A 56,496-nucleotide genomic window follows, 5' to 3' on the forward strand; every position below is an offset into this window, starting at 1 on the left:
CCACGCGTCGCAAGGCTCGCCAAAGGTCGACAATGAGGGGGAGGCAACTCCCCCTCCCTTCCCGACCATATCCACGTTCCTGGGCATTGCGGCGGTCATGATTGTGATCTGGCTGCTGGTCTACGGGCCGCCCTTTTCGGCATCCGATCGATCGTTGCCATCCAACAACAGCGAAGCCGGAGCTCCAAATGAGCCACTCAAAATCCGCGAGCATCATGGATGCCAGCATCCTCTTGCCCGCCATCGGCGGGGCCTTCAGAAATTGAACCCGCGCACCCTGATCAGGAACCCCGTGATGTTCGTCGTCGCCGTTGTCTCGGCGCTTACGACCGCGCGCTGTTCGTCAGGGATCTGATCACCGGCGGCGGCGATTTCAGCTTTCACGCTGCAGATCATCATCTGGCTGTGGTTCACCGTGCTGTTTGCCAACTTTGTCCGAAGCGGTCGCCGAAGGCCGCGGCAAGGCGCAGGCCCGAACTCGCTGCGCAAGGCGCGCACCGAGACCCAGGCCAAGCTGCTGGCCGGCGAGGATCGGACCAAGTTCAAGCTGGTGCCCGGCACCAGCCTCAAGGTCGGTGACATCGTCCTCGTCGAGGCCGGCGACATCATCCCTTCCGACGGCGAAGTGGTCGAAGGCGTCGCCTCGGTCAACGAAGCCGCGATCACAGGCGAATCGGCGCCGGTCATCCGCGAATCCGGCGGCGACCGATCGGCGGTCACCGGCGGCACCCAGGTTTTGTCCGACTGGATCCGCGTGCGCATCACCGCGGCATCCGGCCATACCTTCCTCGACCGCATGATCTCGCTTGTTGAAGGCGCGGAGCGCCAGAAGACGCCCAACGAGATCGCGCTCAACATCCTGCTGGTCGGCATGACGCTGATCTTTGTGCTGGCCACCGCGACGATCCCGAGCTTTGCCTCCTATTCGGGCGGCTACATCTCGGTGACTGTGCTGGTCGCCTTGTTCGTCACCCTGATCCCGACCACCATCGGCGCGCTGCTGTCGGCCATCGGCATCGCCGGCATGGACCGCCTGGTGCGCTTCAACGTGCTGGCCATGTCCGGCCGCGCCGTCGAGGCGGCGGGCGACGTCGACACGCTGCTGCTCGACAAGACCGGCACGATCACGCTCGGCAATCGCCAGGCGACGCAGTTTCGCCCGGTCAAGGGTGTCACCGAGCAGGAACTTGCCGACGCCGCCCAGCTCGCCTCGCTCGCCGACGAAACGCCCGAAGGCCGCTCGATCGTCGTGCTGGCCAAGGAGAAGTACGCCATCCGCGCCCGCGATATGGCGACGTTGCACGCCACTTTCGTGCCCTTCACCGCGCAAACCCGCATGAGCGGCGTCGACATCGATGGTTCTTCGGTCCGCAAGGGCGCCGTCGATTCGGTTCTCGCCCATGTCAACCGCTCGACATCAGCCGCTCATGGCGCGCGCCCAAGCAGCGATTCCGTCCGCGACCTCCAGGCCATCGCCGACGAGATCGCCAAGTCCGGCGGCACGCCGCTGGCGGTCGAACGCGACGGGCGCCTGCTCGGCGTCGTCCACCTCAAGGACATCGTCAAGGGCGGCATCAGCGAACGCTTCACCGAGCTGCGCCGCATGGGCATCCGCACGGTGATGATCACCGGCGACAATCCGATGACCGCCGCGGCGATCGCCGCGGAAGCCGGCGTCGACGACTTCCTCGCCCAGGCGACGCCCGAGGACAAGCTGAAGCTGATCCGCGACGAACAGGCCAAGGGCAAGCTGGTCGCCATGTGCGGCGACGGCACCAACGATGCGCCGGCCCTTGCCCAGGCCGATGTCGGCGTCGCCATGAACACCGGCACCGTCGCCGCCCGCGAGGCTGGCAACATGATCGATCTCGACAGCGATCCGACCAAGCTCATCGAGATCGTCGAGATCGGCAAGGCGCTGCTGATGACGCGCGGCTCGCTGACCACCTTCTCGATCGCCAACGACGTGGCCAAGTACTTCGCCATCATCCCGGCGATGTTCGCCGTCTTCTACGTCGCGCCGGGACAGACGACAGGCCCGCTGCAGGCGCTCAACATCATGCATCTGGCGACCCCGCAGAGCGCCATCCTGTCGGCCATCATCTTCAACGCGCTGATCATTATCGCGCTGATCCCGCTGTCGCTGAAAGGCGTCAAATATCGTGCCATCGGCGCCGGCGCGCTGCTCAGCCGCAACCTGCTCGTCTATGGCCTCGGCGGCATCATCGTCCCCTTCGTCGGCATCAAGGCGATCGACATGATCGTCACCGCCATCGGCCTCGCTTAACTCTTTGTTTTAACGCAATTCCGGACGGAAAACCGCGTCACACTTTTCCTGGAATTGCTCTGAGGAACACGTCGATGCTCACGCAGATAAGACCCGCGATCATCATGATCGTCTTCTTTACGGTACTGACCGGCCTGATCTATCCGATCGGCATGACCGGCATCGCCCAGGCGCTGTTCCCGCGCCAGGCCAATGGCAGTCTGATCGAAAGGGACGGCAAGGTCATCGGCTCCGAACTGATCGGCCAGGGCTTTGCCAGCGACAAGTACTTCCATGGCCGCCCCTCGGCAGCCGGCGACGGTTACAACGCCGCCGCATCGAGCGGCAGCAACCTCGGCCCGACCAACCCCAAGCTGATCGACCGCATCAAGGGCGACGCAGAAAAGCTGAAAGCGGAGAATCCGAACCAGGCTGTTCCGATGGACCTGGTGACGACGTCCGGCAGCGGCCTCGATCCTGATATCAGCTCCGAAGCGGCCTATTTCCAGGTCGCCCGGGTCGCCAAGGCCAGGGAGATCGATGCAGCCAAGGTCAAGGCGCTTGTCAACGGCCAGGTCGAGGGCAGGGAGCTTGGCTTCATGGGTGAGCCGGTCGTCAATGTGCTGGCGCTCAACCTTGCGCTGGACGCCGCGAAATAGTGAATGGCGAGGTCCGGGGATCGACAGTATCCCCGGCGCCATCCATGATCGATGCTGATGCCGGACGACAACCGCAACGAAACCAGACCCTCTCCCGACGCACTGCTTGATCATGCCGAGCGGGAGGCGCGCGGCCGCCTGAGAATATTCCTGGGTGCAGCACCCGGCGTCGGCAAGACCTACGAGATGCTGATGTCGGGCCGCGCCAGGCTCGCCGACGGTGTGGACGTGGTGATCGGTGTCGTCGAGACGCATGGCCGCAAGGAAACGCAGGCCCTGGTCGAGGGCTATGAGGTCGTTCCCCGTCGCAAGGTCGACTACAAGGGGCGCATCCTCGACGAGATGGATATCGACGCCATCCTCGCCCGGCGCCCGGCGCTGGTTCTCGTCGACGAACTCGCGCACACCAACGCGCCCGGCAGCCGCCACCCCAAGCGCTACCTCGACGTCCAGGAAATCCTGACGCAAGGCATCGACGTCTACACGACACTCAACATCCAGCATGTCGAAAGCCTGAACGATGTCGTCGCCCAGATCACCAAGGTCAGGGTCCGCGAGACGGTTCCCGATTCCATCATCGACCAGGCCGACGATGTCGAGATCATCGATCTCACCCCCGACGACCTGATCAAGCGACTGGAGGAAGGCAAGGTCTATTTTCCCAACACCGCCCAGCGCGCGATCGAGAACTATTTTTCGCCCGGCAACCTGACGGCGCTGAGGGAACTGGCGCTGCGCCGCACCGCCCAGCGCGTCGACGACCAGTTGCTGATCCATATGCAGGCCCATGCCATTCCCGGGCCGTGGGCTGCAGGCGAAAGGGTCCTCGTCTGCCTCGACGCGCGCCCCGGAGGATCGGCCCGCGTGCGCTATGCACGCAGGCTGGCCGACCGGCTCCGTGCCCCCTGGACGGCGCTGCATGTCGACAGCCCTCGTTCGGCCAGCATGCCGGAGGAGGACAAGGACCGGCTCGCGACCAACCTGCGCCTCGCCCAACAACTTGGTGCCGAGGTGACGACCATTCCGGGTCAGAATGTGGCGCAGGACATCGTGCGCTACGCGACGGCGAACAATTTCACCCATATCGTGGTCGGCAGGCCGACCCGGTCGCGCTGGCGCGAATTGATCGAAGGCTCGCTCACCTATGATCTCATCCGCAATGCCGGCGACATCAGCGTTCATGTCATTTCGGGAAACGAACGCAACACCGAGGCGACGTCGAGGAACGTCAGGGCGGCTGACGAGCAGTGGCAGTTCGAGATATGGCCCTATCTCAAGGCCACCGCCTATGTCATGGGCTCGCTCGCCTTCGCCGCCCTTCTCGACCAGTTTCTCGATGTTCGCAACCTCGCCATCATCTTTCTCGTCGGGGTGCTGGCATCGGCGGTGACCGGCGGGCTGTGGCCGGCTCTGTATGCCTGTCTCGTCAGCGCCCTTGCGTTCAACTATTTTTTCCTGGAGCCACGCTACACGCTGACGATCCGGGATCCGGAGAGCATTGTTGCGCTCGGCGTCTTCCTGGTTGTCGCCGTCATTGCCAGCAATCTGACGGTGCGCGTGCAGCGCCAGGCGATCGCCGCCCGCTCGCGGGCGCGGGCCACCGAGGACATCTACCTCTTTTCAAAGAAGCTCGCCGGTGCCGGCACGCTCGACGACGTTCTCTGGGCCACCGCCTTCCAGATCGCCTTGATGCTGAAGCTGCGGGTGGTGCTGCTCCTGCCGGAAGACGGAACGATCACCGTCAAGGCCGGCTACCCGCCCGACGACACGCTGGCCGAGGCCGATATCGCGGCGGCCCGCTGGGCCTGGGAGCACAACCGTGCCGCGGGACGCGGCGCCGACACGCTTCCCGGCGCCAAGCGCCTCTATCTTCCCTTGCGGACAGGGCGCACGGCAATCGGCGTCGTCGGCCTCGACAACGACAAGCAGGGTCCGTTGCTGACCCCCGAGCAGCAGCGCTTGCTCGATGCGCTGGCCGATCAGGCGGCGGTCGCCATCGAGCGCATCCAGCTCGTCGCCGACGTCGACCGCGCCAAGCTCGCCGCCGAGGCGGACAGGCTGCGCTCGGCTCTTCTCACCTCCATCTCGCATGATTTGAAGACGCCGCTGGCCGCCATCATGGGCGCCGCCGGCACGCTGAGGGAATTCGCGCCGGCCCTTCCCGAACAGGACCGGGCGGAGCTCTTGACGACCGTGCTCGACGAATCGGAGCGCCTGAACCGCTTCATCGCCAATCTGCTCGACATGACCAAGATCGAGTCCGGTGCGATGGAGCCGAACTACGCCTTCCACTATGTCGGCGACATCGTCGGCTCCGCCCTGCAGAGGGCGAGGAAGATCATCGCCGAGCACAAGACCGAGATCGACATCCCCTCGGATCTGCCGATGTTGAAAGTCGACCCCGTCCTGTTCGAGCAGGCGCTGTTCAATCTCCTCGACAATGCGGCGAAATACGCGCCATCAGGCTCGACGATCCGCGTGCAGGGCTGGACCGACAATGGTTCCGTCATCCTGCAGATCATGGATGAGGGGCCGGGCATCCCGCATGGCGATCTGGAACGGATTTTCGACACGTTCTACCGGGTGCGCAAGCGCGACCAGGTCCGCGCCGGCACCGGGCTCGGGCTGTCGATCTGCCGTGGCTTCATCGAGGCGATGGGTGGCACGATCACTGCGGCGAACCGAACCGACCGTTCGGGCGCGGTTTTCACCATCAAGATGCCGAAGCCGTCGAACCCGCCCGATCTCGACACTCCCAATGCGGACGATGGGTGACTTGGCATGACAAACTCGAACGTCAGGATACTGATTGTCGATGACGAGCCGCCGATCCGCAAGCTGCTGCGCGTCGGCCTCGGCAGCCAGGGCTACGCGATCAGCGAGGCGCCGAACGCCAAGGCAGCGATCGAACTGATGGAGGCGGAGAAGCCGGACCTTGTCCTGCTCGACCTCGGCCTGCCCGGCATGGGCGGCCACGAGCTGTTGCGCAAATGGCGCGACGACGGCCTCGACATTCCGGTGATCATTCTGTCCAGCCGCACCGACGAGGCCGGCATCGTCCAGGCTCTGGAACTCGGCGCCGACGACTATGTCACCAAGCCGTTCGGCATGAACGAGCTGGTTGCGCGCATCCGCGTGGCGCTGCGCCACAAGTTCCAGCAGCAGGGCGAGAAGCCGGTGTTCCAGACCGGCGACCTGTCCGTCGATCTGGTCAAACGCATCGTCAAGGTCGAAGGCAAGGACGTAAAACTGTCGCCGAAGGAGTACGACATCCTGCGCATCCTGGTGCAGCACGCCGGCAAGGTGCTGACCCACCATTTCCTGTTGAAGCAGGTCTGGGGCGATTCGACCGACGTGCAGTATCTCAGGGTCTATGTCCGGCAGCTCAGGCAGAAGATCGAGAAGACTCCCGACCAGCCGCGCTACATCACCACCGAGACCGGTGTCGGCTACCGCCTGCGCGAGGTCGAATAGAGCGACCGCCTTTCGACCTCTCGCGTCTGATGCTCTTCCCCGAGGGAAAGCGCTAAGCGCTTTTCCCGGGAAAACCGCTTCACACTTTTCCCGGAATTGCCCTAGCCAACAGCCTCCTGCAGACGGTTTGCCGCCGACGATGTCCGCAAGGCCGCGAAGCAGCCGACAATGCCGAGCGGCACGAAGGCAAGAAACAGCCAGGACGCGACATTCGCCGCCGCGTCATGGTTCAGTCCTTCCGAAAAGCCGCTGGCATTGGCGACGATACCGGCAAGTGCCGCACCCACGGCATAGCCGAGGCGCTGCATGGTCGGCACCGCCGCCGAGGCGATGGTCTGCTCGCCTTCCGGGGCGGAGGCGACGATGACGCGCGTCAGGAACGGCCAGGCGATGCCGAAGCCGCCGCCCTGCAGCAGGGCGCAGATCAGGATCAGCGGAATGGAGCCCAGCGGTATCGTATAGGCAAAGCCGGCGATGCCTGCCGCGATCATCACCGCGCCGCCGACAATGATCAGCCGTTCGCGTTGCGGCGGCGCATTGGCGACGAGAATCGACAGGATCGACCAGGCGATCGATTCGGCGGCGATGATGTAGCCGGTGGTGAGCAGCGGGATGTCGTGCAGGCTGGTCAGGATCAGCGGTCCATAGACGCCGAAGGAACAGGTCGCCACCGAAAAGGCGGCAACCATGGTCATGCCGGCGCCGACCGGCGTGCGCCACGAGAACAGCCGCGCCGGAAAAAGCCGGGAGCGCGGCTTCAGCGCGTCGATGTAGAAGAACAGCACCAGGCCGATGAGGCCGAGGACCATCAGCAGCGAGGAGCGCAGCAAGGCGATGTCGACGCCGGCCGAGGCGATCAGCACCACGGCGACGGCAAGGCAGCCAAGTGCCGCGAACGGGAAGGGCGGCGCCTTGCCGGCGCTCGCCTGCGGCCTGGTGGCCTCGGGCGTGTTGAGGACGATCAGGCTCGCCAGGGCCATGGCGGCACCGCCGACCGTGAAGATGCCGAAGGCCCAGCGCCACGACAAAAGCTCGGTCATGATGGCGCCGAGCAGCGGGCCGCTGAAGGCGGCGACGCCCCAGATCGCCGACATGATGCCGAAAAGCTGCGGCCAGATGGCGCGCGAGAACAGCCGCTCGACCGAGACGAAGGCCAGTGACACCAACGCGCCGCCGCCAAGCCCCTCGATCAGGCGGCCGGCAAGGAACAATTGCATCGAAGGGGAGGTGGCGCAGATCAGCGCCCCGGCTGCATAGAGCAGGGCGGCGACCACCATGTTGGTGCGCAGCGCCACATAGCTCACCAGTCGGCCGGCCGCCGCGCCGGCAACGATGGCGCCGAGCTCATAGATCGCCAGCGACCAGCCGACGAGCTGCACGCCGCCCAGTTCGCCGACCATGGCCGGCATCACAGTCGCCACCATCGTCTCGTTGGTGGCGTGCAGCAGGATGCCGAGGCTGATGAAGCAGAAACGCGCCAGGTCGCCGCTTGCCCACAAAGCGCGCCAGTCGACCCTGTTTGTGCTGATTTCGGTCATGTCCACCCCTGCCTTCCATATCTCGATGCCTGCGCATGGCGCCAGAAGCCAGAATGGGTTTCCGGCAGGACCATGCGCAGGCAGGAGCGTGCATGGCGCGCCGCATCAAGGGCACTGCTCCGGCCGGGGCAGGCTTGTAAAACCTCAACCGGGGTTGAGCTCAAGCGAAATTATTCGAGAGGCTTGCGACAGCGGCCGGGTGGTCAATTCTCGGTGCTGCGCAACTGGAACTGGCTGACGCCGATGGCGAGGTTGATGCCGGTCTGCGTCTGCAGGCTGAGTGGTTGCAAGGTGAAGGCCTGCGACGAGCCGCCGACCAGCAGATTGGCGCCGGCGCCGACGGCGGCCGTCACCTCCGCGCTGGCACCGAGATAGTCTCCGGCCAGCGCGCCCGGCGCGTAGATGTTCTTCAGCGGCGTCAGCACGATCCACCGCATCACCGTCTGCTTCGTGGTGCCGATGTCGAGGCCGTATTTGTTGACGGCGCCGAAATAGGCTTCCGGCGCAAAGGTCTTATCGGCGGGGTTGAAGGTGCAGCTCAGATCCTTGCTCGAGCCGAAGATGAAACCGGTGCCGCCGCCGATGGCGCAGTCAAGCGTGCCGAGCTCTATGCCCCGGTCCTGCGCTTGTGCCGTCCCGGCAAGCACGGTTGCGATCGCGGCAGCGGCGATGGCTGTCTTTGGCATGGCGGTCCCCCCCTGGAGCGGTTCATCATTTCACGGAAACGCGGAACCGCTCTGTCTCTTTGTCTGATGCAAATTTGTTTGATGCAAAATCATACGGCGCGGAACACCCTATCGGGTTCCGCGCCGCAGGTAGAGAGACCTTGGAGCGACGTGCGTCGATTCGGACGCACCATGCTTTCACCTGGAAATGGAGCCGTTCTGAAGGCTCCCGCCTTCACTTGAGCGAGTGGATCAGCTCGAGCGAGGTCACTGCCACGGCGAGATTGACGCCGGTCTGTGCCTGCACGCTGAGCGGCTCCAGCATGAAGGCGCTGTTGAAGCCACCGACCAGCAGATTGGCGCCGCCGCCGGTCACCACACTGGCCTCGGCGTTGACACCGTAGTAGCCGCCGGCGAGATCGCCAGCCTCCCGGTCGCGTGTTGCCGCCAGCACGGCCCAGACGAGCTGACCCTGATGCGTCTGGCCGAGATCGACGCCGATCTTGGAGATGACGCCGGTATAGTGCTCAGAAGGCCCGTGATGATAGGGACGGAAGGTGCAGTCGACGCCCTTGTTGGAGGCGACGATGTAAGCGGTGCCGCCGTCGATGGTGCAGTCGAGCGTGCCGAGCTGCAGCTTGCCGGCGCTGGCCGGAGCGACGGCGAACACCGTCGTGGCGAGGGCAGCGGCGCAGGCGAGTTTCTTGATCATGGGAGGGTCCTTTCGCAAATTGCCTGGAATAACGGCTTGGGCGGCCAGACCGTTCCCCTGAAAACTTGGCGCGAACAAGGCACGGGCCAGCACCCTTGCCGCCGGGGTTAACGCGCGGTTGCCGGATGGACGGGTTTGTCGAGAGCCGCGCTCTTTCGGCCGCACAAAGGGCAGCGCCTTGATTCGCGCCTAGAGCATGAAGCCGAAAAGTGTGAAGCGGTTTTCGGACGATATCATGCTCGATCTCTTTGATTTAGAAGCAGATTCAGATTTCAGGTCGATTCGACCTGAAATCGTCCGGCTCTAGGTCGCACCGCTGACGCGGGCGAGGCCATCCTTGGCCGGCTGGTAGGTCGGATCAAGATGCACGGCTTCGCGGTAGGATTTCCCCGCCTTGACCTTGTCGCCGCGCCGCTCGTAGATCAGCGCCTGGTTGGCCCAGGCCTCGGCGTTCTTGCCGTCGAGCTTGATCGCCATGTTGAAGTCGGCGAAGGCGTTGTCTTCGTCGTTGGTGGCCAGATAGGAAAGGCCGCGGCCGTTGTATGGCTCGGCGGCGTCCGGCGCCAGCGAGATGGCGGTCGAGAAATCCTCGATGGCGAATTTGTGCTGGCCCTGGCTCTGATAGATCAGGCCGCGATTGTGGTAAGCGCGCGCATCGGTGGTGTCGAGCTGGATCGCCTTCTGGAAGTCGTTGAAAGCGTCCTGGGTGCGACCCGCCTTGCGGTAGAGATTGCCGCGGCCGATATAGGCGGCGTCATAACTGCCGTTGATCTGGATCGAGCGGTTGTAGTCGTCGAGCGCGGCCTTCTGATTGCCGAGGAAGCGCTGGATGAGCGCGCGGTTCGAATAGGCCTGGAAGAAATTCGGGTTGAGCTGGATGGCGGTGTTGAAATCCTGGAGCGCAGCCTGGTACTGGCCGCCCCGGCCATAGGCAGAGCCGCGCACATTGTAACCTTCGGGATCCTTGGGATTGCGCTGGATCACCGCCGACAGCGAGGAGATGTTCTCGCTCGAGCCTTGCGCCTTGTCGATGTTGTTGAATTCGCCGGTCGGGCCTGATGTCTGGCAGCCGGCAAGTGCCAGCCCGGAAAGCAAGGTTGCCGTCAGGGCAAAGCCGCGCAATGCGGTTCTGCGCTCTACGCTGATTGCGTTCATGTCTGCCCTGTCCTCACTTCAGCCGCATCGATCGGTCCGGGTCCCCCCTCCGGGCCGGGTCATGATTGTCGCAAAGCGTTAGAGCGTCCTTTGTGCGTCTAAATGGACGCCTGTCGCCCTAAACAAAAAGGTGGCGGCGATTCCGCATCGCGCCACCTCTGGTATCCTTCGAAAAGGACGAAAAATTGGCGTTAGAACCGCGGCGGGCGCGGAGCACCACCTGCACCACCGGCGGCGCCGGCAGCAACCGGGCGCGGCGTCATCGGCAGCAGGCCTTCGCGCTGGGCGCGCTTGCGGGCCAGCTTGCGAGCGCGGCGCACGGCCTCGGCCTTTTCACGGGCGCGCTTCTCGGAAGGCTTCTCGTAGTGGCCGCGCATCTTCATTTCGCGGAAAATGCCTTCGCGCTGCATCTTCTTCTTGAGCGCGCGAAGCGCCTGATCAACGTTATTGTCGCGGACGAGTACCTGCACGGGCAATCCTGTCTTTCGGGTTTGATATCAGCAGGCAAGTGGCCATAGCCACTTACCTCCGCGGCGATCTACGCCACGAATTGTGCGGGCTGATAGCAGAATCAGGCCGCGCTGTCCACCGTCGAAATGAAGAATGGCGATGAAGCCAAAACAAAACCCGCCTTGGCGGCGGGCTCGGCGCAAATCAGCACCATACCCAAAATACTAGCATGGTTGCGGTCACCAGGCAACTCGCGGCGAACGCCCAGGGCAATCACTTCAGACGAACGGCAGCTTGGAAGCTGTGTTGGAGAGCACCATTGCCGAAACCCGCAGACCGCAGCCTGAGGCAGCTTGCGTCGCTCTCTCCAGCAATCTCTACGCGGTTGCCAAATGCAGCCGCTCGAAATCCTCGAAGAACTCGCCGTAGTCGCAGGTGATCTCCTCGCCGGCCGCAATGTCGCGGGTCGCGGTGGCCCCGCCATATTGTGAGAAATCCGTGTTTGGATTTCCGGAATGGTTCATGAAGCGCCCATTGTCGACTTCATAGACCATGAAGCCTGGTCGATCCGGGCTTGGATAGGCGTAGCGGTCGAGCAACTCCCTTAGATGCGGGGATGCTGCCCGGTATTTGTCCATCGGGATCAACCGGTCGAAATCAGGGTCGAGCCGCCAGATCGAGGCGCCTTTCCTGATCGGCTCGGCGGCGAACACGCCGACACCCTCGATTGCGCTCGCGGCCACATAGGTTCTGATCAGCATCATGGTTCGAGGATCCGTTTTGGCAAGAAGACCCGTTTCGACAGAAAACGGCATCGCCAAATCGCGGCCAAAAAGCAAGACCGACGATCTGCCTGGTGGCGACGAACATGCAAGTTCGCCGCGAAAAGCCTTCACGTCCGGTTGATCGACACGCCGCCATCGGCAAACAAGGCCGTTCCGGTGGTGAAGCTCGAGTCGTCGGAGGCGAGGTAGAGCGCCGAGCGGGCGATCTCCTCCGGTGTCGCGATGCGCTTCAAGGCATGCAGGTTTTCGACGAAGGCCCGCGACTCAGGGGTCTTGAAGGTCGCCGCAGGGGTGTCGGTGCCGCCGGGCAGCAGCGCGTTGACCCGCACGCCTTTCGGGCCATATTCGGCGGCAAGCACCTGCGTCAGCCCGATCAGCCCGGCCTTGCTCGCGGCATAGCTGGTCATGCCGGGCATGCCGACGGTGTTGCCGACGAAGGTGGAGGTGAAGATCAGCGAGCCGCCGCCGCGCTCGACCATCGCCGGCACCTGGTATTTCGCACCGAGAAACGCGCTGGTGAGGTTGGTGTCGACCGTCTCGCGCCATCCTTCCAGCGACAGTTCCGAAATCGGACCTATCAGGCCGACGGCGCCTGCATTGTTGAAGGCGATGTCGAGCCCACCGAATTTTTCGACAGCGAGATCGACAAGGGCTTTCGCATAGGCTTCGTCGCGGACATCGCCGGCCAGCGCCACGGCCGTTCCGTCGGCGTCGTCGATCTCGGCCACCAGCGCATCGAGCTCGACCTGGCGGCGGGCGGCGACGATGACCGTGGCGCCTTCCTCGGCGAAGAGTTTCGCGGTTGCGCGGCCGATGCCGGAACTGGCGCCGGTGACGATGGCGATCTTGTTGGCGAGTGCGAGCATGGGCTGTCGTCCTTGTGTCGGTCCTGTCTGGCCGACTGGTGCCGGCAACGAGGCCCGTTGATGGCAGGCCACGCCTTCCGGCGACACCCGATACCTGCGCAGTTGGTTCCTGCTACCGATGGTTGGAAGCGAGCCGCTCGCCACTCGCGAAGAGGCGAGGCCGGTTGGGCGAACTATTGTCGTAACAACCAGCTGAGCCGATCGAGCGAGAATGCGTAGCTGATGACGATGAGCAGAGCCATGACGATGCCTGTGGTTGTGTGGCCGGTCAGATAGAACCCAGCCGCGCCGCCGAACAGGATGACGAGCTCCAGCACCAGCCGCACCGCGCCCGGGACCGGCACCGGGGCACGGCCCGACCGGCTCGGATCGTTGAGCACGGCGAAGGTGCCCCACAAGGCAGCCGCGATGAGTGGCAAGGCCAGAGCCAGGATCCAGCGCCACCATCCGGCGGAGAGACCCCAGCCCGCCAGGCCGAGGCCGAGCAAGGCGGCAAGCTCCAGCAGGAAGCGCAACGTCAAATTCCACCAGGCGTTGCCCATGTTCGTCCTCCAGAGTCGCGCGACAGGCAGTGTGACTGAAGGCAGGCATGGCGGCCAGATCGCCTGCGTGTTTTTCGTCGTGGCGCAAAACGGCAAGCGCCGTCGCAAACAGCGCAAGGGTGGAAGCTGCGTTTCGCTAGTGATACACCTCGCGCGCCGGGGCCGACTGAATGCCCTGCCGCCATTTGCGAGACCTTTTTGGCGAGAGGCTGGGACGTTGAAGAAATATTCGGTATTCGCCATCGCCCGCGAGGCCATGCGGGGCCACAAGGGCTGGGAGGAGCAATGGTCCTCGCCGGAGCCGAAGAAGGAATACGACGTCATCATCGTCGGCGCCGGCGGCCACGGCTTGGCCACCGCCTACTATCTCGCTACGGTGCACGGCATCACCAATGTCGCGGTGTTGGAAAAGGGCTGGCTCGGCGGCGGCAACACCGGCCGCAACACCACCATCATCCGCTCCAATTATCTCTATGACGAGAGCGCCGGCATCTACGATCATGCGCTGAAGCTGTGGGACGGGCTCAGCCAGGAGCTCAACTACAACGTCATGTATTCGGCGCGCGGCGTCATGATGCTGGCCCACAATGTGCACGACATCCAGGTGCTGAAGCGCCATGTCCACGCCAACCGGCTGAACGGCATCGACAATGAATGGCTGACGCCGGAGCAGGCGAAGGAATTCTGCCCGCCGCTCAACACCTCCAAGGATGCCCGCTATCCGGTGGTGGGTGCGGCGCTGCAGCGCCGCGGCGGCACGGCGCGCCACGATGCCGTCGCCTGGGGCTATGCGCGTGGCGCCTCGGCGCGCGGCGTCCACATCATCCAGAATTGCGAGGTCACGGGCGTCAAGCGCGCGGCCAACGGCGCGGTCATGGGCGTCGACACGACGCGCGGCTTCATCGGCGCCAAGAAGGTCGGCGTCGTCGCCGCCGGCCATTCCTCGGTCATCATGAACATGGCCGGCGTGCGCATGCCGCTGGAAAGCTATCCGCTGCAGGCGCTGGTGTCGGAGCCGGTCAAGCCGGTGGTTCCCTGCGTGGTGATGTCGAACACGGTGCACGCCTATATCTCGCAGTCCGACAAGGGCGAGCTGGTGATCGGCGCCGGCACCGACCAGTATGTTTCCTATTCGCAGACCGGCGGCCTGCACATATTGCAGCACACGCTCGACGCCATTTGCGAGATGTTCCCGATCTTCACGCGCATGAAGATGCTGCGCTCATGGGGCGGCATCGTCGACGTGACGCCGGATCGCTCGCCGATCCTGGCCAAGACGCCGGTGCCCGGCCTCTATGTCAATTGCGGCTGGGGCACGGGCGGCTTCAAGGCGACGCCGGGCTCTGGCCATGTCTTTGCCCACACCATCGCCAGGGACGATCCGCATCCGATCAACGCGCCCTTCACCATCGAGCGCTTCCGCACCGGCCGCCTCATCGACGAGGCGGCGGCGGCGGCGGTGGCGCACTGATGATGGCGCAGATGGCTGTCGCCATGCCGCTGATGCTGGCGGGGGAACAGGGCATGTTCCATTTTCCCTCGGCGGACGAATTCCGCACGCAGCCGATCAGCCGCGCCGGGAACGAGGCCGGATGGCCGTTTTCCGTCGATGACGGCATGCTGGCCTGCGTGTGGAGCGGCGGCCAGAAGGTGGTCATGTTCCTGGAGAACAGGCCTTCCGATCTCGACGAGGACGACACATTCGAGCCGCGTCGCGTCATCGTCACGACCGATCCGATCCAACTCACGATCGGCAACATGGCGTATCGCGACCTGTTTCGCCCGGCTGCAAGCGTGGAGGAGCGTATCCGGCTCGTCGCGCCTTTTGCGGCCATGGGCCAAAGGCTCTGCGACCAACCCGCCGGCGCTCACGTCGGCCACGGCGAATTGTAGGAACGAACACAAATGCTTCTCATCCGCTGCCCCTATTGCGAGGAAGAGCGCCCGGAACTCGAGTTCCGCAACGCCGGCGAGGCGCATATAGCGCGCTCGGCCAACATGGCGGGCGAGAGCGACGACGATTTCGAGAAGTTCTTCTTCATCCGCTCTAACCCCAAGGGCATCATTTATGAGCGTTGGCGGCACATGCATGGCTGCGCGCGCTTCTTCAACGCGGTGCGCGACACCGTCACCGACAAGTTCATCATGACCTACAAGGCCGGCGAGCCGAAGCCGTCGAAGCTGCCCAAAATCTCCAACGAAGTGGTTGCCAAATGAGCGGCGCGTTCCGCATTCCCAGCGCCGGCCGCCTCAAACAGGCGAAGACCGCGCGGTTCAGCTTCGATGGCCAGTCCTATGCCGGCATCGAGGGCGACACGCTGGCCTCGGCGCTGCTCGCCAATGGCGTCCACCTCGTCGGCCGCTCGTTCAAATATCACCGTCCGCGCGGCATCCTGTCGGCGGGCGCGGAAGAGCCCAACGCGCTGGTCGACATCATGCGCGACGCGGCGCGCAGGACGCCGAATGTGCGGGCCACCGTGCAGGAGCTCTATGACGGGCTTTCCGCGCAGTCGCAGAACCGCTGGCCATCACTTTCGTTTGACATCGGCGCGGTCAACGACATCGCGTCGCCGATGTTTTCGGCCGGCTTCTACTACAAGACCTTCATGTGGCCGAAGGCGGCCTGGAAAAGCCTCTACGAGCCGAAGATCCGCGCCGCGGCCGGCCTTGGCGTTTCCCCGGACCAGCCGGATCCCGACCATTATTCGTCGCGCTATGCGCATTGCGACGTGCTGGTGCTGGGTGGCGGTGCCGCCGGCATCGCCGCTGCACTTGCGGCGGCCGAGACCGGGGCGCGCGTCATCCTGGTCGACGAGCAGGCCGAGTTCGGCGGCAGCCTGCGTTTCGAGACCGGGGCCAGGATCGACGGCCAGGACGGTTTTGCCTGGGCGCAGGCGGCGGTGGCGAAGCTGACCGCCATGGACAATGTCCGCGTGCTCTCGCGCACGACCGCCTTCGGCTATTACGCCCAGAATTTCGTCGGCCTGGTCGAACGTGTCAGCGATCATCTCGCAACCCCCGGCCACGATCTGCCGCGCGAGCGGCTGTGGCAGGTGAGAGCCAGGCGCGTGGTGCTGGCCTCCGGCGCCATCGAACGGCACATGGTGTTCGCCGACAACGACCGGCCGGGCATCATGCTGGCCGGTGCGGCGCGCACCTATCTCAACCACTACGGTGTTGCCGTCGGCAAGAATGTCGGCGTCTACACCGCCAATGATTCCGCTTATGCGGCGGCGATCGACCTGAAGAAGGCCGGCGTCAACGTGGCGGCGATCGTTGATTTGCGCGACCATCCGACCGGACCGGTGATCGACGAGGCGAGAACCCTCGGCATCGAGGTCAATTTCGGCCGCGCGGTGATCCGCGCCGGCGGCAAACTCAGGGTGTCTTCAATGACCGTGCAGCCGAAGAACGGCGGCGGCGAACGCACCATCCCGGTCGATGCGATCCTGATGTCGGCCGGCTGGACGCCGTCGGTGCATCTGTTCTCGCAGTCGCGCGGCAAGGTCGCCTTCAACGACGAGACCAAGCGCTTCGTGCCGGGCACCTATGCACAGGACTGCGTCTCGGTCGGCGCCTGCAATGGCACCGACGGGCTGTCGGCGACGCTGGACGAAGCCTATGCGGCGGGCGCCAAGGCGGCCAAGGATGCCGGGGCGAAAACCGCCAGGGGCAACAAGCCGAAGGTCGACGCCTCGGAGAGCTGGTCGCGCGGCATGCTCGGTGCTGCCCCCGGCGCTGGGCCGGATACGACGGTCAAGGCGTTCGTCGATTTCCAGAACGACGTCACCGCCAAGGACATCCGCCAGGCGGTGCATGAAGGCATGCGCTCCATCGAGCACGTCAAGCGCTTCACCACCAACGGCATGGCGACCGACCAGGGCAAGACCTCCAACATGCACGGCCTGGCGATTGCCGCCGAGATGCTCGGCAAGCCGATCCCGGAAGTCGGCCTGACCACGTTCCGGGCGCCCTATACGCCCGTCACCTTCGGCGCGATCGTCAGCCACGCGCGCGGTCCGCTGTTCGACCCGACGCGCAAGACGGCGATCCATCCGTGGGCAGAGGCCCAAGGTGCCGTGTTCGAGGATGTCGGCCAGTGGAAGCGCGCCTGGTATTTCCCCAAGGCCGGCGAAGACATGCACGCGGCGGTCGACCGCGAATGCGTCGCGGTGCGCAAGACGGCCGGCCTGTTCGATGCCTCGACGCTGGGCAAGATCGAAGTGGTCGGGCCGGATGCGGCCAAATTCATGGAGCTGCTCTACACCAATCCGTGGGAGAAGCTGGAGCCGGGCCGCTGCCGTTATGGCATCATGCTGCGCGAGGATGGTTTCATCTATGATGACGGCGTCGTCGGCAGGCTGGCGCCCGACCGCTTCCATGTGACGACGACGACCGGCGGTGCGCCGCGCGTCATGAACCACATGGAAGATTATCTCCAGACCGAATTCCCGCACCTCAATGTCTGGCTGACCTCGATCACCGAGCAATGGGCTGTTATCGCCGTGCAGGGGCCGAAATCCCGCGACATCATCGCGCCGCTGGTCGAAGGCATCGACATGTCCGACGAGGCACTGCCGCATATGTCGGTGCGCGAAGGCAAGATCTGCGGCGTGCCGACCCGGCTGTTCCGCATGTCGTTCACCGGCGAGCGTGGCTTCGAGGTCAATGTGCCCGCCGATTATGGCCAGGCCGTCTGGGAAGCACTGTGGGCCGAAGGCCAGAAGCATGGCGCGGCCGCCTACGGCACCGAGGCGATGCACGTGCTACGCGCCGAAAAGGGCTATATCATCGTCGGCCAGGACACCGACGGCACGGTGACGCCGAACGATGCCGGCCTCGACTGGGCGGTCGGCAAGAAGAAGACCGACTTCGTCGGTATCAGGGGCATGGCGCGGCCGGATCTGGTCGCCAAGGGCCGCAAGCAGCTGGTCGGCCTCAAGACCAAGGATCCCAAGGTGGTGCTGGAAGAGGGCGCGCAGATCGTCGAGGATCCGAAGCAGGCGATCCCGATGAAGATGATCGGCCATGTCACTTCCAGCTACTGGTCGCAGAATTGCGGCCGCTCGATTGCGCTGGCACTGGTCGCCGGCGGCCGCGACCGCATGGGCGAAACGCTGTACGTGCCGATGCCGAACGGAGTGATCGAAGTGGAGGTTACCGGCATGGTGTTCTTCGACGAGACGGGAGGGCGCCTCAATGGCTAAGGCTGCTGCAAGCAAGACGGCTGCATCGCCTTCGGTCGAGCGCCGTCCGGCGCTGGCTGGACGCAGCACCGCCGCGACCGGGGTCAAGGTCGAGGTGCTACCGCCGGCCGATCGCATCTCGCTGCGCGCGCCGGAGGCCTCGGTCGCAGCGCTTTCGAAGGCGCTCGGTGTGACCTTGCCGCAGAAGCCGAAGACTTCGGCCTCGAAGGCCGGGCGCACCGCTTTGTGGCTTGGACCGGACGAATGGCTGGTCATCGATGAGGCCGGCAACGATCCCCTTGCCGATTGCGTAGAGGTTTCCGCCCTGCATTCGGCTGTCGGCATCTCGCATCGCAACATCGCGATATCGGTTGCGGGCGCCGGCGCGGCCGCGGCGATCAATTCTGGCTGCCCGCAGGACCTGTCGCTCGAGGCCTTCCCGGTGGGAGCGGCGTCGCGCACCATCCTGGGCAAGGCCGAGATCGTGCTGTTGCGCAACGCGCCGGATGCCTTCCGGGTTGAATGCTGGCGTTCCTTCTCGGACTATGTCTTTACTTTCCTGTCCGAGGGATCGCGGGACGCGGCGGTCTGAACTCGGAACATTTTGCGGGGCACGCTCGTTCTGCATCCGCACGCCGAGGGAGAATGCCGATGCCGTCGCATTCCGCGCCGAAGTCGCCGGTCAAAAAGACCGCGGCCGTCCGCTCGCTCGAACATGAGCAACACGAAGCACCGAGTGCCGAAGAGGAACTCGAGGAAGGCCTTGAGGACACCTTTCCGGCCAGCGATCCGGTGTCGATAACCGGAACGGTCATCTCCGGCGGTCCCGCGAGGCCGGGCAAGGCCAAGACGGTGCCAGGGCGCAAGAAGCACAAGGCGTAATTTCCATCGGACCAGATCGATCGGACCTTCTCAATCCCATTTGACGTGCTATTTAAAGCGCTTTGGGAGAGAAAAATGCCGACAAAAGCCATCGTTTGGGGAGAAAACGTCCACGAGCAGACCAATGCCGCCGTGCGCGACCTCTATCCCTTGGGCATGCATGGCACCATTGCTGCGGCGCTCAACCAGGACAAGGGCATCGAGGCGACCACCGCCACCTTGCAGGAGCCGGAACATGGCTTGAGCGAACAGCGCCTGGCCAACACCGATGTCCTGCTGTGGTGGGGCCATGCCGCGCATGGCGAGGTCAAGGACGAGATCGTCGAGCGGGTGCAGAAGCGGGTGTGGGAAGGCATGGGGCTGATCGTGCTCCATTCCGGCCATTACTCGAAGATTTTCAAGCGGCTGATGGGCACGCCCTGTTCGCTGAAATGGCGCGAGGCGGGCGAGCGCGAGCGCGTCTGGGCGATCAACCGCAGCCACCCCATCGCGCAAGGCATCGGCGAGTGCCTGGAGATCGGCGAGACGGAAATGTACGGCGAGCCGTTCGCAGTGCCGGAGCCGCTCGAGACGGTGTTCGTCTCCTGGTACGAGGGCGGCGAGGTGTTCAGGTCCGGGCTGACCTACCAGCGCGGCGCCGGCAGGATCTTCTACTTCTCGCCGGGCCACGAGACCTATCCGATCTATCACAATGAGGGCGTGCAGCAGGTGCTGCGCAACGCCGTGCACTGGGCGCACAACCCGGCGCCGGCATGGTCCGGCATCACCAATGCGCCGAACGTGCCGGCGGATGCGGCCAAGGAGAAGATCGTCCAGAAAGGGCTGCGCCTGCATGCCGATGGCGACAAGGGTCTGAGCTGATGGGGGCCTGAGCTGATGGGGGCCTGAGCTGATGGGCCAACCCCACGCCGGCTTCTGATGCTTCGGCGCCAGCGGCATTGCCGGGCTACGCGTCAGCGTTCGCCTGGCCAGTTCGGTGCCGCCAACCGAGGCGGCGTCGCTTAAACAGAAATGCTCGCCAAGCCGGCTTGCGAATCGCGCCGGCCTCGGCTTGTGATCGTCAGCGGATATCAGAACGTGCTGGGCACAATCCACGGATTGATGCTGATGCCGAGCCGCGGGCCCTTGCCTTCAGCGGTGTTTTCCGTGGAGCCCTTCTTCTCGACCGAGCCGGTCGAGGCGCAATCGAGCTTCACATGGGTCCTGGTGTCGACGCAGGTCGCAGCAGGTGCCTGCTTGACCGGCTGGGTGGCGCTGGCGGCGAAGGCCGAGCCCGAAAGTGCCAGCACGGCGGCGAGGGTGAGGAGTGTCTTTTTCATCGTCAGTCTCCGTTTTCGACCGTTGAATTTTTTCCGTACATGTACGATACGGTGTACATATACGTCCGGAGATGCCGAGGTTCAAGACAGAAAACGTACATGTACGACAAATTTTATTGAACTTTTATTGAATGCCGAAAATCGCGGCGTTCTGACACAGCCGAGCGTCGCAGCGGGTCGATCTTGGTGATTTGTGAAGGGGTGCCGCTCAGCAGTTGACCGGCGTCTCGGTCAGCGGCGGCACATTCTGCGTGCTGAGCGTGGCAAGCGTGAAATCGCACATCCGCTTCACGAAGGCCTGCGGGTCGCCGAAGGGATAGAACGGAAAGGTGATCAGCAGTGAGATCGTGCCGTGGCCGACCGCCCACAGCATGGTGGCGATGGCGCGCGGATCGCCCTGCAACTTGCCGGCGGCGACGCAGGCCTCGACCCTGCTGATCAGCGCCTTCATCGCCGGGTTGCTCTCTTCCATGTTGTCGTAGCTCCTGCCGTCCGGCAGTTGGGTCTTTTCGGTCATGAACACGGTGCGGTATTCGTTGGGATTGCCGAGCCCGAAGGCGGCATATTCCGTCATGACCGCCTGCAACGCCTCGATCGGATCGTCGGATGGATGCTCCTCGATGCGTCGGGCAAGCGTCTCGAACGCATCCTCGGCCAGCGCAAACAGGATGTCCTGCTTGTCGGCGAAGTAGGAATAGACCGACATCGGTGCGTAGCCGACCCGCTTGGCCAATTTGCGGATGGTCAAGCCTTCATAGCCTTCTTCCTGGACGAGCTTGTGCGCGGCCTGGACCAGCTCGGAGCGCAGTTCGGCCTTTTGTTTCTCGCGGCGTTTCTGGACGCTCGGCGGCAAGATCTCGTGCCTTCGTTTGGTTGGTGCGTGGCTAAATTATATACGCTGTACGAAAACGAACAAGGGCGCGACAGGTTCCCAAGCGGCATGCATCAGATCGCACTGATCCCGCCGTCGATGGCCAGCGCGTGGCCGGTCATGAAGGAGTTTGCCGGATCGGCGGCGAACAGGATGGCGGTGGTGACTTCATCGACTTCGGCCACCCGCTTCATCGGCACGCCGCGTGTCAGCTCGGCCAACGCCTCTGCTTCCGGCGCGCCGGAGTTGCGCACGAAGCTGTCGACCATGGCTGTTCTGGTGTGGGCGGGGCAGATGGCGTTGATGCGCAGGCCCTTGGTGGCGTATTCGACCGCCGCCGAGCGGGTCAAGCCGATGACGCCGTGCTTGGCGGCGGCATAGACCGAGAGCTTCGGTGCGCCGGACAGGCCGGCGGCCGAGGCGATGTTGACGATGGCGCCGCCCTTGCCGGTCGCGTTGAACTGCCGCTCCATCTGCGGGATCTGATGCTTCGTCGCATAGAACACGCCGAGCAGATCGACCTCCAGGACGCGGCGCGCCTCGTCCGACGCGACCTGCGGCAAGCGCACGAAGCTCTGGACGATGCCGGCATTGTTGATGGCGACATCCAGCCGGCCGAATTTTTCGACCGCCAGCCTGACCAGATCCTCGGACAGTTTTTCGTCGGCGATGTTGCCTGCCAGGATCGCCGCTTCGGCCTGCAGCGTGCCGGCAAGGTCGGCCAGCGCCCTTTCGTCGATGTCCGACAGCACCAGCCGCGCGCCGTCAGTGGCAAAGCCTTTCGCCGCACCCCGGCCAAGCCCGCCGGTCGCACCGGTGATCAGCACGGTTGCTCCCTCAAAACGGCCCATCACGCCTCCTCGTCGATCAATTTCGCGGCGAGATGCGAAAGCAGCTTCACCGCCTCGCCATAGGTTTTGGCCTTTTCGGGATTGGAAGCGTTGCCGTCCAGCGCCCGCTTGAACACCCCCTGGCAGATCGCCGCCAGCCGGAAGAAGGAGAAGGCCAGGAAGAAGGTCCAGTTACCAATGCTGGTGAGCCCGCGCCGCCGGCAATAGGCGGCGACATAGGCGTCTTCGGAGGGCAGGCCGAGCGCGCGACGGTCGATGCCGCCCAGGCCGCGAAAACCCGAGGCGTGCGGCAGGCGCCATTGCATGCATTGATAGGCAAGGTCGGCAAAGGGATGGCCGAGCGTCGACAATTCCCAGTCGAGCACCGCCAGCACCTCTGGCTGACGCAGCGCAAAGATCAGATTGTCCAGCCGGTAATCGCCATGCACCAGCGAGACGCGGCCGTCATCGGCCGGCCTATGCGTCTCCAGCCAGGCAATCAGCCGGTCCATATCGGCGACGGTGCCGGTTTCCGAGGCGCGGTACTGGCTGGTCCAGCGCGCCAGCTGGCGCTCGAAATAATTGCCCGGCCGGCCGAAATCGCTAAGACCCGCGGCCTCGACATCGACGTCGTGGAGGGCCGCAAGCGTTGCGTTCGTGGCATGGTAGATGGCGGCGCGTTCTTCGTTGTCGCGGGCCTCCGGCAGCGCCGGGTCCCAGAAGATGCGGCCGTCGAGGAAATCCATGACGTAGAACATGCGGCCGATCGGCGAATCCTCCGCCGACAGGTGCAGCATCCGCGGCACGGGCACCGCGGTGCCGGCAAGCGCGCTCATCACGGTGAATTCGCGGTCGACCTGATGCGCCGATTTCAGCAATTGCCCGGGCGGCTTGGCGCGCAACACGTAGCGGCCGCTTTGCGCGGTCAAAAGGTAAGTCGGGTTCGATTGGCCCGATTTGAATTTTTCGATGGAGAGAAGCCCGGAAAAGTCCGGAATTTCCGCCTCGAGGTAGGGCGCGAGCGCTATCTGGTCGAGGACGTTCGGGTCGCTCATGCCGTCTCGGGCTGGCGCTCGATCAAGGTCAGCGTCAGCCAGCGCGCGGTCAGCGCCGGTTTCTTCGAACCCTCGATCTCGATCGTCACGTGATGGGCCGTCTGCACCCAGCCCGAGGGCCGGACCTTGACGTCGGCCAGCACGAAACGGGTGCGGATGCGCGCGCCGGTCTTCACCGGCGCCAGGAAACGCAGCGAATCGAAGCCGTGGTTGACGCCCATCTTGCTGTTTTCCAGCGGCGGCATGGTCTCGAAGGTCATTGCCGACAACAGCGACAGCGACAGGAAGCCGTGTGCGATGGTGCCGCCGAACGGCGTCTCGCGCATGGCCCGCTCCGGGTCGCAGTGGATGAACTGGTGGTCGTCGGTGGCGTCGGCGAACTGGTCGATCATGCGTTGCGTGACCACCCGCCACGGCGACACGCCAACCTCCTTGCCGACGCTGGCCAGAAGCACATCGAGACTGATCGGTTCCACGCGGATGTCCTCCAGTTCACCCCCGGCTTCTCTGGCCGGAAAATGTCATTCCTTGAACAAGGTCAGCCCATGCTGCACCGACTGTCCGCCGTCGATCGGCAGGATGGCGCCGGTGACATAGCTGCCTGCACGGCTGCACAAATAGAGCGTTGCGCCGGCAATGTCATCCGGTGCGCCGATACGGCCGATCGGAACATGATTGCCGACATGGGCGGCCTGTTCCTGGGTGCCGGTGGCAAATGCCGTCATCCGGCTCTGGAAGGGGCCGGGGGCAAAGGCATTGACGGTGATGCGGCGGGCGGCGAACTCCAGCGCAAGGGTGCGCGTCAGATGATGAACCGCGGCCTTCGATGCCGTGTAGGAATAGGCGTCGTCGGCCAGCGGCTGCGTGCCCATCACCGAACCGAGATTGATCACCCGGGCCGGGTCGGCATCGCTGGCGGCGGCATCGAGCAGCGGCAGCAATTCGCGCGTCAGATGGAAGACCGCGGTGACATTGACGCCGAACACTTTCGCCCAAGCGGAGTATGGAAAGCTCTCCAGCGGCGCACCCCAGGAAACGCCGGCATTGTTGACCAGGATGTTCAGGTGGTCGGTGCGCGCCTTGACCTCGGCGACAAGTGCGGCAATGCCGGCCTCGCTGGAGACATCGCCGGCGAAACCTTCGGCCCGGCCGGAAGCGCCAAGCCCGTTCAGTTCGCCGGCGACCTTGATGCAATCCTCGCCCTTGCGCGACGCGATCATCACGCTGGCGCCGGCCTTCACCAGCGCGGTTGCCGCCATTCGGCCGATGCCGGTCGCTGCTCCCGTCACCAGCGCCGTCTTGCCGGCCACCGAAAACAGCTCGTCCAGATAGCTCATCACGATCCTCCGCGCCCTACCTTGGTGTGCGGGCCTTGGTGTGCGGGCCAAACAGTTCGCGTTGACAAGGCTATCCGAAGTACGGTCATCCTTGCCACGGATAAAATGCCTGGCGTGCATGAAGGGTTAGCGACCGATGACGGAGATGAATCTCGGCATGACCGAGCGGCTGAAGCCGATCCACGCGCGCGTCGCGGCCATGGTGCGCGACGAGGTCATGCCGCTCGACAGGGAATTCCTGGGCGAAGTGGGCAAGGAAGGCGACCGCTGGGTCTATAGCGCGCGCCAGAGCGAGATCCTCGAAGGGCTGAAGAAGACCGCCAGGGAACGCGGCCTGTGGAATTTCTGGCTGACCGGCTCGGAACGCGGCTACGGCCTGTCCACCGTCGAATACGCTTATCTGGCCGAGGAGATGGGCAAGGCGCATCTCGGTGCCGAGACCTTCAACTGCTCGGCGCCCGACACCGGCAATATGGAAGTGCTTGAGCGTTACGGATCGGCCGACCACAAGCAGGCGTGGCTGGAGCCGCTGCTCGACGGCAGGATCCGCTCGGCCTATCTGATGACCGAGCCGGATGTCGCCTCGTCCGACGCCACCAACATCGCGATGCGCTGTGAGCGGCAGGGTGACGACTATGTGCTCAACGGCGAGAAATGGTGGGCGTCCGGCGCCGGCGATCCGCGCTGCGCCATCTACATCGTCATGGTCCGGACCGGTGGCGACGACGAGCCGACACATCGGCGGCATTCGATGATCCTGGTGCCTTCCGACACGAAAGGCGTGACCAAGGTTCGGGCCATGCAGGTTTATGGCGACGACGATGCGCCGCACGGCCACATGCACCTTCGCTTCGACAATGTGCGTGTGCCCGCCTCGAACCTGATCCTCGGCGAGGGCAGGGGTTTCGAGATCGCGCAAGGGCGGCTCGGCCCCGGCCGCATCCATCACTGCATGCGCGCCATCGGCCAGGCCGAGATGGCGCTGGAGATGCTGTGCCAGCGTTCCGTGCGCCGCGAAGCCTTCGGCCAGAAGCTGGCCAAGCTCGGCGCCAATTTCGACATCATCGCCGAATGCCGCATGGAGATCGAGATGGCCCGGCTGCTCTGCCTCAAGGCGGCGTGGATGATCGACCAGGGCGACGCGCGCGCCGCGGCCCCCTGGATCAGCCAGATCAAGGTGATCGCGCCGCGCGTCGCGCTCAAGGTCACCGACGAGGCGGTGCAGATGTTCGGCGCGCAAGGCATCAGCCAGGACACGCCGCTGGCGCGCTCGTGGACGCATCTGAGGACCTTGCGCCTTGCCGACGGACCGGATGCCGTGCATCGCCGTCAGGTGGCGCGGACGGAGCTGAAGAAATACACGCAGGAAAAGGTCTGACGCCGGCATTCGTTGTCCGGCAACGCTGAAAGGTCCAAGCAAGGAGTGTTCCGATGACCATCCCCTCCGAAATGAAGGCGCTGCTGCTTGTCGGCGACGGCTACACCAGGACGCCTTCCGGCAGTGTGCTGGAAGCGATGGAGCCTTATCTTGAGCCGGGCAGCATCGCAGTGCCGACACCCGGACCGACGCAGGTTCTCATCAAGGTCGGCCTCGCCTCGATCAATCCGTCCGATGTCATGTTCGTCAAGGGCCAGTACGGCCAGCCGCGCGCCAAGGGCCAGCCGGCCGGTTTCGAGGGTGTCGGCATCGTCGTCGCCAGCGGTGACGAGCCCTATCCCAAGAGCCTGATCGGCAAGCGGGTCGCTTTTGCCACCGGCGTCACCAACTGGGGTTCATGGGCCGAATATGCCGTCGCCGAGGCGGTGGTCTGCATCCCGCTGCTCGACACCGTCCGTGACGAGGATGGCGCGGCAATGATCGTCAACCCGCTCACCGCGCTCGCCATGTTCGACATCGTCCGGGACGAAGGCGAAAAGGCCTTCATCATGACCGCCGGCGCCAGCCAGCTCTGCAAGCTGATCATCGGCATGGCCAAGGAAGCGGATTTTCGACCCATCGTCACCGTGCGCCGCGACGATCAGATCGGGGCTCTGAAAGAGCTTGGCGCGGCACACGTCCTCAACGAAAAAGCGCCGGATTTCAAGGCGACGCTGCGCGAGGTGATGAAGGCCGAACAACCGCGCATCTTCCTCGACGCGGTGACCGGGCCGCTGGCCTCCGCCATCTTCGACGCCATGCCGAAGCGCTCGCGCTGGATCATCTATGGGCGGCTCGATCCCGAAGCCACGATCATCCGCGAACCTGGCCAACTGATCTTCCAGCACAAGCAAATCGAAGGTTTCTGGCTGAGCGAGTGGATGCGCCAGTTTCGCGACCGCCGCGGACCGGCGATCCTGGAGGCGCAGAAGCGGTTTTCCGATGGGCGCTGGTCGACCGATGTGACGGCGGTGGTGCCGCTCGCCGAGGCAATGGCGCGGGTGCCGGCGGAACTGGCCAGGCCTAATGGCAAGGTGTTCATTCGGCCGTAGCATGAAGGTGCCAAAAGTTCGAAAGCGAGGCATTCACAGGCTCTCGATGCCGAAAATGCCGGTGTCGGGCTGCCGCCAGCCCGTTGGGCTGACATCCACGTCTTTTCAGCCCTCTATGCCGCGCCGCTTTGTCCGTGATATGCCGCCGCCATCGAATGCCGCCCAGGCAAGGGCCCGTTCCGCAATGTGTGCAGGATGACTAGATGACGATTTCCAAGCCGGTTTTCGACCGTTTGGGTTTTAGCCTGTGGATCGGAGCGTTCGCGGTCGTTCTTGCCATGGTCCTGTGGTCGCCCGACACGCGTACGGTGTTGCTGGCGTACAGAGATGGCAGCGAGAAACTTCTGGCTGGACAGCCGCTCTACAATCTTCAGTCCGAGATGGGTTATCTCTACGCGCCCGCCTTTGCCACGCTTTATGTTCCGGTGCTGAAGCTTGGGCCGCATCTGGGCGGCCTGGTGTGGCATGTCCTGGGCTTCGCGGTGCTGACCTTCGCCGTGATGCGGCAGGTGCGCAAGCTCGGCGGTCAGGAACTGACCTGGCTGCTGTCGTTCGGTCTCTTCCTCGCCTTGCCGATGGCGCTTGGCGCGATCCGCAACGGCCAGTCGACCATCCTGCTGACCGGAGCCTGCTGGCTTCTCACTTTGTCGGCGCTTGAAGGGCGGCGCGCCGAGACCTTCTTCTGGGCCTCGCTTGCCGTCATCGCCAAGCCGACCGCGATCATTATGCTGCTCCTGGCAGGAGCGCTGCGACCCCGGCTGATCCCGGTGTTGGTGCTGGCGGTGCTGTTCGTGCTCGCAATACCTTACGCTTTCGCGCCCGCCGACTATCTCAACGACCAGTATCGCGATTTCGCCCGCATGCTGACCTCGATGGCTGTCGACAAGACCAGTCACTTTGTTACCGCCGATTTCACCGCGCCTTTTGCGACGGCAGGGATGCCCATTGCGGAATCCGGCGCCACGGTGGTGCGCTTCCTGGTCGGCCTGTTGACACTCTGGATCGTGCTCTGGTTCGACCGCAAGCTGGAACAGGGGACGGCGGGGCTGGCGATCTTCCTGACGGCCGCCTTCTACATGTGCGTCTTCAACCCGCGCGTCGAGCCCAACACCTATGCGATGATCGCCGTACCCGCGGGGCTCGCCATAGCCCTGTTGTGGCGCGAAGAACGAGGCGGCACCCTCGCCGCGCTGCTGTCGACGGCGTTGTTTCTGACCGGGCTGAGCGGCGTCGAGCAGCATGTACACGATCTGCTCAACCATTGGTTCCGGCCGGTCGCGGTTGCTTTCATCGCCTGTTCCCTGATCTGGTGGTTCTGGGCCAAGGCGCGGGAAAAGGTGGTGAATGCGGGGGTCGCAAATGGCTGAGTCGCGGCCGACACTCGATATCGTCGCACCGTTCTTGAACGAGGCGCCATCGGCATCGGCCTTCGCCGAATTGCTTGCCGCGCTCGAGGAGGCGGTGTCACAGCGCTTCGGCATGACCGTGCACAAGATCCTGGTCGATGACGGCAGCCGCGATGATGGCTCCGACCGGTTCTCAAAGGCGCTGTCGGGATCCTGGGAGATCGTCCGCCTCAGCCGTAATTTCGGCAAGGAGGTCGCCGTGCTCGCCGGCCTCGACCAGTCGCGCGGCGACATGGTGCTGATCATGGACGCCGACCTCCAGCATTCGATGGACATCAGCCTGAAGCTGATTACCGAACTGGTGGAACACCTGGACATCGACGTCGTCTACGCACAGAACGACCGGCGTGAGGCCAGCTGGCGGCGCAGCCAGCTGGCGCGGCTTTTCTACAGCCTGATCAACTCGAGCCAGCGCTTCGACATTCCCGAAAATGCCGGCGACTTTCGCGTCATGCGCGGCACTGTCGCGCGCGCGCTCACCAGCCTGCGTGACAAGCGTCGCTTCAACAAGGGCCTGTTTGCCTGGGCCGGCTTCCGCCAGAAGGCATTGCCCTACTCGCCCGAGAGTCGCGCCAGCGGCACATCGAAATGGAGCCGGCTCAATCTGATCGCCTTCTCGCTGGAAGGGTTTACGTCGTTTTCCGTCATCCCGTTGCGCATCATCAGCCTGAGCGGGATGCTGGCGGCTTTGGCGGGCCTCGCTTACGGGGCCAAAGTGTTCTTCGAGGTGATGTTCTACGGCATCGCCGTTCCCGGCTATCCCAGCCTTATGGTCGCCGTCGTGCTGCTCGGCGGCCTCAACCTGACCCTGCTTGGCCTGATCGGCGAATATGTCTGGGTCACGCTCAGCGAAAGCAAGGATCGGCCGGTCTATATCGTGCGCGACGTCGTGCGCGGCGATGTCGCTCCCGACAAGCCGGTGTCCGGCGCTCCCAACACATGACGCGGCGTGTCCGCCTGATCGCCGACGACTACGGCCTGGCGCCAGGGGTCTCCGCCGCGATCCTCGACCTGCTCGATCGCCGGCGCCTGACCGGCACCGGTTGCATGACCGGCTTTCCGGAATGGGCGGAGGAGGCTGCGCGCATCAAGCCTTTGTGCGGCCGTGCCGCGGTCGGGCTGCATCTCACCTTGACCGACCAGCCAGCCGTCACCGGCCGCTCGAGCCTGGCGCCGGAAGGCCGGCTGCCGCCGCTCCGCTCGCTGGCATTGCCTGTGCTGCGCGGACGCGTCGACGATCGCGATGTCCATGCCGAGCTCGACGCACAGTACAGCCGCTTTGTCGAAGCCCTCGGGCGCCGGCCCGATTTCGTCGACGGGCATCAGCACGTGCATTTCCTTCCCGTCGTGCGCACATGGCTGCGCGCACGTCTGCATGCGGACAGGCCGGCGCTGCGCGGCGCTCCGGCGCTGACCGGCACATTCGCCGTGGCGCCGAAAGTCGCCGCGATCGCGGCACTCGCTGCCGGCTTCAACCGGTCGATGCAGCATGCCGGCTTCACCATTTTCGAGCCGCTCGCCGGCATCTATGACTGGCGGCAACCCGAAAGGTTCGCATCCGTTCTGCAGGCTGCCGTCGAGGCATTGCCGGAACGTGGGCTGTTCATGTGCCACCCCGGCCATGTCGACGAGACGCTGCGCGCGCGCGATCCGATGCAAGGCGTGCGCGAGGTCGAATTCGCGGTCCTGGCATCGGACGATTTCGGCGCCAGCCTGGCCCGCGCCGGTGTCGCAATCATGGAAGGCAAGGGATGAGCGGCGCGGAGCAGCCCCGGCGTTCGACCGGCAACAAGATCCTCCGGTTTGCCATCGTCGGACTCGCCAACACAGCCATCGACCTTGCCAGCTTTTTCCTGCTGTTCAAGCTGGGGGTTTCGCCGCTGCTGGCCAACGTCGGCGCCTGGTTCGTTGCCGTCACCTTCTCGTTCGTGGCGAACGGTTTCTGGTCCTTCGAGCGCGACCGGGCCATCCGACTGCATGACGCCTTCCTTCGGTTCGTCTCGCTCGGCGCGCTGATTTCGCTCGGTGTCTCCAGCCTTTCGATCGCGCTGTTTGCCGGTTTCGTCGGGGTGTGGCCGGCAAAGATCGGCGGCGTCGTGGTGGCGGCGGTGCTGAATTTCCTCGCCGCGCGCTGGTCGATCGAGGGGCGCTTGCTGAGATAGGCCGGAATTTACCCGGCATGTAGTTTTGCGTCGCCTTCCTCGCCTCGGATGACGCCTCGTTCGTCTCCGGCCACGGCCTGCTCGCCGATGGCGGCTATTCGATCGCCTGATCGCGCCGACCGCAACTTGGGCCGCAGTCCGAGGGTGGCCTGCGCTTCGTCCAGGACCTCGATCCGCCGGCGCGCATCGCCCCGGCGGCCGCCGATCCGACATCCGTTGCCGAGTGCCGCTGAACGAGGATCTAGCGCAGACTTTCCATCTCGCGGATGCGTTTGGCGCCTTTTGCTTCCAGTTGCCTTGTGACGGCGCCGATCAGCGTTTCGGCAACGACGAACAGGGCAGCCGAGGAATCCCATGCCGACGGCACTGCCGTGCGTCCGGCGATGACATGGCGGGCGAAGCGGGCAATCGGCGACAGCCACTGGTCGGTGAACAGCACGATCTGAACGCCGCGCTGATGCGCCTTCTCGGCGAAGCGGACGAGGCTGTCCTGGTAGCGCCTGATGTCGAAGATCACCAGCACGTCGCGCTTGCCCATGTCGATCAGCCGGTCGCGCCACATGCTTTCCTGGCCGGCGAGGTGAAAGACGTCGGGCTGGATGACGGCGAGGTGGGCGGCCATGTAGCGCGCCAGCGGATCGGTGAAGCGGCCGCCGATCAGGAAGGTTTTGCCGCGCCGGTCGGCGAGGCGGGCGGCGATTTCGGCAAGCTGCTTGTCGGAAAGGTGCCTGAACGTTTCGCGCATGTTGTCGAGCGTCGCTTCCAGCATCGGTGATACGGTGCCGCCGCCGGGCGAGGGCGGGTTGAGCGTGCGTATCGCAGGCGACTGCAGCTGCGCCGCCAGTTCGTCCTGCAGGCTCGACTGGAATTCCGGATAGTTCTGGAAGCCCAGCCGGGCAACGAAGCGCAGGATCGTCGGCGAAGAGACGCCGGCCGCGGCCGAGAATTCGGCGACCGTCTTGAGGCCGATCATCGGATAGGAAGCGATCAGTGTCTGGGCCGCGCGCCGTTCACCGGCCGGCATCGTGCCGATGCGGTCGGCGATCAGTTCGGCAATGCTGGAAATCATCTTTTCCCCACCTTGGCTCTTGCCCGCGGTCTTTTCCGAAATCGCATTTGACAAAGTCGGTTAAACTGTATGAAATCATCCACAGGGACGCAATGAGGCAAAATACGTAACATACGATACAGCGCTCCCCGGGGACGGCAGACTATGGAGAAAGCACGGCCCGCCAGCCTTGCATCGTCTGATACCGTGAGGGTGACGAACCCTGGCGGATCGAGCCCTTTCGTGCTGACCTGCGATCACGCCTCGAATTTCCTGCCGGCCGAATTCGGCACGCTCGGCCTCGCCGCCGAGGATCTGTCCCGCCATATCGCCTGGGATCCCGGCGCGCTGCCGGTTGCCCGCCGCATGGCCGAGGCGCTCGACGCGACGCTGGTCGAGACCCGCATTTCCCGCCTCGTCATCGACTGCAACCGTCCCCTCGACGCGCCCGATCTGGTGCCGCCGGTCAGCGAGACCACGGCGATACCAGGCAATACCGGCCTGTCGGAAAAGCAGCGCGCGGCGCGGGTCGCGCTGTCATGGCAGCCATTTCACGCCGCCATCGAGCATATTGTCGACGACAGGCTGGCGCGCGGGCAGGAAACCCGCCTGGTTTCCGTACATTCCTTCACGCCGGTCTACAAAGGCCGCAACCGGCCTTGGCATATCGGCATCATCCATGACGAGGACCGCCGCCTGGCGTCACCGCTGATTGGCGCGCTGAAGCGGCTTGCCGGCGTCACCGTCGGCGTCAACGAGCCCTATTCGCCGGCCGACCGCGTCTATTTCACGCTGGAACGCCACGCACGCTCGCGCGGCCTGCCCTGCGCGATGATCGAAATCCGCAACGACGAAATCGCCGGCGAGACCGGGCAGCGGAAATGGGCGGATCTGCTCACGGGAATTTTTTCGGATCTGGAGCCACAGGAGGCCGGACACACCAGATCGCATTCAGTCGGAAAGTCAGTTCAATCGGCCAGCTAAGAACCAACAGGGGACTTCCAATGGCAGCACCGGGTTATACTGAAGTTGACAAGGCGGAGGACGTAAAGGCCCTCCACAGCATGGGTTACGCCCAGGAATTGGAGCGGCGGCTCAGCCGCTTTTCGAATTTCGCCGTTTCCTTCTCGATCATCTGCATCCTGTCGGGCGGCATCAATTCGCTGGCCCAGGCAACCTCCGGCGCCGGCGGCATCGGCATTGGCATCGGCTGGCTGGTCGGCTGCTTCATCTCGCTGACCTTCGCTGTCGCCATGTCGCAGATCAGCTCGGCCTATCCCACTGCCGGCGGCCTCTATCACTGGGGTTCAATCCTCGGCAACCGCGGCACCGGCTGGGTGACGGCTTGGCTCAACCTGCTTGGCCTGATCACCGTGCTCGGCGCCATCAATGTCGGCACGTGGACGTTCTTCCTCGGCGCCTTCGGGCCGACGCTTGGCATCGAGGGCACGCTGACCAACCAGATGATCTTCCTGATCATCATCACCGGCGCTCAGGCGCTGATCAACCATCTCGGCATCAAGCTGACGGCGAAGCTGACCGACTTCTCGGGCTATCTCATCTTTTTCGGCTCCATTCTGATCGCGGTGGTTTGCCTGATCTCCGCCGAGACCTGGGATTTCAGCCGGCTCTTCACCTTCCACAACTACTCCGGCGACGCTGGCGCCAGCGTCTGGCCGTCTGTTTCGAATGCCTGGGTGTTCGCGCTTGGCCTCTTGCTGCCGATCTATACGATTACCGGGTACGACGCTTCGGCACACACCTCCGAGGAAACCATCAAGGCAGCCTCCTCGGTGCCGCGCGCCATGGTCATGTCGGTGATCTGGTCGGCCCTGTTCGGCTATCTCTTCCTCGTCGCCTTCGTGCTGATGATCCCGAACATGGACGATGCCGCAAAGCAGGGCTGGAACGTGTTTTTCTGGGCCTTCGACCAGCGCGTCAGCCCTGGCATCAAGGAGTTCGTCTATCTCGTCGTGTTCGTCGCGCAGCTTCTGTGCGGCCTCGCAACCGTGACCTCTGCTTCGCGCATGATCTTCGCCTTCTCGCGTGACGGCGGCTTACCGGGCTCGGCGGCACTTGCCAAGGTCAGCCCGACCTACCGCACGCCGGTGGCGGCGATCTGGACGGCCTCGATCCTGTCGGTGCTGTTCGTCTGGGGTTCGACGCTGGTTTCGGTCGCCGGTACTTCGGCCTACACCATCGTGGTGTCCTGCACCGTCATCTTCCTGTTCCTGTCCTTCATCGTGCCGATCGTGCTCGGTATGCTGGCCTGGGGCACGCCGAAATGGGACAAGATGGGCCCGTGGAACATGGGACGCGGTGTTTTCATGCTGTTCGGTCTGCTTTCCATCCTGTCGATGATCCTGATCTTCGTCATCGGTATCCAGCCGCCGAACGATTGGGCGCTTTATATCACCGTCGGTTTCTTCATCCTGACGGCGATCGTCTGGTTTGCCTTCGAGCGAAACCGCTTCCAGGGTCCGCCACTCGGCGACATCATCGCCGCGCGTCAGGCCGCCATCAAGGCGGCCGAACAGGCCGTCGGCGAAACCGGTCACTGACATCGACCATCTTGGCCATGGCCGGCGTTTTGCCGGCCATGGTTTCGTTTGCCCCCCCTCAATCGTCAAGCGCTGGAGTGCCAAAGGAATGGCCGGAAATTTCTCGTTCGATCAGTTGAAGAAAGCGGTCTCCAGCGGCGAGATCGACACTGTGTTGGCCTGCATCGTCGACATGCAGGGGCGACTGGCGGGAAAGCGGTTCCTGGCACGGTACTTCGTCGATTCCGCGCATGACGAAACGCACGGCTGCAACTATCTCTTGGCCGCCGACATCGATATGGAGCCCGTCCCCGGTTACAAGGCGGCAAGCTGGTCCAAGGGCTATGGCGATTTCGTCATGAAGCCGGATCTGGCGACACTGCGGCGCATTCCGTGGCTGGAAAAGACCGCGCTGGTGATCTGCGACGTGCTCGACCACCACACGCGTGACGACCTGCCGCATTCGCCGCGCGCCATCCTCAAGAAGCAGGTCAAGCGGCTGACGGAGCGCGGCTATATCGGCTATTTCGCCTCCGAACTCGAATTCTATCTGTTCAACGAGACCTACGATTCCGCCCGCAAGAAACACTGGCAGGGTCTCGACACCGCCTCGCCCTATATCGGCGACTACCAGATCGGCATCACCACCAAGGAAGAAGGCGTCATGCGCCGGCTTCGCAACGAGATGGAGGCGGCCGGCATCCCGATCGAGAATTCCAAGGGCGAGTGGGGCCCAGGCCAGGAAGAGATCAATGTGCGCTATGCCGAGGCGCTCGACATGGCCGACCGCCATGTCATCCTGAAGAACGGCGCCAAGGAGATTGCCGAGTCCGAAGGCAAGGCGATTTCCTTCATGTCCAAGTACAATTACGGGCTCGCCGGCAATTCCAGCCACATCCACAATTCGCTGTGGAGCGCCGACGGCAAGGCGCCGCTGTTCTTCGACAAGAAGGCCGACTGGACGCTGTCGACGCTTGGCCAGCAATGGGCGGCGGGACAGCTGAAATACGCCAAGGAATTCACCTGGTTCCTGGCGCCCTACATCAACTCCTACAAGCGCTTCCAGGCCGGCACCTTCGCGCCGACCAAGATCATGTGGAGCGAGGACAACCGCACCGCCGGCTTCCGCCTGTGCGGCGAGGGCACCAAGGGCATCCGCATGGAATGCCGCATCGGCGGCGCCGACCTCAACCCCTATCTCGCCTTTGCGGCGCTGATCGCCGCCGGCCTTGCCGGCATCGACGAGAAGCTCGAACTGCAGAAGCCCTTCGTCGGCGATGCCTACCAGGCATCCCGCCTGCCCGAGATCCCGAAGACGCTGCGCGACGCCACCGAGACGCTGGAAAAGTCGAAGATGCTGAAGCAGGCGCTCGGCGAGGATGTGCTCGAACATTACGTCCACACCGCCAAGTGGGAGCAGTTCGAATACGACCGCCGCATTACGGATTGGGAATTGCACAGAGGGTTCGAGCGGTATTAAAGCTGCAATTAGCGTTGACGTCACCTTACTGAAGCTGTAATCCAAAAAAGATCAGGCTTCAGGAGGTGTGAAATGGGAAAGTATTCGCCTTTGCGTTCGTATCTCATGTCCCAGGCCAGTGAGCGGGTTCCGATGTCGTTCAGCGACATCGAGAAGTTGCTTGGCGAGAAACTGCCTGCGTCCAAGCAGTACCCGGCTTGGTGGAGCAACAATCCCAGCAACAATCCTATGACGAAGGAATGGCTGGCCGCAGGGTTCCAAACGGAGTCGGTCAACATCGCCGGCGAAAATCTGGTGTTTCGACGTGCCAAAGGGCCGAAAGGTTTTGCTGAAGCGGCGCAAGCTGAGATCGATGGTACACTGTCGCGCCATCCGATCTTCGGTTGCATGAAAGGCACGCTCACGATCATTCCTGATGTCGATCTGACAGAGCCTGCCGATCCCGATTGGGGCAAAGTCTATGAAGACTGAAAACCTTCTTCTGGATACCTGCGCGGTCATCTGGATATCGCAGGATGAGCCGATTGCCGACAGGGCAATCGCGGCCATCAGCAAGATTCCTCAGTCGGGCACGTTGAACGTGTCGGTGATGACGGCATGGGAGATGGGAATGCTGGTTTCGAAGGGCAGGTTACCATCGACCAAGACTCCTGAGCGCTGGTTCGATGAGTTCGTCGAGGCCGCCGCCGTGGAAGTGGAAGGGGTTACGCCGCGGATCCTTGTTGCGGCGTCCTATCTTCCTGGTGCCGCGCACAACGATCCCATCGACCGGATTCTCATTGCCACCGCGCGAGAGCGCGATCTGACGATCATAACACGCGACCGCGCCATTCTGGCCTACGCCGCGCAGGGCCACGTTCGGGCAATAGCCTGCTAGAAAACAACTTGGAGACGTTTAATTGGAAACCGTGAAACTCAAATCCCCCATCGATGGCTCGATCTATGCCGAGCGGCCCGTGGCAACGGACCAGGCGATCAATGCCGCGGTCGAGCGCGCCAAGGCGGCGCAAGAGAAATGGGCCGAGACGCCGATCGTCGAGCGCGGCAAATACATGCTGGCGATGCTGGAAGCGCTGGTCGCGATGAGCGACGAGATCGTGCCGGAGATCGCCTGGCAGATGGGGCGTCCGGTGCGCTATGGCGGCGAGTTCGGCGGCGTCAAGGAACGCACCAATTACATGGTCGAGATCGCCGAAGCGGCGCTCAAGTCCGTACCGGCCTCCAATCCCAAGGACGGCTTCCGCCGCTACGTGAAAAAAGATCCGCTCGGCGTCGTCATGGTGATCGCGCCCTGGAACTACCCCTACCTCACCGCCGTCAACACCATCGTGCCGGCGCTGATGGCCGGCAACGCCGTCATCCTCAAGCATGCGGCGCAGACGCTGCTGGTCGGCGAGCGCTTCAGCCAAGCTTTCGAAAGGGCTGGCCTGCCCAAGGGCGTGTTCCAGAACATCGTGCTCAACCATGCGCAGACCGAGAAGCTGCTCGGCTCGGGCAAGATCGACCATGTCAATTTCACCGGTTCGGTCGGCGGCGGCCGCGCCATCGAAAAGGCTGCGGCGGGTACCTTCATGACGCTCGGCCTCGAGCTTGGTGGCAAGGATCCGGCCTATGTGCTGCCCGACGCCAAGATGGACCATGCCGTCGCCAATCTGGTCGACGGCGCCTTCTACAATTCCGGCCAGTGCTGCTGCGGCATCGAACGCGTCTACGTGCACGAAAAGGTCTATGACGAATTCGTCGAGGGCTTCATCGCCGAGACCAAGAACTATGTCGTCGGCAATCCGCTCGACCAGGCGACGACGATGGGGCCAATGGCGCAGGCGCGTTTCGCCGACCTGATCCGCGAGCAGAAGGCCGAGGCGCTGCGCAAGGGCGCCAAGGCGCATATCAACCTGAAGGTGGCCAAGGACAAGGCCGGCTCGCCCTATCTGGCGCCGGAGGTGCTGACGCAAGTCGACCATCAGATGAGCGTCATGCGCGAGGAGAGTTTTGGCCCGATCGTCGGCATCATGAAGGTGCGCAACGATGAAGAGGCGATCGCACTGATGAACGACAGCGCCTATGGGCTGACGGCCTCGATCTGGACCCGCGATACCGAGCACGCGGTGGCGATCGGCAACCGCGTCGAGACCGGCACGGTGTTCATGAACCGCTGCGACTATCTCGATCCGGCGCTGGTCTGGACCGGCGTCAAGGACACCGGCAAGGGGGCGGGACTGTCGGCCATCGGCTACGACAATCTGACCCGGCCAAAATCCTTCCACCTGCGCGAAGCCATCTGATTTTTTGAAAGACAAAAATGTCCAAGCTGATCTCCAAATGGAACTACCCCACCACCGTCCGCTTCGGCGCCGGGCGTATCCAGGAACTGCCCGAGGTACTGGCCGCCACCGGTATCAAGCGGCCGCTCTTCGTCACCGATCCCGGCCTCGCCAAGCTGCCGGTCGTCGCTTCGACGCTGAAAATCCTCGATGACGCCAAGGTCCCCTATGGTGTGTTTTCCGAGGTGAAGCCGAACCCGGTCGAGTCCAACCTCACCGCCGGCATCGCCGTCTTCAAGAAGGGCAAGCATGACGGCGTCATCGCCTTCGGCGGCGGCTCGGCGCTCGATCTCGGCAAGCTGATCGCCTTCCAGGCCGGGCAGACGCGGCCGGTGTGGGATTTCGAGGATGTCGGCGACTGGTGGACGCGCGCCAATTCAGACGCGATCGCGCCGATCATCGCGGTTCCGACCACGGCCGGCACCGGATCGGAAGTGGGCCGCGCCGGCGTCATCACCAATGAGGAGACGCACACCAAGAAGGTCATCTTCCATCCGAAGCTTTTGCCGGCCATCGTCATCGCCGATCCGGAACTGTCGGTCGGCATGCCCGCTTTCATCACCGCCGGCACCGGCATGGACGCGCTTGCCCACTGCCTCGAAGCCTATTGTGCGCCGGGCTATCACCCGATGGCTGACGGCATCGCGGTGGAAGGCATCCGGCTGGTCTTCGAGAACCTGCCGAAGGCCTATGCCAACGGCAAGGACCTTGTCGCGCGCGCCCACATGATGAGCGCCGCCGCCATGGGCGCCGCCGCCTTCCAGAAGGGGCTTGGCGCCATCCACTCGCTGTCGCACCCGATCGGCGCGCTCTACGACACCCATCACGGCATGACCAACGCGGTGTTCATGCCCTATGTGCTGGCCTTCAACCGGGACTCCATCGAAGAGCGCATTGCCCGGCTCGCCGCCTATTGCGGCATCAAGGGCGGCTTCGACGGCTTCGCCAAGGCGATCATCAAGCTGCGCAAGGAACTCAAGGTGCCGCATGCGCTGCCGGGCCTGATCAAGGGGCTCGACATGGACAAGAAGCGCAAGGGACTGATCGCCGACATGGCGGTGGTCGATCCGACCGCCGGCGGCAATCCGGTCAAGCTGACCAAGAAGGCGGCGCTGACCCTGCTCGAAAACGCCATCGCCGGCACCGTCTGAGACGGCTTTGACTGTCGAAAATTGATCCGGAAAATCAGGGCAAACCAAGGGGGAAAGGATGAAGCGCAAGACAGAAAGTAATTAGCCGGAAAAATAAGTGATGGCTAATTGCTACAGCCGGTTAAAAAGAGTTAACTTTTCATGCTGCCAGCCACTGGTTTCACATAGCTTTCATCTGGCTGTCACATGAAAACGATACCGCATCGCAGGCGTCCAACGGCGTCAGTTCAACGGAGAGAACACATGTTCAAATTCACGGGGAAAGTGCTTTCCCTTTCGGCCGCGGCGCTTTTCGCGTCGACGGTGATTTCGTCCGCGGCTTCGCTGGACGATCTCGTCAAGGCCGCCAAGGCCGAAGGCCAGCTCACCACCATCGCTTTGCCGCATGACTGGTGTGGCTACGGCGACGTCATCGCCGGCTTCAAGGCGAAGTATCCGGAAATCACCATCAACGAGCTCAACCCCGATGCCGGCTCCGGCGACGAGGTCGAGGCGATCAAGGCGAACAAGGACAACAAGGGCCCGCAGGCGCCTGACGTCATCGACGTCGGCCTGTCTTTCGGCCCCACAGCCAAGGCGGACGGCCTGATCCAGCCCTACAAGGTGTCGACCTGGGACTCGATCCCCGACAGCGCCAAGGACGCCGAAGGTTTCTGGACCGGCGACTATTACGGCGTGCTGTCCTTCCAGGTGAATAAGGACCTCGTCAAGGAAGCTCCGGCCGACTGGGCCGACCTGCTGAAGCCGGAATTCGCCAACTCGGTGGCCCTTGCCGGTGATCCGCGCGCCTCGAACCAGGCCATCCAGGCGGTTTACGCCGCCGGCCTGTCGTCTGGCGCCGCCGCTGGTGAAGCTGCCGGCACCGCCGGCCTCGACTTCTTCAAGAAGCTCAATGCCGCCGGCAATTTTGTCCCGGTCATCGGCAAGGCCGCCACGCTCGCCCAGGGTCAGACCCCGATCCTCGTCACCTGGGACTACAACGCGCTCGCCGGCCGTGACACGCTGAAGGGCAACCCGCCCGTCGACGTCGTCGTGCCGAAGACCGGTGTCGTGGCCGGTGTGTACGTGCAGGCGATCAGCGCCTATGCGCCGCACCCGAACGCGGCCAAGCTTTGGCTGGAGTACCTCTATTCCGACGAAGGCCAGGTCGCGTGGCTGAAGGGCTATTGCCACCCGATCCGCTTCAACGATCTCGCCAAGAACGGCAAGATCCCGGCTGATATCCTGGCCAAGCTGCCGCCGGCCGAAGCCTATGCGGCCGCGGTGTTCCCGACGCTCGACGAGCAGGGCAAGGCCAAGGAAGCCATCACCAAGAACTGGGACGCCGTTGTCGGCGCCAACGTCAAGTAACAGTTGAAATCCACCGGGCGGCTTCGCGGCCGCCCGGTCCTTCTCTCGAAGACGGTAGCCGGCGCATGACCGATATCTCAATGTCCGACCACGCTGTTACCGGGAAGACCGCGCCTCCCGCAGAGGCACGCAGCATGAGGCTGCCGACGCAGTGGCTCGGCGTTGCCCCTTTCTTCATTTTCGCCATCATGTTCCTGATCCTGCCCACGCTCTATCTGATGCTGGGCGCATTCCAGAACGATGCCGGTGAGTTCACCTTCGAAAACATCGCAGCACTGGCGCAGCCGTCGATCGTTGCCGCCTACTGGATCTCGATCAAAGTCAGCCTCGCCTCATCGTTGATTGGTGCCTTCGCCGGTCTCGCCATCGCCATCGCCATCGTGCGCGGCGGTCTGCCGGAGTGGATACGCTCGGCGACGCTGACCTTCTCTGGTGTCGCTTCCAATTTCGCCGGCGTGCCGCTGGCCTTCGCCTTTCTCGCCACGCTCGGCCGGCTCGGCCTTGCCACGGTGCTCCTGAACACCCTGTTCGGCCTCAATATTTACGCCCACGGCTTCAACATCCTGTCGTTCTGGGGGCTGACGCTGACCTATGTCTACTTCCAGATTCCGCTGATGGTGGTGATCATCGTGCCAGCTATCGACGGCTTGAAGAAGGAGTGGGGCGAGGCCGCCGCGACGCTCGGCGCGACCATGGCGCAATACTGGCGCATGGTGGTCATTCCGGTGATCTGGCCGAGCTTCCTCGGCACCGTGATCCTGCTGTTCGCCAACGCCTTCGGCGCCATCGCCACCGCCTATGCGCTGACCGGCTCGTCGCTCAACATCGTGCCGATCCTGCTCTATGCGCAGATACGCGGCGACGTGCTGCACAATGCCCATCTTGGCTACGCGATCGCCTTCGGCATGATCTTCATCACCGGCCTAGCCAATGTCTTCTACATCTGGTTCCGGACCCGTTCAGAGAGGTGGCTGAAATGAAGTCGGGAAAGTTCTGGGCCTGGGTCGTTTTCGCGCTGGGCGCGGCCTATTTCTTCATCCCGCTGATCGCGACGGTGGAGTTCTCCATGCGCATGCGGCGCGGCGTCTATTCCCTTGACGCCTACAAGGTCGTGCTGGGCGATGCACGCTTCCAGGCGTCGTTCGGCTATTCGGTGCTTGCCGCCGTTTTCACCATCATTCTCGGCGTGCTGATCGTCGTGCCCGCCGCCTACTGGATTCGGCTGCGCCTGCCGCAGCTGCGCCCCATCGTCGAGTTCATCACGCTGCTGCCGCTGGTTATCCCGGCAATCGTCATCGTCTTCGGCTATATCAGAATGTACGGATCGAATTCGCCGCTGCCGTTCCTGGCAAGCGACACCGGTACGAACGCCCTGCTGGTCATCGGCTATGCCACGCTGTCGCTGCCCTATATGTACCGTGCGGTCGACACCGGGCTCAGAACCATTGACGTGCGGACGCTGACGGAGGCGGCGCAGATCCTTGGCGCCGGCTGGTCGACGATCATCACGCGCGTTATCCTGCCCAATGTGCTGATCGCGGTGTTGTCGGGTGCGTTCCTGACCTTCGCGATCGTCATTGGCGAGTTCACCATGGCCAGCCTGCTCAATCGGCCCGCCTTTGGCCCGTATCTGCAGAACATCGGCGCCAACCGCGCCTATGAGCCGGCAGCCCTTGCCATCATAGCTTTCGCCATCACCTGGGGCTGCATGTCGCTGATCCAGATCCTGTCCCGCTTCGCGCCGCGATCAGCGAACCGCCCCAATTGATCGAAAAGTACTGATCGAAAGAACAACACCATGGCCGACCCGTTTCTCTCCATCCAGCACGTGCGAAAATCCTTCGGTGCCACCACGGTGGTGGAGGATTTCAATCTCGACGTCGAGCCGGGTGAATTCGTCTCGTTTCTCGGGCCGTCCGGCTGCGGCAAAACCACCGTGCTGCGCATGGTGGCCGGCTTCGAGGAGCCGACAGCCGGCAAGATCGTCGTTGCCGGCAAGGACATCACCCGGCTGAAGCCCAACCAGCGCAATGTCGGCATGGTGTTCCAGGCCTACGCACTGTTCCCGAACCTGACCGTGGCGCAGAATATAGGCTTCGGCCTGAAGGTCGCCGGCATGCCCAGGGCGGACATCGATGCCCGTGTCGCCGAGATGCTCGGCATCATCAAGCTGCCGCAGATGGCGGACCGCTATCCCTACCAGCTCTCGGGCGGCCAGCAGCAGCGCATAGCGCTGGCCCGAGCCATCGCGCCGAAGCCGAAGCTGCTGCTGCTTGACGAGCCGCTGTCGGCTCTCGACGCCAAGGTGCGCGTGTCGCTGCGCGAGGAAATCCGCTCGATCCAGAAGAAGCTCGGCATCACCACCATCTTCGTCACGCACGACCAGGAAGAAGCGCTGTCGATCTCGGACCGCATCGCCGTGATGTATGGCGGCAAGGCCGAGCAGGTCGGCACGCCCTTCGAGATCTACAACCGGCCGGCAACCAAGTTCGTCGCCAATTTCGTCGGCACGCTGAACGTGCTCGAAGGTAAGGTCACCGATGCTGCGTCCGGCACGGTGCAAGTCGACACCCAGCAAGTCTCGCTCAAGGGCAAGCTCAACGGCTCGAAATCCGGCGACACGCTGTCGCTGGCGCTGCGGCCCGAGGCAATTTCGCTTGGCCGCCAGCCCGGCCGCGACTCCAGCCTGTCAGGCGAGATCTCGGAAGTGCATTTCCTCGGCTCGGTCATCCGGGTTCGTGTCGGCATCGGCGGCAACACGGTATCGCTGGACACGTTCAACAGCCCGGCCGCGCCGCCGCCGGCCGTCGGGGAAAAGGCCGAGATTTCGTTCTCCTCGAGCGACATGCTGGTGCTGCACTAAGGCTGTGCCGATATTCAGGTGATGCAGGCCTGCAAACGGCGGTTTCCTGCGCTTCCGGGCGGGGAGTGTGCTGGACAATCAACAGCATCCTGTCATCTAGCCACTGCCAACGATCCCGCTTCGCCGCTACGATAGGGCATGGCGCTTTTCGAACTGACCCTTGTCCTCCTGCTGATCGCCGTCGCGCTGACGGGACTGTCGCGGCGTTTGGAGATACCGTATCCTTCGCTGCTGGCTCTGGCCGGCGCCGGTCTCGCTTTCGTGCCTGGCGCACCGACGATCGAGATCGACCCGGAGCTGGCGCTGGCGCTGTTCATTGCGCCGGTGCTTCTGGACGCCGCCTACGACACTTCGTTGCGGGATCTCAACCGCTACCGGCTGCCGCTCGCAGCTTTGGCGCTCGGCGCCGTCATCTTCACCACGGCGATCGTCGCTTTCGTCGGCTGGAAAATGGCCGGACTGCCGATCGCCGCGGCGATAGCGCTCGGCGCCATCGTCGCGCCGCCGGACGCGGTGGCGGCAAGCGCCGTGCTCGGGCAATTCAAGGTGCCGCACCGCATCACCGCCATCCTGCAGGGCGAGAGCCTGCTCAACGATGCCACCGCGCTCCTGGTCTACCGGCTGGCGGTTTCGGCAGCGCTCGGCTCGATCATGCTGAGCAACGCCATTCCGACGATCTTGTTGTCAACCATAGGCAGCCTGGTCGCGGGTTATCTGCTTGGCCGCTTTTCGCTGCTGACACTCACCCGGATCGAGGATGCGGCAAGCAGCACCGTGGTGCAATTCGCCGGGACATTCGGGGTCTGGATCCTGGCCGACAGGCTGGGCCTGTCCGCCATCATCACCATCGTCGTCTATGCCATGACCCTCGCGCGCAGGGCGCCGCGCCGCATGTCGGCAAGGCGACGCGTCAGCACCTATTCGGTGTGGGAGTCGGCGGTCTTCGTGCTCAACGTGCTGGCCTTTGTGCTGATGGGTTTGCAGGCACGGTCGATCGTCGGCCGGCTTGCCGGGGACGGGCAGGGCGAAGCATTCGTCTTCGCCGCAACGGTGCTGGCCGTCGTCATCGTGTCGCGCCTCGTCTGGGTGTTGGGTTATGGCGTGATTATACGATGGTTTGCCCGCTTCGACAGTGGGGACCGAAGGCGGGATGTGCCATCGGTTCGCGGCGGCGTGCTTGTCGGCTGGTGCGGCATGCGCGGGCTGGTGACGTTGGTCGCGGCCTTCGCCTTGCCGGCTGAATTTCCCGGCCGCGATCCGATCGTGCTTGCCGCCTTCGCGGTCGTTCTCGGCACGCTGGTGCTGCAAGGAATGACGCTGAAGCCGCTGCTGCGGATACTCAACTTCGATCCGGACAGAACGGTCGACAACGAGGTGGCGCAGGCGCGGGTTGCCATCATGCAGGCAGCGCTCGACGTGTTGAGCCGCAAGACGTCGGCAGCGGCTGCTGTCGTGCGCGAGCAGTACGAGGCGCAGCGCCTGATCGCGGAAAACCCGGAGGACGCTCAGGCGGCGACGGAGTATGATCGGCTGCGCCTCTATGCCATCAAACGCCAGCGCGACACGCTCGAGGAACTGCGCCGCAACGGCACGATCGGCGACGAGGCCTATCACCGGCTTGAAGAGGAAATCGACTGGTCGGAGCTGGCGGCATCGCCGGCTGGAAGTTTCCAGCCGCTGACGACGTGAGATTTCGCTGTTTTCCGGCGCCCGCAGGATACCGAGCTGTCCCGGAATCGGTGCATGATCCGGCATCAGAAGCCGGGGAGGGCTTCTGGCCCAAGCCGCTGCCATTTCCCCGCATTGCAACCAATCTGCCGAACCATTATTGCCATTATCGAAATTGAGCCGGATAAGCAATGAAGCTGGTCAGCTACAACATCCAGTACGGTTTCGGCAGCGACGGCCGCTACGATCTTGCGCGCGCCGCGCGTATCGTTGCGGGTGCCGATGTCATTGCGCTGCAGGAGGTGGAGCGGCATTGGCAGCGCAGCAATTACGACGACCAGCCGGAGCTGCTTTCCAGTCTCTTGCCCGACTATCACTGGGTCTACGGTCCGGCCTTCGACATGGACGCCAGCGAACCGCATGGTGGTCGTGTCGTCAACCGACGCCGGCAGTTCGGCACCATGGTGCTGTCGAAGCTACCGATCGCCTGGTCGCGGCTGCATGCGCTGCCGATGCGTCGCACGCTGCGGCCGCTCAACACCCGCAATGCAGGGCTCGAATGCATGATCCGCACGCCGGCCGGCCCGGTTCGGGTGTTCTCGCTGCATCTCGCCCATATCGCGGTTGAAGAGCGGCTGGAGCAGATCGACTATCTCATGGCCGAGCACCGCCGGGCGCCCTCCGATGGCGGGCCGTGGAGCGGCGTCGATGACGAGCCCGCGCGCAACTGGACGCACGGCGAGCCGGAGCCGGAAAACCCGCTGGCAGCGATCTGGCTGGGCGATTTCAACATGGAGCCGGGTAGTGCTGAATATGGCCGCATCGTCGGCAGCGCGCCCTACCATCGCGGGGCCGCCTACCTCGATGGCTTCGTCGACGCCGCTGCTGTTGCCAGCGAGCCGGTCGCGGATTTCCACACCCATGTGAAGACCATCCACGGCAAGGTGGCAAAACGCCGGCTCGACCATTGCTTTGTCGGCGGCATGTTTGCCGGGCGCGTCCGCTCGGTCAGCGCCGACACTGATGAGGTCGCGTCGGACCATTTTCCGCTGCGGGTCGACATCGATCTCGAAACGCCGCTTGCCGTGCAGCGCGGCGGATGATCCGGCAATGACCTTGTTCGTGTTCTCCGCCGTGCTTGCCGCCGCCGCCATGCATGCGATCTGGAACGCGCTGGTCAAGGTCCATCTCGACCGCTTCCTGTCGATCACGCTGATGACGCTCGGCATGGGCGCCGCAGCGCTGTTGGTGCTGCCTTTCGTCGAAGTGCCGAAAGCAGAAGTGTGGCCCTACATCGTGGCCTCGGTGATCTTCCACATGGGCTACCGGACCTTCCTGATCGGCGCCTACCAGGCGGGTGATTTCGCCCAGACCTATCCGCTGGCGCGCGGCACAGCACCGCTGCTGGCAGCCCTTGGCGGCATGTTCGTGGTCGCCGAGGTGCCGGCGCCGCTTGCCATTCTCGGCATTTTTCTGCTGTCGGCCGGCACGCTGGTGATGTCGTTTCGCGGCGGCGCGCGTCTGGAAAAGCTCAATTTGCGCGCGGTCGGCTTTGCGTTGGGCACCTCGATCTTCATCGCCAGCTATACGCTCTCCGACGGCAGTGGCGCACGGCTGGCCGCCACGGCGCAAAGCTACGCCGCCTGGCTGTTCATCTGCGATGCGCTTGGAGCGCTGGTGCTGTGCCTCATCTTTCGCGGCCCGAAGGCGCTGCCGGTGCTGGCGCGCGACTGGAAGGCGGGCCTGTTCACCGGCGTGCTCAGCGGTGCCGCCTACTGGATCGTGATGTGGGCGATGACCAAGGCGCCGATCGCCTCGGTGGCGTCGCTGCGCGAGACCTCGATCCTGTTTGCCATGATGATTTCGGTCTTCGCGCTCGGCGAGAAGATGACGGGCTGGCGCGGAGCCGCCGCGCTCAGCATTGTCGCCGGCGTTGTGGCGCTCAGGCTGGGCTGACTGCTGCCGTTAGAGCCGGATGATTTCAGGTCGAATCGGCCTGAAATCATCCGGCTCTAACTCAAAGAGATGGAGCATGATGTCGTCCGAAAACCGCTTCACACTTTTCGGCATCATGCTCCAGGCCGGCTTTCGGAACGCCGCGCGGTCACTTTCTCGTAAGATCGAGGTCGAAGACCATCAATCCGTCGGTGCCGCCTTCGAGCGCCGCAACCAGCCGGGCGCCGGCGCGCTGATGCGCCTCGTGCACCAGATACGCGTCGCGGGCGGCATCATCGCGGAAGTCGATGGTGAAGCCATGGGTGAAGCCGCGCGCGAACGGCTCGGGGCTGACATTGGCGCTGAACTTGACCGTGTCCATGCCGTCGATCACCTGTCGCAGCGCCTCGAGATCGGCATGGATCGCCACGCGCTCGGCGTTGGGAACATCGTTGCGAAACTTGGCGAAGACACAGTGCCTGATCATCGGATTGTCGTTCCCCTTAAGCCGCGCGGTTTCCGGAAAACACGGCCGGCGGCAGTGGCTCGCGGCCGAGGATCAGGTCGGCACCTTTCTCGCCGACCATGATGGTCGGCGCATTGGTGTTGGAGGAGGGCACGCGGGGCATGACCGAGGCGTCGCAGACCCGCAGGCCCTCGATGCCGCGCAGCCGCAGGTCCGGCGTCACCACCGCCATGCCGTCGTGGCCCATGCGGCAGGTGCCGACCGGATGGTGGTCGGTCTTGGAACTGCGGCAGGCATAGTCGAACAGCTCGTCGTCGCTGGCGAGCGACGGACCGGGCAGCACCTCTCGCAGCACGAAGGGCTGAAGTGCCTTCTGGCGCATGATCTCGCGCGCCAGCCTGAGCCCCTTGATCGACATGGCGCGATCGTAGGGATCGGACCAGTAGTTCGGATCGATCAGCGGGTGGTCGGCCGGATCGGCGCTTTTCAGCCGCACCGTGCCGCGCGAGCGCGGCCGCAGGAAGGCGGAGTTCAGGGTGACGCCCGGGTTGTTCAGCTTCTCGACACCGGCCTCGATGCCGGAGCCGAGGCCGAGATGGAACTGGATGTCGGGCGAGGCGGCGGTCGGGTCGGCGTACCAGAAGCCGCCGGTCTCGAACAGGCTGGAGGCCACCGGTCCCTTCTTCAGCAGCAGATATTGCAGGCCGGCCCAGGCCATGCGGTGCAGCTTGGCGTAATTGTCATAGGTGTGGTCGCCGGTGCATTCGGCGATGACGAACAGGTCGAGATGGTCCTGCATGTTGGAGCCGACGCCGGGCAGGTCATGCACCGGCGTTACGCCGACCGACTTCAGGTGGTCGGCGGGGCCGATGCCCGACTGCATCAACAGCTTCGGCGAGCCGATGGCGCCGGAGGAGACGATCACCTCGCGCCCGGCGCGCAGGATTTTCTTCTCGCCACCCGGCCTGTCGACGATCTCGACGCCGACGGCGCGGCCGTTCTCGACGACGATGCGGGTCACCAGCACATCGGTCCTGACGGTCAGGTTCTTGCGGGCGCGGATCGGCTTGAGATAGGCGACCGAGGCGGATGAGCGCTTCGCATCCTTCTGGGTCAGCTGGTAGTAGCCGACGCCTTCCTGGCTGGCGCCGTTGAAGTCCGGGTTGAAGGGAATGCCCATCTCCTGGCCGGCGCGGAAATAGGCTTCGCAGATCGGCAGCGGCGAAATCGGGTTCGACACGCCGAGCGGGCCCTGGTCGCCGTGAAAGTCGTTGGCGTAGCGCTGGTTGTTCTCGGCGCGTTTGAAATAGGGCAGCACGTCGCGATAGCCCCAGCCGGCGAGACCCTCTTCCTTCTCCCAGGCGTCGTAGTCGCGGGCATTGCCGCGCGTATAGATCTGGGCGTTGATGGAGGAGCCGCCACCGACCACCTTGGCCTGCGTGTACCAGAAGACGCGGTCCTTCATGTGCTGCTGCGGCACGGTCGACCAGCCCCACGAAGCAATGCCCTTGGTCATCTTGGCAAAGCCCGCCGGCATGTGGATGTAGGGATGCCAGTCCTTGCCGCCGGCCTCCAGCAGCAAAACCGAATTCGCTGGATCCTCGCTCAACCGGTTGGCCAGAACGCAGCCGGCCGGGCCGGCGCCCACGATGATGTAGTCGGTCATGACACTGTCCACTTACAGCCGCGGCACGGAAAGCGCGCCGTCGACATTGATGATCGAGCCGGTCGAAAAGCCTAGCTTGCCGGTGGCGAGCGTCGCCACCACTGCGCCGATGTCCGACGCTTCGCCCCAGCGCTTGGCCGGCACCAGCCCACCGTCGATCAAGGCGCCGTATTTGGCGGCCACGCCTGAGGTCATGTCGGTGCGGATGATGCCCGGCCTCACCTCGAACACAGCGATATCTTCGGCGGCGAGCCTGAGCGCCAGGGTCTTCACCCACATCGACAGCCCGGCTTTCGAGATGCAGTAATCCGGCCGTTCCGACGACGCCATTTCGGCGCTGACCGAAGTGATGGTGATGATCGATTTCGGGTGATCGCCAGGTGCAGCCAGCATTGCTTTGGCGACGGCCTGGCTGAGAAACACGGTGCCGCGCAGATTGATGCCGAGCACCTTGTCGAAGTTCTCCGGCTTCAGCTCCAGGAGGTCGCCGCGCACCACGGCGCCGACGCCGGCATTGTTGACCAGGCAATCGATGCGGCCGAAGGCGCGCATTGCGGCCTCGACCAGTGCTTCATGGCCGCCGAGATCGGCGATATCGCAGCTGACATAGGCGAACTTCGCGCCGTGCCTGGTGATGTCGGTGGCAAGTCCGCCAGCGAGTTTTTCGGCGAGGTCGGCGACAAGGATATCGAAGCCGGCATCGGCAAGCGCCTGGGCGCAGGCAAGGCCGATGCCGCGCGCGCCGCCGGTGACGATGGCTGCCGGGCGGCTCATGCGGAAAGCTCGCTCTTGCGAATATGCTCGGCGACGCGCAGCGCCTGCGCGGCGATCGACAGGGCCGGGTTGACGGCGGCCGAATTCGGCAGGAAGCCGCCATCGACGACGAACAGGTTCCGGTGGTCGAACGACCGGCAGAAGGGGTCGAGCGGCGACGTCGCCGGATCGTCGCCCATCTTGACGGTGCCGCACTGGTGCGAGGGCGTGCGCTTGTCGAAGGGGCGCGACAGCACGATTGGATAGCCGCAAGCGCGGAAGTTCTCGCGCATCACCTTGGTCAACCCGTCGAGCGACTGCATGTTGGAACGCCGCCACTGCATGACGATGTCCTTGCCGTCGACCATGATGCGGCTTTCGGGATCGGGCAGGTCCTCGCACATCAGGTACCAGTCGACGGCGTGGCCGGCCATGAAATCGAGCGCGAATTTGGGTGCGAACTTCACATTGGCGCTGAGGATGTTGCCGTCGATCTTGCCGAGAAGCTGGACGTTGCCGAGCGGCTTGCCGCCTTTGCCGCCGGAGAGATAATAATCGTTCAGCATCAGCGTCTTCTGGTAGACGGCATCGTTGCGGCGGCGCGGATCGATCGCCAGCATGGCACTGGAATTGTGGTTCATGAAGTTGCGGCCGACCTGGTCGGAGCGGTTGGCAAGGCCCTTGCCACCTGGAGAGGGCGAGCGCAGCAGGATGACGGCGGAATTGACCGCGCCGGCGGAGAGGATGACCAGCTTCGGCGTCAGCTTTTTCAACGCGCCGTTCTGGCGGTAGTGTATGGCGGCGATGGCTTTTCCGTCCGCCGAGGCTTCGAGATATTCGACATAGGCGCCGGTCTCGAGCTTGATGTTCGGGTCGGTCAGCGCCGCCGTCAGCGGTCCCGTTTGCGCGTCGACCTTGCCCTGGCCGCTGTTCGGGAAAGCATCCCAGCCGGTCTTGCCGTCCTTCAGCCAGGTGTCGATGTCGACACCGAGCGGCAGCGAGGCCGGATGCAGGCCGAGGCCCTTGAGTTCGGCGCGGGCACGCGCGATCGGCGCCTCGTCCGGCACCGGCTTGTAGGCATAGGGGATCGAATGGAACGGCTCGGTCGGGTCCTCGCCCAGCGTGCCGCGCACGCGAAACAGTTGCTCGGCCTTCGAATACCAGGGCTCGAACTCTTCATAGGAAAACGGCCAGGCTGGCGAGACGCCGCCGAAATGCTCCATGGCGGCAAAGTCTTGCTCGCGGTAGCGGATCAGCACCGCGCCGTAGAACTTCGAATTGCCGCCGACATAGTAGTAGTTGCCGGGATTGAAGGCCGCACCGCCGGCTTCGCGCCACATCTCCTTCGGCCGGTAGTGGCCGTCGACGAAGATGGAACGCGTGTCGCGCGCATGCGGTGTTGCCGGCAAGGGCTCGCCGCGCTCCAGCATCAGGATCGAGGCGCCGCTGCCGGCCAGACCGGAGGCGATCGTGGCGCCGCCGATGCCGGAGCCGATGATGACGATATCGGGATTTATCATCTCGGTCAGAGAATGCGGTTTTCGGTCGCCGGATCGAAGAACACCGCCTTGGTCAGGTTGAAGGCGAGCGGCGTGCTGGTGCCTGGCTGGATGTTGGCATCGGCGCGCAGCCGCGCCACCACGCCCTTGCCGCCGAGATTGGTGACGGCGAAGGTGTCGGAGCCTGCCGGCTCGACAACCTCGATGTGGCAGTCGGCGGTGGCGATGTTCGAGGCGTTGCGCTCGGCGCCTTCCGGATCGGTCAGCGCTTCGGGGCGGACCCCGAAGATGATCGGCTTGCCCTGGAATGCCGACAGGCCCGCCGGCGCATTGGCCATCGGCAGCGAGATCGGCTCGCGCGCCTCGCGCTGCAGCACGACGGAGAGCGCGTTGCCGTTGGTGCCGATCGTCGCCGGGATCAGGTTCATCGCCGGCGAACCCATGAAATCGGCGACGAAGAGATTGGTCGGGTTGTTGTAGATCTCGGCCGGCGTGCCGAACTGCTGCACTTCGCCGTCGCGCATCACGGCGATCTTGGTCGCCAACGTCATCGCCTCGATCTGGTCGTGGGTGACGTAGACGATGGTGGTGCCGGTGGTCGCGTGCAGGCGCTTGATCTCGATGCGCATGTCGACGCGCAGCTTGGCGTCGAGGTTCGACAGCGGCTCGTCGAACAGGAACAGTTTTGGGTCGCGCACCAGCGCCCGGCCCATGGCGACGCGCTGGCGCTGGCCGCCGGAAAGCTGGCTCGGCTTGCGCTGCAGGAGGTGGCCGATCTGCAGCACCTTGGCCACCTTGTCGATCGCCTTCTGGCGCTCTGCCGCCGGCACGCCGCGCATCTCCATGCCGAAGGAGATGTTTCCGGCCACCGTCATGTTCGGATAGAGCGCATAGCTCTGGAACACCATGGCGATGTCGCGCTTGGAGGGGTGCAGATCGTTGATCGCGCGGCCTTCGACACGGATTTCGCCCGAGGTGATCGTCTCCAGGCCCGCGATGGTGTTCAGAAGCGTGGACTTGCCGCAGCCGGACGGGCCGACCAGCACCAGGAAACCACCTTTATCGAGTTCGACATCGATCCCCTTGAGGATCTCGACCTGGCCGAAGCGCTTTCTCAGACCATCAATTTCCAGAAAAGCCATCAGATTATCCTTTGACGGCGCCCGCCATCAGACCGCGCACGAAATAGCGGCCGGCGAGCACATAGACGAGAAGGGTGGGGAGGGCGGCGATCATCGCGGCCGCCATGTTGACGTTGTACTCGACGACGCCGGTCGAGGTGTTGACGACGTTGTTGAGCGCCACGGTCATCGGCATCGCGTCGCCGGTGCCGGCATAGGCAGAGGCGAACAGGAAGTCGTTCCAGATGTTGGTGAACTGGTAGATGACGGTGACGACGAAGATCGGCATCGAGTTCGGCAGCATGATGCGGCGGAAAATCTGGAAGAAGGAGGCGCCGTCGACCTGTGCCGCCTTGACCAGTTCGGTCGGGAACGCTTCGTAGTAGTTGCGGAAGAACAGCGTGGTGAAGCCGATGCCGTAGACGACGTGGACGAAGACGAGGTTGACCGTGGAATTGCCGAGTCCGAAGCTCGTTCCGATCGAATTCTGCAGCGACACGCCGAAACGGCCGAGGCTGCCGAGGATCGTCGCCATCGGCAACAGCACCGACTGGAACGGGATGAAGCAGGCGAACAGCATCAGCCCGAACACCAGCGTTGCGCCACGGAAGCGCCATTTGGTCAGCACGTAGCCGTTGAGTGCGCCGAGCATCGTCGAGATCAGCACGGCGGGAACCACCATCTTGATGGAGTTCCAGAAATAGCCCTTGATGCCGGCACAGGTGAGGCCGACGCAGGTCTCGCCCCAGGCCTTCAGCCACGGGTCGAAGGTCGGCGCCTGGGGCAGCGCCAGCATGTTGCCGTTCTGGATCTCGTCCATGGTCTTGAACGAGGTGACCAGCATGACGAACAGCGGCACCAGGTAGAACAGCGCGAACAGCGCCAGCAGCCCGTAGATGACGATGCGGTTGACGAGCTTGACGTTGATGCCGCCGGAGGCCTGGCGGGCGGGAGTGGTAACGGCGCTCATCGCGGCTTCTCCCGCAGTTCGGAATAGAGGTAAGGCACGATGATGGCGACGATGGTCATCAGCATGATCACGGCGCTGGCCGAGCCGACGGCCATCTCGTTGCGCTTGAAAGTGTACTCATACATGAAGTTGGACGGCAGCCAGGCCGAGCCGCCGGGGCCGCCGCTGGTCAGCGCTACGACCAGGTCATACGACTTGATGGCGAGGTGCGCGAGCACGATGAAAGCCGACAGGAAGATCGGCCGCAGCAGCGGGATAACGATACGGCGATAGAGCTGGAAGGTGGTGGCGCCGTCGATCTGCGCCGCCTTCATGATCTCGCCGTCGATGCCGCGCAGGCCGGCCAGGAACATCGCCATGATGAAGCCGGAGGCCTGCCAGACGCCGGCGATGACCACGGTGTAGATGACGAAGTCCTTGTTCTTGATCCAGTCGAAATGGAAGCTCGTCCAGCCCCACTGATGCAAGGTCTGCTCGAGGCCGAGACCGGGATCGAGGAACCATTTCCAGGCGACGCCGGTGACGATGAAGGACAGCGCCATCGGGTAGAGGTAGATCGGCCGCAGCATGCCTTCACCGCGGATCTTCTGGTCGAGCAGGATGGCCAGGAACAGGCCGAGCGCCAGGCATATGAAGATGTAGAGAAAACCGAAAATGCCCATGTTGGTGATCGACGTGTACCAGCTCGATGGCGGGTCGGTGTCGAAGGTCCAGCCCCACAGCCGCTGGTAGGCGCGCGGGCCGGTGATGACATAGGACGGGAAGGTCTTGGAATTGGTGAAGGACAGGTAGATCGTCCACAGGATGAAGCCGTAGACGAAGACGATGGTGATGGCGAAGCTCGGCGCCAGCACGATCTTCGGCAGCGCGTCCTGCAGGCGCGAGCGCACCGAGGCGCGCGGACGGGCGTGCTCCGGCGTCAGCTTGATCTGGCTTGTCGCTACCGTACTCATAGGGCTCCTCCCGTCGACACGAGGCCAACCAGGTTCGCGGATCTAAGTTCGCGGATCTGGGCCTTCCCCGCCGGAGCGGGGAAGGCGTTTTGGTGTGTGGCGCTTACTTGGCGTCGTCGATCGCCTTGACCAGTTCGGTCACGGCCTCGTCCGAGGTCTTGATCTGACCATGGACGAACTTCGAGACGACGTCCTTGTAGGCATTGGCGACCGCCGGAGGCGCGCCATAGCCCTGGGCCAGCGAGCCGAACAGCGTGCCGCCGTCATTGGCTGCCTTCAGGTCGGCGATGCCCTTCTTGCCGCAAGCGTCGAAGTCGGTGTCCGGAACGTCGGTACGAGCCGGAACCGAACCCTTGACGACGTTGAAGGCCGACTGGAAGCTCTTCGACAGGGTGGCGGTGGCCAACGCGACCTGGGCGGCCTTGCGGTCGTCCGGAACGTTGAACATGCCGAACATGTCGGAGTTGTAGATCACTGAGCCGTCGGTGCCCGGGAAGCGATAGCACAGGAAGTCCGTGCCCGGGGTCTTGTTGGCGGCGTGGAACTCACCCTTGGCCCAGTCGCCCATGACCTGCACCAGGGCATCGCCCTTGATGACCATGGCGGTGGCCAGGTTCCAGTCGCGGCCCGAGAAGTTCGGGTCGACATAGGTGACGAGCTTGGCGAGGTTGTCGAACGACTTCTTCATCGTGTCGGATTTGAGCGAAGCGTCGTCGAGGTCGTTGAAGGCCTTCTTGTAGAACTCGGGTCCGCCGGTCGACAGCACGACCGAGTCGAACATGGTGGCTTCCTGCCAGTTCTGGCCGCCGAGAGCGAGCGGGATCACGCCTGCCGCCTTGGCCTTGTCGAGCAGGGCGACGAAGTCGTCGAAGGTCTTCGGCTCGGTGCCGCCGATCTTGTCCATGACAGCCTTGTTGATCCACAGCCAGTTGACCGAGTGGACGTTGACCGGAGCCGCGACCCACTTGCCTTCATAGACCGAGAACTTCTGCAGCGCGGCCGGAACCGACTTGTCCCAGCCTTCCTTCTTCGCCGTTTCGGTCAGGTCGCCCATGACGCCGGCAGCAGCATAGTCGAGCACGGTGTAGCCGAGCATCTGCGAGGCGGTCGGGTAGTTGCCGGCCGCGACCATCGCCTTCAGCGCGGTCATGGCAGCGTCGCCGCCACCGCCGGCCACCGGCACGTCCTTCCAGGCAAAGCCTTCCTTGGCCAGGTCGCCCTTGAGGACGTTGAGAGCAGCCGCTTCGCCGCCCGACGTCCACCAATGCAGCATCTGGACTTCCTTGACGTCCTCGGCATGGGCCGCGAAAGCAAGGCCCGATGCGAGAGCCGTTCCGATAAGCAGTTTGCGCAACATGTACTTCCTCCCTTGTTGCATCTACACGACCGGCGGGTGCCCGCCGGGTTCTTCTCAACTCAGCCGACCCACCATCCGGTGCGTTGGCCGCGATGAAACTGGATGGTCTTTTCTTCGGTATAGTCCTCGACGGCGCGTTTGCCGAGTTCGCGTCCGAGACCGGACTGCTTGTAGCCTCCGAAGGGCAACTCGGGATAACCTTCCATGAATGTGTTCACCCAGACGGTTCCCGAACGCACCCTACGCGCCACCGACATGCAAGTGTCGATGCTAGCGCTCCACACGCCCGCCGACAAACCATAGGGCGTGTTGTTGGCGATGTGCAACGCCTTTTCAATCGATTCAAAAGTCAGCACCGAGAGCACCGGCCCGAACACTTCCTCGCGCGCGATGGCCATATCCTCGGTGACGCCGCGGATGATGGTGGGATCGAGGTACTGGCCGGCGTTCGAGGCCAACTGCTTGCCGCCGCTGTAGACGCTGCTGCCGTCGCTTGCCGCTGCCGCAACGTAGCCGGCTACCTTGGCCAGATGGTCGGACGAGATCATCGCGCCGACCTTGGTTCGGTCGTCGAGCGGATCCCCAACGATCACCCTGGAAGCAAGCGCCTTCACGGCGGCGAGAAAATCGTCGGCGATCGCCTCGTGCACGATCAGCCGGCTGCCGGCATTGCAGCATTCGCCGGCATTGAAGAAGCCGCCGAAAACCGCAGCGTCGGCCGCC

Annotated in this window: 55 protein-coding genes and 1 pseudogene (1 of these 56 only partly in view); 32 read left to right on the forward strand and 24 right to left on the reverse strand. The window is 63.9% G+C overall.

Going from position 1 to position 56,496, the window contains the following annotated elements:
* The 5 genes and pseudogenes from ACFSQT_RS30050 to ACFSQT_RS30070 form a co-directional block, all read left to right on the forward strand.
* Positions 1-355, forward strand: a 355-nt coding sequence (locus ACFSQT_RS30050; RefSeq protein WP_379024962.1) for a hypothetical protein, incomplete at its 5' end; no start/stop codon positions are given.
* An 81-nt stretch (positions 356-436) separates the two neighbouring features.
* Positions 437-2,287 (forward strand): annotated as a pseudogene (gene kdpB, locus ACFSQT_RS30055) (potassium-transporting ATPase subunit KdpB); the annotation flags it as partial.
* 74 nt (positions 2,288-2,361) lie between these two features.
* The gene (gene kdpC, locus ACFSQT_RS30060; RefSeq protein WP_379017394.1) at positions 2,362-2,925 is read left to right on the forward strand and encodes a potassium-transporting ATPase subunit KdpC; all 564 of its coding nucleotides are present in this window, start codon (positions 2,362-2,364) and stop codon (positions 2,923-2,925) included.
* Between the two features lie 57 nt (positions 2,926-2,982).
* A complete protein-coding gene (locus tag ACFSQT_RS30065) occupies positions 2,983-5,700 on the forward strand; it encodes a DUF4118 domain-containing protein (protein WP_379024964.1) in 2,718 nt (905 codons plus the stop codon).
* Positions 5,701-5,706: 6 nt separating this feature from the next.
* Complete coding sequence (locus ACFSQT_RS30070) at positions 5,707-6,399, forward strand: response regulator transcription factor (RefSeq protein ID WP_379024966.1); 693 nt, start codon at positions 5,707-5,709, stop codon at positions 6,397-6,399.
* A gap of 101 nt (positions 6,400-6,500) precedes the next feature.
* Here ACFSQT_RS30070 and ACFSQT_RS30075 read toward each other — a convergent pair whose 3' ends face one another.
* The 8 genes from ACFSQT_RS30075 to ACFSQT_RS30110 all read right to left on the reverse strand — a co-directional run bounded on the left by ACFSQT_RS30075 (position 6,501) and on the right by ACFSQT_RS30110 (position 13,112).
* On the reverse strand, positions 6,501-7,937 hold the full coding sequence (locus ACFSQT_RS30075) for an MFS transporter (protein ID WP_379024968.1): 1,437 nt from the start codon (positions 7,935-7,937) through the stop codon (positions 6,501-6,503).
* A 203-nt stretch (positions 7,938-8,140) separates the two neighbouring features.
* Positions 8,141-8,623 carry a DUF992 domain-containing protein gene (locus ACFSQT_RS30080; RefSeq protein ID WP_379024970.1) on the reverse strand — a complete coding sequence of 161 codons (483 nt, stop codon included), beginning with the start codon at positions 8,621-8,623 and terminating at the stop codon, positions 8,141-8,143.
* Positions 8,624-8,837: 214 nt separating this feature from the next.
* Positions 8,838-9,314: a DUF992 domain-containing protein gene (locus tag ACFSQT_RS30085; protein WP_379024972.1), complete on the reverse strand. Its 477-nt coding sequence runs from the start codon at positions 9,312-9,314 to the stop codon at positions 8,838-8,840.
* 303 nt (positions 9,315-9,617) lie between these two features.
* Positions 9,618-10,469 (reverse strand): tetratricopeptide repeat protein, encoded by an 852-nt coding sequence (locus ACFSQT_RS30090; protein WP_379024974.1) that lies wholly within the window; start codon positions 10,467-10,469, stop codon positions 9,618-9,620.
* Positions 10,470-10,660: 191 nt separating this feature from the next.
* Positions 10,661-10,939, reverse strand: coding sequence for a 30S ribosomal protein S21 (gene rpsU, locus ACFSQT_RS30095; protein WP_023810129.1), 279 nt, complete (start codon positions 10,937-10,939; stop codon positions 10,661-10,663).
* 357 nt (positions 10,940-11,296) lie between these two features.
* Entirely contained in the window at positions 11,297-11,683 is a 387-nt protein-coding gene (locus ACFSQT_RS30100) for an SET domain-containing protein (protein WP_379024976.1), read from the reverse strand.
* A 128-nt stretch (positions 11,684-11,811) separates the two neighbouring features.
* Positions 11,812-12,570, reverse strand: coding sequence for an SDR family oxidoreductase (locus tag ACFSQT_RS30105; RefSeq protein ID WP_379024978.1), 759 nt, complete (start codon positions 12,568-12,570; stop codon positions 11,812-11,814).
* A gap of 173 nt (positions 12,571-12,743) precedes the next feature.
* A complete protein-coding gene (locus tag ACFSQT_RS30110) occupies positions 12,744-13,112 on the reverse strand; it encodes a YrdB family protein (protein WP_379024980.1) in 369 nt (122 codons plus the stop codon).
* A gap of 217 nt (positions 13,113-13,329) precedes the next feature.
* Here ACFSQT_RS30110 and ACFSQT_RS30115 point away from each other — a divergent pair, with 217 nt between their 5' ends.
* The 7 genes from ACFSQT_RS30115 (at position 13,330) to ACFSQT_RS30145 (ending at position 20,041) form a co-directional block, all read left to right on the forward strand.
* Positions 13,330-14,583: a sarcosine oxidase subunit beta gene (locus tag ACFSQT_RS30115; protein WP_184876774.1), complete on the forward strand. Its 1,254-nt coding sequence runs from the start codon at positions 13,330-13,332 to the stop codon at positions 14,581-14,583.
* Positions 14,583-15,005, forward strand: a complete 423-nt coding sequence (locus ACFSQT_RS30120; RefSeq protein ID WP_379024982.1) for a hypothetical protein — start codon at positions 14,583-14,585, stop codon at positions 15,003-15,005. Before ACFSQT_RS30115 ends, ACFSQT_RS30120 begins: the two co-directional genes overlap by 1 nt.
* Positions 15,006-15,017: 12 nt before the next feature.
* Positions 15,018-15,329, forward strand: a complete 312-nt coding sequence (locus ACFSQT_RS30125) for a sarcosine oxidase subunit delta (protein WP_379024984.1) — start codon at positions 15,018-15,020, stop codon at positions 15,327-15,329.
* Entirely contained in the window at positions 15,326-18,319 is a 2,994-nt protein-coding gene (locus ACFSQT_RS30130; RefSeq protein WP_379024986.1) for a sarcosine oxidase subunit alpha, read from the forward strand. The genes ACFSQT_RS30125 and ACFSQT_RS30130 overlap by 4 nt, the downstream gene beginning before the upstream one ends.
* Positions 18,312-18,890, forward strand: a complete 579-nt coding sequence (locus ACFSQT_RS30135) for a sarcosine oxidase subunit gamma (RefSeq protein WP_379024988.1) — start codon at positions 18,312-18,314, stop codon at positions 18,888-18,890. Before ACFSQT_RS30130 ends, ACFSQT_RS30135 begins: the two co-directional genes overlap by 8 nt.
* A gap of 59 nt (positions 18,891-18,949) precedes the next feature.
* Positions 18,950-19,180: a hypothetical protein gene (locus ACFSQT_RS30140; protein WP_379024990.1), complete on the forward strand. Its 231-nt coding sequence runs from the start codon at positions 18,950-18,952 to the stop codon at positions 19,178-19,180.
* Positions 19,181-19,255: 75 nt separating this feature from the next.
* On the forward strand, positions 19,256-20,041 hold the full coding sequence (locus ACFSQT_RS30145) for a ThuA domain-containing protein (RefSeq protein WP_379024992.1): 786 nt from the start codon (positions 19,256-19,258) through the stop codon (positions 20,039-20,041).
* A gap of 209 nt (positions 20,042-20,250) precedes the next feature.
* On the opposite strand, the gene ACFSQT_RS30150 is transcribed toward ACFSQT_RS30145, so the two are convergent.
* The 6 genes from ACFSQT_RS30150 to ACFSQT_RS30175 form a co-directional block, all read right to left on the reverse strand.
* Complete coding sequence (locus ACFSQT_RS30150; protein ID WP_111548716.1) at positions 20,251-20,499, reverse strand: DUF680 domain-containing protein; 249 nt, start codon at positions 20,497-20,499, stop codon at positions 20,251-20,253.
* A gap of 208 nt (positions 20,500-20,707) precedes the next feature.
* The gene (locus ACFSQT_RS30155; RefSeq protein ID WP_379024994.1) at positions 20,708-21,352 is read right to left on the reverse strand and encodes a TetR/AcrR family transcriptional regulator; all 645 of its coding nucleotides are present in this window, start codon (positions 21,350-21,352) and stop codon (positions 20,708-20,710) included.
* 92 nt (positions 21,353-21,444) lie between these two features.
* Positions 21,445-22,221 (reverse strand): SDR family NAD(P)-dependent oxidoreductase, encoded by a 777-nt coding sequence (locus tag ACFSQT_RS30160; protein WP_379024996.1) that lies wholly within the window; start codon positions 22,219-22,221, stop codon positions 21,445-21,447.
* Positions 22,221-23,255, reverse strand: coding sequence for a phosphotransferase family protein (locus ACFSQT_RS30165; protein ID WP_379024998.1), 1,035 nt, complete (start codon positions 23,253-23,255; stop codon positions 22,221-22,223). Before ACFSQT_RS30165 ends, ACFSQT_RS30160 begins: the two co-directional genes overlap by 1 nt.
* Positions 23,252-23,737 carry a MaoC family dehydratase gene (locus tag ACFSQT_RS30170; RefSeq protein ID WP_379025093.1) on the reverse strand — a complete coding sequence of 162 codons (486 nt, stop codon included), beginning with the start codon at positions 23,735-23,737 and terminating at the stop codon, positions 23,252-23,254. The genes ACFSQT_RS30165 and ACFSQT_RS30170 overlap by 4 nt, the downstream gene beginning before the upstream one ends.
* 39 nt (positions 23,738-23,776) lie before the next feature.
* Complete coding sequence (locus ACFSQT_RS30175) at positions 23,777-24,592, reverse strand: SDR family oxidoreductase (protein ID WP_379025000.1); 816 nt, start codon at positions 24,590-24,592, stop codon at positions 23,777-23,779.
* Positions 24,593-24,728: 136 nt separating this feature from the next.
* Between ACFSQT_RS30175 and ACFSQT_RS30180 the strand changes: the two genes are divergently transcribed.
* The 6 genes from ACFSQT_RS30180 to ACFSQT_RS30205 all read left to right on the forward strand — a co-directional run bounded on the left by ACFSQT_RS30180 (position 24,729) and on the right by ACFSQT_RS30205 (position 30,629).
* A complete protein-coding gene (locus ACFSQT_RS30180; protein ID WP_379025002.1) occupies positions 24,729-25,970 on the forward strand; it encodes an acyl-CoA dehydrogenase family protein in 1,242 nt (413 codons plus the stop codon).
* A gap of 53 nt (positions 25,971-26,023) precedes the next feature.
* Positions 26,024-27,061, forward strand: coding sequence for a zinc-binding dehydrogenase (locus tag ACFSQT_RS30185; protein WP_379025004.1), 1,038 nt, complete (start codon positions 26,024-26,026; stop codon positions 27,059-27,061).
* 203 nt (positions 27,062-27,264) lie between these two features.
* The gene (locus tag ACFSQT_RS30190) at positions 27,265-28,428 is read left to right on the forward strand and encodes a glycosyltransferase 87 family protein (protein WP_379025006.1); all 1,164 of its coding nucleotides are present in this window, start codon (positions 27,265-27,267) and stop codon (positions 28,426-28,428) included.
* Entirely contained in the window at positions 28,421-29,410 is a 990-nt protein-coding gene (locus ACFSQT_RS30195) for a glycosyltransferase (protein WP_379025008.1), read from the forward strand. Before ACFSQT_RS30190 ends, ACFSQT_RS30195 begins: the two co-directional genes overlap by 8 nt.
* Positions 29,407-30,222 (forward strand): ChbG/HpnK family deacetylase, encoded by an 816-nt coding sequence (locus ACFSQT_RS30200; RefSeq protein WP_379025010.1) that lies wholly within the window; start codon positions 29,407-29,409, stop codon positions 30,220-30,222. Before ACFSQT_RS30195 ends, ACFSQT_RS30200 begins: the two co-directional genes overlap by 4 nt.
* Positions 30,219-30,629: a GtrA family protein gene (locus ACFSQT_RS30205; RefSeq protein ID WP_379025012.1), complete on the forward strand. Its 411-nt coding sequence runs from the start codon at positions 30,219-30,221 to the stop codon at positions 30,627-30,629. Before ACFSQT_RS30200 ends, ACFSQT_RS30205 begins: the two co-directional genes overlap by 4 nt.
* Before the next feature lie 241 nt (positions 30,630-30,870).
* Here ACFSQT_RS30205 and ACFSQT_RS30210 read toward each other — a convergent pair whose 3' ends face one another.
* Positions 30,871-31,698, reverse strand: coding sequence for a MurR/RpiR family transcriptional regulator (locus ACFSQT_RS30210; protein ID WP_379025014.1), 828 nt, complete (start codon positions 31,696-31,698; stop codon positions 30,871-30,873).
* 144 nt (positions 31,699-31,842) lie between these two features.
* Between ACFSQT_RS30210 and ACFSQT_RS30215 the strand changes: the two genes are divergently transcribed.
* From ACFSQT_RS30215 to ACFSQT_RS30280, 14 genes are all read left to right on the forward strand, one after another.
* On the forward strand, positions 31,843-32,661 hold the full coding sequence (locus ACFSQT_RS30215) for an N-formylglutamate amidohydrolase (protein WP_379025016.1): 819 nt from the start codon (positions 31,843-31,845) through the stop codon (positions 32,659-32,661).
* Positions 32,662-32,681: 20 nt separating this feature from the next.
* Positions 32,682-34,238, forward strand: a complete 1,557-nt coding sequence (locus ACFSQT_RS30220) for an amino acid permease (protein ID WP_379025018.1) — start codon at positions 32,682-32,684, stop codon at positions 34,236-34,238.
* An 88-nt stretch (positions 34,239-34,326) separates the two neighbouring features.
* The gene (locus ACFSQT_RS30225; RefSeq protein WP_379025020.1) at positions 34,327-35,697 is read left to right on the forward strand and encodes a glutamine synthetase family protein; all 1,371 of its coding nucleotides are present in this window, start codon (positions 34,327-34,329) and stop codon (positions 35,695-35,697) included.
* Between the two features lie 72 nt (positions 35,698-35,769).
* Complete coding sequence (locus ACFSQT_RS30230; RefSeq protein ID WP_379025022.1) at positions 35,770-36,168, forward strand: DUF7662 domain-containing protein; 399 nt, start codon at positions 35,770-35,772, stop codon at positions 36,166-36,168.
* Positions 36,158-36,574, forward strand: a complete 417-nt coding sequence (locus ACFSQT_RS30235; RefSeq protein WP_379025024.1) for a type II toxin-antitoxin system VapC family toxin — start codon at positions 36,158-36,160, stop codon at positions 36,572-36,574. Before ACFSQT_RS30230 ends, ACFSQT_RS30235 begins: the two co-directional genes overlap by 11 nt.
* Positions 36,575-36,596: 22 nt before the next feature.
* Complete coding sequence (locus ACFSQT_RS30240; RefSeq protein WP_379025026.1) at positions 36,597-37,982, forward strand: aldehyde dehydrogenase family protein; 1,386 nt, start codon at positions 36,597-36,599, stop codon at positions 37,980-37,982.
* Positions 37,983-37,999: 17 nt separating this feature from the next.
* Complete coding sequence (locus ACFSQT_RS30245) at positions 38,000-39,172, forward strand: iron-containing alcohol dehydrogenase (RefSeq protein ID WP_379025028.1); 1,173 nt, start codon at positions 38,000-38,002, stop codon at positions 39,170-39,172.
* A gap of 243 nt (positions 39,173-39,415) precedes the next feature.
* Positions 39,416-40,522: an ABC transporter substrate-binding protein gene (locus tag ACFSQT_RS30250; protein ID WP_379025030.1), complete on the forward strand. Its 1,107-nt coding sequence runs from the start codon at positions 39,416-39,418 to the stop codon at positions 40,520-40,522.
* A gap of 65 nt (positions 40,523-40,587) precedes the next feature.
* Positions 40,588-41,502, forward strand: a complete 915-nt coding sequence (locus tag ACFSQT_RS30255; protein WP_379025032.1) for an ABC transporter permease — start codon at positions 40,588-40,590, stop codon at positions 41,500-41,502.
* Positions 41,499-42,290, forward strand: coding sequence for an ABC transporter permease (locus tag ACFSQT_RS30260; RefSeq protein ID WP_379025034.1), 792 nt, complete (start codon positions 41,499-41,501; stop codon positions 42,288-42,290). The genes ACFSQT_RS30255 and ACFSQT_RS30260 overlap by 4 nt, the downstream gene beginning before the upstream one ends.
* Positions 42,291-42,320: 30 nt before the next feature.
* On the forward strand, positions 42,321-43,385 hold the full coding sequence (locus ACFSQT_RS30265) for an ABC transporter ATP-binding protein (protein WP_379025036.1): 1,065 nt from the start codon (positions 42,321-42,323) through the stop codon (positions 43,383-43,385).
* Between the two features lie 138 nt (positions 43,386-43,523).
* Positions 43,524-45,074 carry a cation:proton antiporter gene (locus ACFSQT_RS30270; RefSeq protein WP_379025038.1) on the forward strand — a complete coding sequence of 517 codons (1,551 nt, stop codon included), beginning with the start codon at positions 43,524-43,526 and terminating at the stop codon, positions 45,072-45,074.
* Between the two features lie 170 nt (positions 45,075-45,244).
* Positions 45,245-46,156, forward strand: a complete 912-nt coding sequence (locus ACFSQT_RS30275) for an endonuclease/exonuclease/phosphatase family protein (RefSeq protein WP_379025040.1) — start codon at positions 45,245-45,247, stop codon at positions 46,154-46,156.
* Between the two features lie 7 nt (positions 46,157-46,163).
* Positions 46,164-47,009 (forward strand): EamA family transporter, encoded by an 846-nt coding sequence (locus ACFSQT_RS30280; RefSeq protein WP_379025042.1) that lies wholly within the window; start codon positions 46,164-46,166, stop codon positions 47,007-47,009.
* A 148-nt stretch (positions 47,010-47,157) separates the two neighbouring features.
* Here ACFSQT_RS30280 and ACFSQT_RS30285 read toward each other — a convergent pair whose 3' ends face one another.
* From ACFSQT_RS30285 to ACFSQT_RS30325, 9 genes are all read right to left on the reverse strand, one after another.
* A complete protein-coding gene (locus ACFSQT_RS30285) occupies positions 47,158-47,475 on the reverse strand; it encodes a Dabb family protein (RefSeq protein WP_379025044.1) in 318 nt (105 codons plus the stop codon).
* A gap of 16 nt (positions 47,476-47,491) precedes the next feature.
* The gene (locus ACFSQT_RS30290; RefSeq protein ID WP_379025046.1) at positions 47,492-49,120 is read right to left on the reverse strand and encodes a GMC family oxidoreductase; all 1,629 of its coding nucleotides are present in this window, start codon (positions 49,118-49,120) and stop codon (positions 47,492-47,494) included.
* Positions 49,121-49,132: 12 nt separating this feature from the next.
* Complete coding sequence (locus ACFSQT_RS30295) at positions 49,133-49,894, reverse strand: 3-ketoacyl-ACP reductase (RefSeq protein ID WP_379025048.1); 762 nt, start codon at positions 49,892-49,894, stop codon at positions 49,133-49,135.
* The gene (locus tag ACFSQT_RS30300) at positions 49,891-51,393 is read right to left on the reverse strand and encodes a GMC oxidoreductase (protein ID WP_379025050.1); all 1,503 of its coding nucleotides are present in this window, start codon (positions 51,391-51,393) and stop codon (positions 49,891-49,893) included. Before ACFSQT_RS30300 ends, ACFSQT_RS30295 begins: the two co-directional genes overlap by 4 nt.
* Positions 51,394-51,398: 5 nt before the next feature.
* Positions 51,399-52,514 (reverse strand): ABC transporter ATP-binding protein, encoded by a 1,116-nt coding sequence (locus tag ACFSQT_RS30305; RefSeq protein WP_379025052.1) that lies wholly within the window; start codon positions 52,512-52,514, stop codon positions 51,399-51,401.
* Positions 52,515-52,518: 4 nt separating this feature from the next.
* Positions 52,519-53,463: a carbohydrate ABC transporter permease gene (locus tag ACFSQT_RS30310; RefSeq protein WP_379025054.1), complete on the reverse strand. Its 945-nt coding sequence runs from the start codon at positions 53,461-53,463 to the stop codon at positions 52,519-52,521.
* Positions 53,460-54,416 carry a carbohydrate ABC transporter permease gene (locus ACFSQT_RS30315; protein ID WP_379025056.1) on the reverse strand — a complete coding sequence of 319 codons (957 nt, stop codon included), beginning with the start codon at positions 54,414-54,416 and terminating at the stop codon, positions 53,460-53,462. Before ACFSQT_RS30315 ends, ACFSQT_RS30310 begins: the two co-directional genes overlap by 4 nt.
* A 103-nt stretch (positions 54,417-54,519) precedes the next feature.
* Positions 54,520-55,773, reverse strand: a complete 1,254-nt coding sequence (locus ACFSQT_RS30320; protein ID WP_379025058.1) for an ABC transporter substrate-binding protein — start codon at positions 55,771-55,773, stop codon at positions 54,520-54,522.
* A 59-nt stretch (positions 55,774-55,832) separates the two neighbouring features.
* Positions 55,833-56,496, reverse strand: partial view of an aldehyde dehydrogenase family protein gene (locus ACFSQT_RS30325; protein WP_379025060.1) — the 3' portion only. The gene runs 848 nt beyond the window's last position; 664 of the gene's 1,512 nt are visible here — the last part of the coding sequence; its start codon lies off the right edge, out of view; the stop codon is at positions 55,833-55,835.

Origin of the sequence: Mesorhizobium calcicola, from assembly GCF_042682105.1 — a bacterium.
GTDB classification, from domain to species: Bacteria; Pseudomonadota; Alphaproteobacteria; order Rhizobiales; family Rhizobiaceae; genus Mesorhizobium; species Mesorhizobium calcicola.

Bases quoted from the DNA above. Each gene is read 5' to 3' on its own strand.
- kdpC (WP_379017394.1), top strand. From the start codon at position 2,362: ATGCTCACGCAGATAAGACCCGCGATCATCATGATCGTCTTCTTTACG.
- ACFSQT_RS30065 (WP_379024964.1), top strand. From the start codon at position 2,983: ATGCCGGACGACAACCGCAACGAAACCAGACCCTCTCCCGACGCACTG.
- ACFSQT_RS30070 (WP_379024966.1), top strand. From the start codon at position 5,707: ATGACAAACTCGAACGTCAGGATACTGATTGTCGATGACGAGCCGCCG.
- ACFSQT_RS30075 (WP_379024968.1), bottom strand. From the start codon at position 7,937: ATGACCGAAATCAGCACAAACAGGGTCGACTGGCGCGCTTTGTGGGCA.
- ACFSQT_RS30080 (WP_379024970.1), bottom strand. From the start codon at position 8,623: ATGCCAAAGACAGCCATCGCCGCTGCCGCGATCGCAACCGTGCTTGCC.
- ACFSQT_RS30085 (WP_379024972.1), bottom strand. From the start codon at position 9,314: ATGATCAAGAAACTCGCCTGCGCCGCTGCCCTCGCCACGACGGTGTTC.
- ACFSQT_RS30090 (WP_379024974.1), bottom strand. From the start codon at position 10,469: ATGAACGCAATCAGCGTAGAGCGCAGAACCGCATTGCGCGGCTTTGCC.
- ACFSQT_RS30100 (WP_379024976.1), bottom strand. From the start codon at position 11,683: ATGATGCTGATCAGAACCTATGTGGCCGCGAGCGCAATCGAGGGTGTC.
- ACFSQT_RS30105 (WP_379024978.1), bottom strand. From the start codon at position 12,570: ATGCTCGCACTCGCCAACAAGATCGCCATCGTCACCGGCGCCAGTTCC.
- ACFSQT_RS30110 (WP_379024980.1), bottom strand. From the start codon at position 13,112: ATGGGCAACGCCTGGTGGAATTTGACGTTGCGCTTCCTGCTGGAGCTT.
- ACFSQT_RS30120 (WP_379024982.1), top strand. From the start codon at position 14,583: ATGATGGCGCAGATGGCTGTCGCCATGCCGCTGATGCTGGCGGGGGAA.
- ACFSQT_RS30125 (WP_379024984.1), top strand. From the start codon at position 15,018: ATGCTTCTCATCCGCTGCCCCTATTGCGAGGAAGAGCGCCCGGAACTC.
- ACFSQT_RS30130 (WP_379024986.1), top strand. From the start codon at position 15,326: ATGAGCGGCGCGTTCCGCATTCCCAGCGCCGGCCGCCTCAAACAGGCG.
- ACFSQT_RS30135 (WP_379024988.1), top strand. From the start codon at position 18,312: ATGGCTAAGGCTGCTGCAAGCAAGACGGCTGCATCGCCTTCGGTCGAG.
- ACFSQT_RS30140 (WP_379024990.1), top strand. From the start codon at position 18,950: ATGCCGTCGCATTCCGCGCCGAAGTCGCCGGTCAAAAAGACCGCGGCC.
- ACFSQT_RS30145 (WP_379024992.1), top strand. From the start codon at position 19,256: ATGCCGACAAAAGCCATCGTTTGGGGAGAAAACGTCCACGAGCAGACC.
- ACFSQT_RS30150 (WP_111548716.1), bottom strand. From the start codon at position 20,499: ATGAAAAAGACACTCCTCACCCTCGCCGCCGTGCTGGCACTTTCGGGC.
- ACFSQT_RS30160 (WP_379024996.1), bottom strand. From the start codon at position 22,221: ATGGGCCGTTTTGAGGGAGCAACCGTGCTGATCACCGGTGCGACCGGC.
- ACFSQT_RS30165 (WP_379024998.1), bottom strand. From the start codon at position 23,255: ATGAGCGACCCGAACGTCCTCGACCAGATAGCGCTCGCGCCCTACCTC.
- ACFSQT_RS30175 (WP_379025000.1), bottom strand. From the start codon at position 24,592: ATGAGCTATCTGGACGAGCTGTTTTCGGTGGCCGGCAAGACGGCGCTG.
- ACFSQT_RS30180 (WP_379025002.1), top strand. From the start codon at position 24,729: ATGACGGAGATGAATCTCGGCATGACCGAGCGGCTGAAGCCGATCCAC.
- ACFSQT_RS30185 (WP_379025004.1), top strand. From the start codon at position 26,024: ATGACCATCCCCTCCGAAATGAAGGCGCTGCTGCTTGTCGGCGACGGC.
- ACFSQT_RS30190 (WP_379025006.1), top strand. From the start codon at position 27,265: ATGACGATTTCCAAGCCGGTTTTCGACCGTTTGGGTTTTAGCCTGTGG.
- ACFSQT_RS30195 (WP_379025008.1), top strand. From the start codon at position 28,421: ATGGCTGAGTCGCGGCCGACACTCGATATCGTCGCACCGTTCTTGAAC.
- ACFSQT_RS30200 (WP_379025010.1), top strand. From the start codon at position 29,407: ATGACGCGGCGTGTCCGCCTGATCGCCGACGACTACGGCCTGGCGCCA.
- ACFSQT_RS30205 (WP_379025012.1), top strand. From the start codon at position 30,219: ATGAGCGGCGCGGAGCAGCCCCGGCGTTCGACCGGCAACAAGATCCTC.
- ACFSQT_RS30210 (WP_379025014.1), bottom strand. From the start codon at position 31,698: ATGATTTCCAGCATTGCCGAACTGATCGCCGACCGCATCGGCACGATG.
- ACFSQT_RS30215 (WP_379025016.1), top strand. From the start codon at position 31,843: ATGGAGAAAGCACGGCCCGCCAGCCTTGCATCGTCTGATACCGTGAGG.
- ACFSQT_RS30220 (WP_379025018.1), top strand. From the start codon at position 32,682: ATGGCAGCACCGGGTTATACTGAAGTTGACAAGGCGGAGGACGTAAAG.
- ACFSQT_RS30225 (WP_379025020.1), top strand. From the start codon at position 34,327: ATGGCCGGAAATTTCTCGTTCGATCAGTTGAAGAAAGCGGTCTCCAGC.
- ACFSQT_RS30230 (WP_379025022.1), top strand. From the start codon at position 35,770: ATGGGAAAGTATTCGCCTTTGCGTTCGTATCTCATGTCCCAGGCCAGT.
- ACFSQT_RS30235 (WP_379025024.1), top strand. From the start codon at position 36,158: ATGAAGACTGAAAACCTTCTTCTGGATACCTGCGCGGTCATCTGGATA.
- ACFSQT_RS30245 (WP_379025028.1), top strand. From the start codon at position 38,000: ATGTCCAAGCTGATCTCCAAATGGAACTACCCCACCACCGTCCGCTTC.
- ACFSQT_RS30250 (WP_379025030.1), top strand. From the start codon at position 39,416: ATGTTCAAATTCACGGGGAAAGTGCTTTCCCTTTCGGCCGCGGCGCTT.
- ACFSQT_RS30255 (WP_379025032.1), top strand. From the start codon at position 40,588: ATGACCGATATCTCAATGTCCGACCACGCTGTTACCGGGAAGACCGCG.
- ACFSQT_RS30260 (WP_379025034.1), top strand. From the start codon at position 41,499: ATGAAGTCGGGAAAGTTCTGGGCCTGGGTCGTTTTCGCGCTGGGCGCG.
- ACFSQT_RS30265 (WP_379025036.1), top strand. From the start codon at position 42,321: ATGGCCGACCCGTTTCTCTCCATCCAGCACGTGCGAAAATCCTTCGGT.
- ACFSQT_RS30270 (WP_379025038.1), top strand. From the start codon at position 43,524: ATGGCGCTTTTCGAACTGACCCTTGTCCTCCTGCTGATCGCCGTCGCG.
- ACFSQT_RS30275 (WP_379025040.1), top strand. From the start codon at position 45,245: ATGAAGCTGGTCAGCTACAACATCCAGTACGGTTTCGGCAGCGACGGC.
- ACFSQT_RS30280 (WP_379025042.1), top strand. From the start codon at position 46,164: ATGACCTTGTTCGTGTTCTCCGCCGTGCTTGCCGCCGCCGCCATGCAT.
- ACFSQT_RS30285 (WP_379025044.1), bottom strand. From the start codon at position 47,475: ATGATCAGGCACTGTGTCTTCGCCAAGTTTCGCAACGATGTTCCCAAC.
- ACFSQT_RS30290 (WP_379025046.1), bottom strand. From the start codon at position 49,120: ATGACCGACTACATCATCGTGGGCGCCGGCCCGGCCGGCTGCGTTCTG.
- ACFSQT_RS30295 (WP_379025048.1), bottom strand. From the start codon at position 49,894: ATGAGCCGCCCGGCAGCCATCGTCACCGGCGGCGCGCGCGGCATCGGC.
- ACFSQT_RS30300 (WP_379025050.1), bottom strand. From the start codon at position 51,393: ATGATAAATCCCGATATCGTCATCATCGGCTCCGGCATCGGCGGCGCC.
- ACFSQT_RS30305 (WP_379025052.1), bottom strand. From the start codon at position 52,514: ATGGCTTTTCTGGAAATTGATGGTCTGAGAAAGCGCTTCGGCCAGGTC.
- ACFSQT_RS30310 (WP_379025054.1), bottom strand. From the start codon at position 53,463: ATGAGCGCCGTTACCACTCCCGCCCGCCAGGCCTCCGGCGGCATCAAC.
- ACFSQT_RS30315 (WP_379025056.1), bottom strand. From the start codon at position 54,416: ATGAGTACGGTAGCGACAAGCCAGATCAAGCTGACGCCGGAGCACGCC.
- ACFSQT_RS30320 (WP_379025058.1), bottom strand. From the start codon at position 55,773: ATGTTGCGCAAACTGCTTATCGGAACGGCTCTCGCATCGGGCCTTGCT.